Below are 53831 nucleotides of genomic sequence, written 5' to 3'. Positions count from 1 at the left end.
CTGGATTGCGCGGTTCGCCCTGGGTGCCGCACTGGCGCATTGGCAGTACCGGAATGACACAGGCGCGGCAGATTATGACCCAGCTGGAGCACGAGAGCCGCAAAGAAGACGCGCTGGCAAACCAGATGTCTGAACTGCTGTTTGCCCAACTGGTGGTGTGCCTGAAGCGCTATCGTTACGCGACGGATAATCTGGCGGCAACGCAAAGCGAAGCGTTGCTGGATAAACTGCTCACCGCGCTGGCGGGCAGCCTGAACCGGCCTTTCGTATTGGATTCCTTCTGTGCGCAGCAGGGATGTAGCGAGCGAGCGCTACGCCAGCAGTTCCGCAGCCAGACCGGCATGACCGTAAACCATTACCTGCGCCAGCTGCGCATTTGCCATGCGCAGTACCTGTTGCAACACACTGAGCTGCTGATTGGTGAAGTGGCGATGCGCTGTGGGTTTGAGGACAGCAACTACTTTTCCGTGGTGTTCAACCGCGAGATTGGCATGACGCCGGGGCAGTGGCGTCAGCGCAGTCGTATCCCAGTCAATTAACCTGAATGCCGCGTGTTATCAGGGGCATAACAAATTGTTATAACCTTATAAAAACTACGGCATTGATAATCATTTTCAATATCATTTAATTAACTATAATGAACCAACTGATTACGCGGCGTTTACAGGTTTGCCGCCCGACAATAATGGAGATGATTATGAGCTATACCCTGCCGTCACTGCCTTATGCGTACGATGCCCTGGAACCGCACTTCGACAAACAGACGATGGAAATCCATCACAGCAAACACCACCAGGCTTACGTGAACAACGCTAACGCAGCGCTGGAGAGCCTGCCGGAGTTCGCTTCTCTGTCTGCTGAAGAACTGATCGCGAAACTGGATCAGCTGCCGGCGGATAAGAAAACCGTTCTGCGTAACAACGCCGGCGGCCACGCTAACCACAGCTTCTTCTGGAAAGGCCTGAAAAAAGGCACCACCCTGCAGGGTGATCTGAAAGCGGCTATCGAGCGTGACTTCGGTTCCGTTGACAACTTCAAAGCTGAATTCGAAAAAGCAGCAGCAACCCGTTTCGGCTCCGGCTGGGCGTGGCTGGTGCTGAAAGGCGACAAACTGGCTGTGGTTTCTACCGCTAACCAGGATTCCCCGCTGATGGGTGAAGCCATTTCCGGCGCTTCCGGCTTCCCGATCGTGGGCCTGGACGTTTGGGAACACGCTTACTACCTGAAATTCCAGAACCGCCGCCCGGACTACATCAAAGAGTTCTGGAACGTGGTGAACTGGGACGAAGCAGCAGCGCGTTTCGCCGCTAAAAAATAATTTGCATTGCACGTCTGTAGAAGCGAGTCTGATGACTCGCTTTTTTTGTATCCGCGTAAGGAGCAGCAGATGCATTATCCGGTTGACGTGTTTATTGGCAAAATTCGTGACTATGACGGCAGCCGCCCGAGTGCTATCGCCAAGGTGCAAATCGACGGCGAGCTGGAACTGACCGAGCTGGGACTGCTTGGCGATGAGCAGGCCGAAAAGAAAATCCACGGCGGCCCCGACCGCGCGCTGTGCCACTATCCCCGCGAACACTATGCCGAGCTGATTCGTGAATTCCCCGAACAGGCCGAGCTGTTCTGCGCCCCCGCTTTTGGTGAAAATCTTTCGACGGAAGGCATGACCGAACACAACGTGTTTATCGGCGATATTTATCGCTGGGGTGAGACGTTGATTCAGGTCACCCAGCCGCGTTCTCCGTGTTTTAAGCTCAATTTCCACTTTGCTATCAGCGATATGGCTTCTCAGATGCAGCGCAGCGGCAAGGTGGGCTGGTTGTATCGGGTGATTGCGCCGGGTAAGGTTTCCACTGACGCTCCGCTGGAGCTGGTGTCGCGCCTGAGCGATGTTTCGGTGTATGACGCTGCCGCCATTGCCTGGCATATGCCGTTCGATGACGACCAGTATCACCGCCTGCTGAGCGCAGCCGGGCTGTCCATCAGCTGGAGCAGAACCATGCAGAAGCGTCGTCTGAGCGGCAAGATTGAAGATAACAGCCGAAGATTGTGCGGCAAGTAGGCCTGATAAGCGCAGCGCCATCAGGCGGTCAAACGCCCATGGCCCAAAAAAATCGGCCTGCATTCGCAGGCCGATGGTTTCTAGGTTCGCTTGTACAGCGGTAACCACAGCGTCAGGCGCAAGCCGCCGAGCGGGCTGTCATCAGCCTTCACCCAGCCGCGGTGCTGCTGCATGGCGCTTTCAACAATCGCCAGCCCCAGTCCCGTACCGCCAGACTCACGGTCGCGCGCTTCATCGGTACGGTAAAACGGGCGGAAAATCTGCTCGCGATCTTCCGGGCTTACGCCTGGGCCATCGTCGTCCACGTGAACGGTAACGCCGTCTTTATCCACCGAGAAGCTCACGGCGATTTTCGTGTGCGAGTAGCGCAGCGCGTTACGGACGATGTTCTCCAGCGCGCTTTCCAGCGCGTTCGGGTTGCCGTACAGCGGCCACGGCCCCGGCGGATAGTCAACGTTGAACGTTTTACCCATCTGCTCGGCTTCGAACGCGGCGTTATCCAGCACCTCGCCCCACAGCTGATTCGCCTTCAGCGTCTCGCTCACCAGTGCGCTTTTCTGCTGATTTCGCGACATCACTAACATGTCGTTGATCATGCTATCCAGACGTTGCGCTTCTGTCTCAATACGCTCCAGCTCTTTGCTTTCACCGCTGCGGCGACGTAGCAGCGCCGTGCCCAGTTGCAGACGCGTTAACGGCGTGCGCAGCTCGTGGGAGATATCGGAAAGCAGACGCTGCTGGGAGGTCATCATCCGTTCCAGCGCCATCACCATCTGGTTAAAGCTGGCCCCTGCCGCCAGAAACTCCTGCGGCCCGGATTCCAGTTCGGGATGCTGGCGCAGGTTGCCCTGAGCGACTTCATCCGCGGCATTTTTCAGCTTACGTGCCGGTTTTGCCAGGCTCCACGCCAGCCACAACAGCAGCGGCGCGCTGACCAACATGGTGACGATCAACAGCAACAGCGGCCGGTCGAACAGCAGGTTGATAAAGTCAGACTGTGAACTGCTGGCCGGACGGATTAAGTACAACTGATAGTTATCTTCACCGTCACGAATCGAAAATGGCCCGACTAACTCCACGCGCCCGTATTTCTTCTTCTGCGGATGGTCGGCGTTGTCCGACTGTCCGATAAAGTTACGGATAATCTGCATTTCGTTGCGTTCTGCGCCAATCACGCGGCCTTCGCTGGTGACCAGCAGCAGACGCTGGCCCGGCGGAGCCCATTTATCAATCGCGCGGAACAGCCGACGCCACCACATCAAATCGTTGGGGGGATCGTTGGCCAGCTCTTCTTCAACGTGCTGTTCGATCATGATGCCCTGACGCTGCTCGCTATCCAGCAGTTCAGTCATCTGACGCGAGTCGAGCTTGGGTAACATCAAAACCAGCATCAACACCAGCGCCAGGGTTAACCAGAAGATGGCGAAGATGCGGGCGGTTAAACTTCCTATCATGAAGCGGAGACCATCAGGTAGCCGCGACCACGCAGGGTTTTAAACCACGGATGACCGTCTTTACGTTCCGGCAGCTTCCGACGCAGGTTGGAAATGTGCATGTCGATTGCGCGATCGAACGGCGTTAAGCGTTTGCCCAGCACTTCCTGACTTAAATGTTCGCGCGACACCACCTGACCCAAATGCTGTGCCAGCAGATAGAGCAGGGTGAATTCGGTGCCGGTGAGCTCCAGGGTTTGGCCATCGAAGCTGGCTTCCTGGCGGCCAGGGTTCAGGCTCAGGGCGTCGACTTCTACGGTAGGCGAACTGGCATCGCTACTTTGCTGCTGTTCGCTCCAGTGCGAACGGCGCAAAATAGCGCGGATACGCGCGACCAGCTCACGGTCGTTAAAGGGTTTAGGTAAATAGTCATCTGCGCCCAGTTCAAGGCCCAGAACGCGATCCAGCTCGCTTCCGCGGGCGGTCAGCATAATGACGGGAGTCTGGTGTGTTTGTCGTAATTCTTTCAGCGTGTCGATTCCGTTCTTTTTCGGCATCATCACGTCGAGTAAAAGTAGGTCGATGCTGTCATCAAGAAGCGCAAGCGCCTGTTCGCCATCATGGGCAACCAGAACGTTAAAGCCTTCCATATCAAGCAGTTCCTTAAGTAAGGAAGTCAGCTCTCGGTCATCATCAACTAGTAAAATTTTATTCATATTTTCATCCCTCCGAGGCAGAAATTACGTCATCAGAGCCAGCTAATCCATGACTTTACGTTGTTTTACACCCCCTGACGCATGTTTTCAGCCTGAATCGTAAACTGTCTCTCGTTGAATCGCGACACAAAAGTTTTTGGGAGCATGTGATGCGCAATGTTATCGCTGCCGTCATGGCCTCAACGCTGGCATTCAGTGCACTAAGCCAGGCCGATGAAGTCGTCACCAGCGTTAACTGGCACCCAGCGGAAGATAATTCGCTGCGAAACGGCCAGGGTCATATGTTCGACGGTATTAGTTTAACCGAACATCAACGCCAGCAAATGCGCGATTTGATGCAACGGGCGCGACACGATCGCCCACCCGTTAATGTTAGCGAAGTGGAGGCAATGCATCGCCTTGTCACCGCAGAAAAATTTGATGAAGCCGCTGTGCGCGCCCAGGCCGAAAAAATGGCCGAGGAGCAGGTGAACCGCCAGGTTGAAATGGCGAAGGTTCGCAATCAGATGTATCGCCTGCTAACGCCAGAGCAGCAAGCGGCTTTAAATGAGAATCACCAGCAGCGAATGGAGCAGCTGCGTGACGTTGCACGGATGCAACAAGGTTCGAATGTGAATCTGTTTAGTAGCAATACCCGTAGCAACCAGTAACAAACCCTGTTTTTCCTTGCCATAGACACCATCCCTGTCTTCCCCCACATGATGTGGGGGTTTTTTTTATCAGTGACTTACATAAAACCACTTATCAAAACAGCGACTTATAAAAAGCTGGAACGACTCTGAACGGTTTCAGATTCCCCAGAGTGTGGACGCAATGTGGACACTCTGGGTCATTCCTAGTTTATAAAGTCGTGCCGCCGCCCAATGGGTTTAATGCGACAGCATTCTGCAGGTAATCCGGCGAAAGGTGCGCATACACCATTGTTTGCTGGATGCTCGCATGCCCCAATATTTGCTGTAAGGCGATTATGTTTCCTCCGTTCATCATAAAATGACTGGCGAAGGTGTGGCGCAAGATGTGTGTTGCTTGGTTCGGCGGTATATCCGGCTTGACCTGCTTCAGTATCTTGCAAAACTTTTCATAATCGACTTTGAACAGCTTCCCGCTCGCCTTCTCCTTTATCATCTTTTCCAGTTCTGCCGAAATCGGGACGGTGCGTTTTTTCCCGTTTTTGGTTTTCAGGAACGTGACCCGGCAGTTAACTACCTGCGAAGGTTTCAGGGTTGCCAGTTCTGACCAGCGTCCTCCGGTACTAATCCCCAGTAAAGCGATAAGCAAATCATCACCGGTTACAGCGGCCAGCAAGCTGGCGATTTCCGGTTTTTCCAGAAACGTCATTTCCGGGTTTGCTTCGGCCAGTGGCGGCAGCCCGTGCACCGGGTGAGAGCCGACAAATTCTTCCAGCTGGATCAGCTTCGTAAACATGCCGGAAAAGCGATACATGTCCCGGTTAATGGTTGAAGCGCTGATCCCATCCTTAAGCCGCACGGAACGGTAATCCATTAATAGCCGCTTATTCATCCGGCTTACTGGCATATCACCCAGCCCGTTGATTGTCTTAAGCAGGTGATTAAATTCCTTTTGGCCGTGCTCGTGGTTCTGGCCGTGATACTTCCACCAGATATCCAGCAATTCCTTTAGCGTGCGCCGGTCAGCTCGCTGCCCAGCCCATTCTTTTGTATTCGCGTTCGCCAGCGTATAACGCTCAAAGGCGATCGCTTCTGCCTTTCTTTCAAACTTCCGGCGAATGCGACGTCCTTCGCGCCCGCGCGGTCTGATATCCACTTCATAACGCCCATCATCGAGTCTTTTGATAGTCATAAGACCCTCCGAATAGAGCTTTCAAACGTTCCCGGATTGACTGAGCTTGTCCGGGTTTTCGTACTTACTTCTTTGTGACACCGGAAGTTATATTTCCTTACAAGTAAACAACTTTTGTAATAAATATAGGCCCGGTTAATAGTTAGCCAGTTTTTCGGCCTGAGAGTGACAAGGTTGTTTCGTCTTGCCCAGAGTGTGCGACGACCGGGGAGATCTGCCCGGCTTCTGGTGCTGTCTTATCAGTCATTAGCCAAAGAGTGTATTTCTGAAATTGGGGGTTGGTCGTTATCTTCAGTAGAGCTGTGCCGCTGGGTTCAAAGTTGCCAGTTTCATATTTCTTTAAAGTGCTTAGTGACAAGTCAATGATTTGGCAGAATTTCGCCTGACTCAATCCCTCCGCTTCCCTCAATGCTTTTACCTTTTCGCTCAATTTCATTTGACATGGAACCTATATGTGTCCTAAATTTCCCATCAATGGAACCTATATGTGTCCCATTACGGGCGAGAGTCCAACCCTTCAGGAGCGTTCCTGAACGGTCTGCAAGGGGCTGGATCCTCTGAGACTAGCACGAAGTGACCGCGCCGCCGAGATTTCGACGGGACATTCATCAGAAAAGAGTAGGGGTAAGCGATGGAAACAAATGATTACGTGATCCAGTACCCACTGGATGCGGTACACCCTGATAAGTTTGCCGAATTAGTGGGTAAGCCAGCGTCGGCGATTGAGTCAATGATTAAGGCTAACAAGCTGCCGGTTGTTGAATTCCGCGACCCGACAAAACCTAATGCGCGCGCTGGCGATAAATTGGTGCTTTTGTCCGAATTTAACCGTGGTGTTCGTGAAGCATTTCGTAACCGTCCCGTTGAGCAACGCGACGCTTGGCTTTTATGGATGGGGCTTTAATCATGGTTGAGCCTCGTTGTATTGCTCAATTGCTGCGTAACCAGCAGGGCGCAAACCATATCGATTTCACTATCACGCATGGCTGGGGGCGTAAGGGCATCATCATTCGCACTCGCAAAATCAGCCGTGTTTCTGCCTTTCTCCGTTTTTTAGGGGTGACGAAATGCCAGTAATGACCATCGGTATTGTCGAGAAACAACCCGCCGCCCTTCGCGGTTTGATTGGTAAGTATCTGGCCGCGCCTCGTTGGTCTGATACCTGCGATTTCTATAACCAGATGATGGAACGTGAACGCCTTACCATCTGCTTTCATGCTCAGTTAAAGCAACGCCACGCGAATATGCGCCTCGAAGAAATGAACGACGCCGATCGCGAGCGCCTGATTAACGCGATTGACGAGCTGCGCAATACGTTTTCAAAATCTCGTCAGATGGGGTCTAGCCCTTCAACTTTCGTTGGTCGCATGACTGTCAGCCAGCGCCGCACCCTTTTCATGCATGCCGGGTTAACTGAAAAAGAATTTAATCAGCCCATATGGCGCACCGATGAGGCGTCATGTTATTGGCGTGAGAAGTTACTACGCGCATTACGTGAATTAATGGCGCTATTTGAAAACGCACCAACGATATTAACATCGGTAAAACCTGAACAGTATTTACATTAATTAGTTCGGAAGTGAATTTAACGCGCTTAACTGCGCGGGGCTTTCTTTTATCTGGAGAATGAAAATGAAAGAGTTGATAGAGCTTGTTTATAAGAGCAATACTTTTGAATTGTGTGAATGCTGGCGCTTTATTAAAAAGCAAAAGCAAACATTTGTTTTCAATGTTGATGTAAATAAAATTATTTCAGCAGTTTTAGAAGAGTATTTCGCCCCCTGCGAAGTGGGTTATATGTTTTACCTTGCCTCTAAACCTTCTTTTGTTCCTGCCAGCACCACGGCGATTTCTTTGTCATCGCGTGATATCAACAAAATCGTGAAGTACGTATGGCGCGAACAACAACGCCGACACCGTGCCGAGCGCCGAGAATCTGGTTTTGATTACGATTTACCATTCTGAATATTCGTATGAAAAAGGGGGGCTCTAATGTCTGCTCATGATTATTTTATTGTTAATAAGTGGCTAGTGATCGGCGTATTACCGAGCGGCGATTATCAACTCTCGGAATTGCGTCATGATAAACAAGCGGAAGGTTTCGCAAAGTCTGTAATCGCAATTTATCAGAATGAATTAAATCTCGTATCTGACTCGGTGAATCTGCTAGTGAAACGCGCTGTTTTTTGTCGGGACATATCCACAAGCAAAGAACTGGCAACGCTGACCGCCGGGTTTGTTCAGGATTGTATTGATGTTATCGCGATGCTTAAAAATAAAGAGGGTAAAAATGTCAATTCGCATTGAAATCGGCGACCGCTATGTCGTCACCAGTGACCAGTTTCAGTTTATTTTACGCGAGAAGAAAGTCGCAAAAACCGGAAATAATGCTGATAAGGAATATCTCGATACTGTCGGTTATTATCCGAAATTAAGTCAGCTTGTTTCCGGCTTACTTCATCATTCAATTCTGACCGGTGACGCGACCGCATTTGAATCGCTGGCCGTGCAGGTTGAGCGTGTAGCCGAACTGTGTCAGGCGGCTTTCTGCAGCGATGGCCGTTGAGATCCGGGGGCGCGTCGCCCCTTCGCCACCACCACCATTTTTAAAATCTGCCGGTGAGCCCTTCACCGGCGCTTTCCCATGGAATAAATCAAAAGCGGCCATCGGTCGCGATAGACCTCTTACACGTGCCGAATTCCGTCAGGTGCAAGCGGTTTTATTCAAAATTGACCGTCTGCCGTACTTCCTGAGCTCGCATTTTACCTCGCGTTATAACTACATACGCCGGACTAAAAGCCCGTTACATGGTCTGTATTACCTGACAAAGACGTTTGAGAAAAGGCTATGGCCGCGCCTCGAGCGTGTAAATCAGGTGTACGGAATGGACACCAGTAAATCAATACGCCTCTTATCCGAGCGTGACGAGTTTGAAACCCTGCCGGGCATGAATGATAAGGCGCTGAAGAAATTCGCCGCCCGGTTATCTGCACAGCTTTTTATGGCTTACGAAGAACTGAGCGACGAATACACCGAGGCATACGGACGCAAAGAGGCGCTGTTTACCGATGAGGCTCAGTCGTATCTTTACGGCCAGCTCGCCAGCGCGGTACGCGCGTTTAACATCACGCCGATGTACTGGAAGAAATACCGCAAAGGTCAGATGACCATCCGTATGGCCTATTCAGCCATCGCGCGCATGATGAATAACGAGTGGTGGGTCAGTCAGCTTAAAGCCCAGCGCATGCGCTGGCGCGAGTCCCTGCTGATTGCTGCCGGTGAGGTTAATAAAGACCGTTCTCCGTACGCCAGCAAAACAGCCATTCGGGACGTTCACGCGCGTCGCCTGGCTAATCTGGAATACCTCAAATCATGTGAGCTCGAGAATAAAGCGACCGGCGAGCGTATCGACCTGATTAGCAAGGTGATGGCGAGTATTTCAAACCCTGAAATTCGCCGTATGGAGCTGATGAACACCATCGCCGGGATTGAGCGTTACGCCGCATCAGTCGGCCACGTCGGCATGTTTATCACGATCACCACACCGTCAAAATATCACCCGACCCGTCAGGTCGGGAAAGGTGAGAATAAAACCGTTCAGCTTAATCACGGCTGGAATGATAAGGCATACACGCCGAAAGATGGTCAGCGCTATTTATGCAGCATCTGGAGCAAGATGCGTACAGCGTTTAAAGATAATGATTTGCAGGTCTACGGGATGCGCGTTGTTGAGCCACATCATGACGGCACCCCACACTGGCATATGATGCTGTTTTGCAAGCGCGCCCAGCGCAAGCAGATCACCGACATAATGCGCCGTTATGCGATGAAAGAAGATGGACACGAGCGCGGCGCGGCGCGTAATCGCTTCGAAGCAAAACACCTCAATAAAGGCGGCGCGGCTGGCTATATCGCGAAATACATCGCTAAGAATATCGATGGCTATGCGCTCGACGGCCAGCTCGATAATGACACCGGTAAACCCCTTAAAGATACCGCTTCGGCGGTCACCGCATGGGCGTCAACATGGCGCATCCCTCAGTTTAAACCGATTGGCATCCCGACGATGGGCGCATATCGCGAGCTCCGCAAGCTGCCGCGCGGCGTCAGCATCGCCAGCGACTTTGACGAGCGTGTCGAAGCGGCTCGCCATGCTGCTGATGAGGGTGAATTTGATTTATACATCGCCGCACAGGGTGGCGCGAATGTTAAGCGTGACGACCAGACCGTCAGGGTCGCGCGCACTACGACCGATGAGGTCAACGAGTATGAAGAAGATATCGAGAGAGTCGTCGGTATTTACGCCCCTCATCTTGGCGCGGGTCACATTCGAATCACCCGGTCATCAGAATGGCGCATCGTTCCAAAGGCTGTTGCCGTTGAGCCTTTGACTTTAAAAAGCGGCATCGCCGCGCCTCGGAGTCCTGTCAATAACTGTGGGTTTGTTACCAACGGAGCCGCCACGGACATGACGCCTACACCGTCTGAGCAAGCCGCAGCGGTGCTAAATCTTATCGATGACGGGGTTATCGGTTGGGACGACCCGGAGGCCGTGAAGGTGCTCAGGGAAGCGCTAAAGGCGGGGGCTAAACCTCAAAACAGGCAGCAAAGAAACCGGTCACCGTTAAAACCGGATGAGCTAGCACCTTCAGCTCGCCTGACCAAATCACAGCGAGACCAGATATCGCGCATCCGGTTTGACCTCGCACAGCATGGCATCAGGCCGGAACGGTGGGAGCTGGATGTGCTGGCGCGAGGTGCGACGGTGACATATGGCGAGAAAAAATTCAGTTATGCGGTCGCTGATGAGTGGCCGGGCTATTCAACAGAAACGGAGTGGAACAAATGACAACTAAGTTAATGCAGGTCGGCGGTTATCAGATTGGTATCGACCCGGATTATTCATCAGAGGAAAAAACAGTCGGTATTATTTGCAGCGTTGATAAAAAATCAGGAGTGGTGACGGTCGTATCGAAACTGGATGAGCACGGCGTCAGGGTTATTGAGGCTTTGGCCGAAGAGCTTCGGTTGTGTAAAAAGTCGCTAAGCAAACGCCAGCCAACGGTGGTCATCCCTAGCATATGGAAGCACTATTCCGGGGCGAAAGTGGCGGGGATCTATGAAAATGCAATGGATAAAGCGGGTGTGAAATGGCTCAGTGTTGATGATATTCGTCGCGAGGGCTGCTAAATGCACAAAATACCCCGCGAAATACCGCAGCATAAAAACAAAAGCATAAAACTGATGGGAATTGTGCATCGACTACAACAAATAATGGTCAATGAGAACCTGACACCCGCCGAGCTGGTCGGGTGTGCCGAAATCGTCAGGGATAGTTACGGGCGGCTGCATGATATCAGCAATCATAAAATTGAGGCGTTCACACCGGCGAGAGGTCCGATAATCCCGCCACCACGTCGACCATAGCAAACGCCGCCGGTGCTGAAACTTGTTTTCAGCGCTGGCGGGGTTTAACAACGAGCGCCGCGAGGCGTTAGCTGGTTACCAGATTGACCCCGAGAGTCAGCAGATTTGTCACTGCACCGGCAATCACTCCCGGCGCACCATCTTTCACCGCACTGATAATTTTATCACCCATCGTCTCGTTACCGCCGAGTGCCTCGGGCTTTTTGTTGAGTACCGCAAGCGCTTTCTCGGTCAGTCTTACTTCGCTGAAATACGTCTGGTGATCGGTTTTGTATTGGATGTATCCATTTTCCCCAAGAAAAGTGAATGTGCCATCAATCACACTTCGCAATTCATTAAATGCTTTCATCTTGGGTGAGTTAATTTGTTCGAACCAGTCATCAGGCAGTGCGGCGTTAAATTTCTCATAGCTTATTACCTGAGGAACGGGAAAGTTTTCCCATAGCACTGCAAAGATTTCAGCCGTCTGCTGGTTAAATAAATCGAGGTTTTTAGACATGCATAATTCCCATTCATTGATAGACCCAGTTCTCAATTGGGCAAAGAGGCTAACTGTAATGGCCTCAAATAACGACCTCAGCTCTCGCGAGGTGGAAAGCTACACCGCAAAAATGGTAGAGCAAGCCAGTAAGGATGAGCTCGCGGTCGCTATAAAACACCTGTTAAACCACATCAGAATGCACAAATAAAAGGATCTATATCAATATGTTATCTCTCGTTTATGAAAATCCGTGGACAACGATTTTTTTGTTGATTGTCGCCTCCGCTTGTCTGAATAGCGTTATTGGTGCTTTGCGTGGGCATTAATCGCAATCGAATCCCCCTGAAACCGGCGCTCTGATGCCGGTTTTTTTATGCGTTTTTCCCGTGTTTTTTGCCATTTTTAGCCCTGCATGCATGACTGCATCGAATTGCATGCGTTTTCCTCCCCTGTCGCGTCTGAGCGCCGCCAGTGCTGGCGCGCCTCCGGCGTGTTCGTGCACCTGCATTAAAACCGACCCATAAAGCGGGCAGGCGTGGCGGGGATAGCATTGCGCGCTGAGCGTGGTATTTATTTTTATTTATCAGCGCCTGAGCGCGTCACTGTGGCGTTTAAATGGTCGTGGGTGAGTCGTAAGGTGTTGAGGTGTGACGACGGCGTGTCGTGGCGCTGAGGGCGTTGTGTGCGGTGGGGGTAAAGCCGCCACGACGGGCGGCTATGGGTGGGGTTATTCGTCGTCGCCGAGTGTGTATTTTTCGAAGCGGATAATCTCTTCACCCGCCCACTCGTTCAGCTCCATGAAGCGCGCCTGAAGCGGGGTCAGCTCGTTACGCACAAAGACCTTTGCCACCTTCTCAACGTCGCCCACTGAGCCGACGTTCTCCGGCTTGCCGCCCATCAACTGGAACGGTATGCGGTGCGCGTCGAGCAGGTCAGCGGCGCTGACTTTCTTGATATTAAAAAAGTCATCCTTTGTCGCGACTTCGCTCAGCGGCACAATTTTAATCCCATCCGGTTTACCGTGCGGTGCGTAGAAAAACAGGTTTTTAAAATTGCCGAGCCCTTTCGAGTCGCGCATCGCCTTTCGCAGCGCCTCGACGTCGGTGCTGCTCTGTGCGGCATCGGTCACATACATGATGTACCCGGCGTGGGCGCCGTTCTGATAATACTTGCGGCGAAAAAGCGTCGCCGACTCATTCAGCCAGGCTGAATTAAGCGCGCTCAGGTATTCCGGCATCCCGTACAGCTCCTGATTAATATCAGGCTCGAGCAGGTGGAAGACGGAACCGGCCCTGAACTTGTGCGGCTGCGTGTAGCTCTGAATGTACCAGTACACATCATCCTCAATGCCACGGCGGGTGTATTTCGCCGGTGAGGTTTCCAGCTTTAACGGCTTGCCGGTCATGCCGGTACGCTCTTCGAGAAAGGCGTTACCAAAGACCAGATAATCGAGCGCGTACCGGCTGAAATCCTGACGCGATAACAGCGGGTGCGGGATGTAGGTCGACACCAGAATGTTACGCTTGACGTAAATCGGCGAGCTGTGGTGAACGGCGGCGCGCATGCTCTTCGCCAGCCCGGAGAAGCTCACCGGCGGCTCGTACCACTGGCCGTTGTCGATACACTCCACATAATCGAGGATATCCCGGCGATCGAGTACCGGCGTCGGCTCGCCGAAAGTGAACGCTTCCATGCTCAGTGCCGGTGCGGCGGTGTGGTTTTCGGTGCGCGGCTGCTGCTGGCGCTTGTTGCGTTTTTTGCTCATTAATTCCACTCCATAATGCTGGATGACTGTTCGCCGGTCGCGGCGGTCAGCGGCTCATTGATTAATACGTGCATGGTTGCCCACGCGAGATCGGCGTGACTGGCTTCCTCGGTGCGGCTGGCCTCGTAGGTCGAGCTGCGGCCACTGCTGGTCATGGTTTTACGAATCGACATAAACGACTGCGTGATGTCGGTCGCACTGACGTCGTACTCGAGGCACCCGCGGCGAATGGTGTCTTTAGCTTTCAGCACCATCGCGGTTTTCATTTCCGGCGTGTAGCGAATTTCCCGCGCTGCCGGGTAGAACGAGCGCACCAACTGGAAGACGCCCTGACCGAGCCCGGTCGCATCGATGCCGATGTATTCGACGGTGTATTTCTGCGTGAGCTCGCGAATGGATTCGGCCTGTTGGGCAAAATCCATGCCTTTCCACTGGTGACGTTCGAGGATGCGGAATTTACCCCCGGCGACAACCGGCGGCGCGATGACGACGCACCCGGCGCTGTCGCCCCGTAATGACGGGTCGTAGCCAATCCACACCGGGCGGTGACCGAATGGCCGGTCGGCAAATGGCGCGTAATCGCTCCATTTTTCGAGGCTGTCGACCATGCAGCGCTGAAGCTCTTCGAACGGGAAGACCGACGCTTTATCGTCGACGAACTCGCACATAAACAGGTTGCGGAACTCGTCGACGCTGTTCTCACGCTTCAGCGTATCGATGTTAAACAGGGTGCACCCTTTGGCGAGTGCGTCCTCGATGGTGACAATCTGCCGCCACTGGCCGTCAGGGCAAGCGACACCCTTCGCGAGTGCGGCGTGACTGATATCGATATCGACCCGCTCGCTCTTGTCCGAGCGCCCACGGTTGAACTGTTCGCCCGACCAGAACGGATAGGCACCGTGTGCCAGCGACGACGGGGTCGAAAAGTAGGTCGTGCGTAAATGCTCCTGTGACGACATACCACCGGCGACGCGCTTCAGCTTCTGGAAGTTGGGGATCCAGAAAATTTCATCGACATACAGGTCGCCGTTGTGGCTTTGCGCGGTGTTGGCGTTGGTGCCGAGAAACATCAGCTCCGCGCCATTGTTGCCGAGTACAATCGGGTCACCGGTGAGCTCGACGCCAACCTGTCGGGCAAAAGCGATAATGTATTTACGGAATACATAGGCTTGCGTCTTGCTGGCTGACAAAAATATCTGGTTGTGGCCGGTCTTCAGCGCCTGTAGTAACGCCTCACGCGCAAAGTAGAACGTCGCGCCAATCTGGCGTGATTTGAGGATGTGCCGGATTCGGTGCGCCAGTCCAGCGCGCCACCACTCGAGCTGATAGTCGAAAGACTGCTCGAGAAAAATCTCTTCGAGTTTCTCGATAGCCTCTTCGCTGAAAAAATTCTTTTTCGGCTTCTTCTTTTCCCCCTTGTTGCGGTTGGCCACCTTCGGGTTTAAATCGGCCTCGTTGCCGGTCTGGCCGTAGCGGTTAACCCTTGCGAGGCGCTCCATCTGGCGCGCCAGAAAATCCGCGACTTTGAAGTCGTGCGGCGTCAGGTCGGGCTTTGCGTAGAGCTGAATCAGTCGTGCCTCGAGCGTGAACTCGACCCGGTTTAGTGGGGCGGTTTCTTCCCATTTATCGCGCTGCTTCCAGCTCTGCACCGTGGGGCGCTTAACCTGCAATTGCTCCGCGATTTGCGGCACGGAGAACCCTTGCCAGAACAAAAGCGCGGCCTGTCGTCTCGGGTCGCTGAGTAATGTTGTGTCGGTTGTAGTGGTCATAAAACCTCGCCGTGATGAGTACACGGCAAGGCTAAAGATTCAGGGGGGATGAATCGCTAAACCCCTGTTGTGTCAGGGGTTGCACTTCCGCAACAGGTGGCTGGCGAGGGGCTGAGTCGGGAAACTACATCCGACCCGATAACCCAACTCAGGACACCTGACACATGGCTAAAAAAGTTTCGAAATGGTTTCGCATCGGCGTCGAGGGTGACACCTGCGACGGTCGCGTTATCAGTGCGACCGATATTCAGGAAATGGCTGATTCGTATGACCCGCGCGTCTACGGTTGCCGTATTAACCTCGAGCACCTGCGCGGCCTGTTGCCTGACAGCGTATTTAAACGTTATGGCGATGTGGCTGAGCTGAAAGCTGAAGTGATTGACGATGATTCAGCGCTCAACGGCAAGCTGGCATTGTTCGCCAAAATCACACCGACTGATGACCTCGTCGCGATGAATAAGGCGGGACAGAAAGTCTATACCTCAATGGAAATTCAACCGAACTTTGCCAACAGCGGCAAATGCTATCTGGTTGGTCTGGCCGTCACTGACGACCCGGCAAGCCTCGGTACTGAATATCTCGAGTTTTGCCGCACCGCGAAACACAACCCCCTCAACCGCTTTAAAGCCAGCCCTGAGAATTTCTTCTCTGTGGCAACGCTCGCCGAGCTGGAATTTGAAGACCAGCGCGAGCCCATCATCACCCGTCTGAGCGACACGGTGAAAAGCATCTTCAGCCGTAAACAGGCCAGCGACGACGCGCGATTCGGTGATGTGCACGAAGCCGTGACCGCCATCGCCGAGCAGGTGCAGACCGGCGGCGAAAGCGCCGAGGTACGTTTCAGCCAGCTTGAAACCGAGCTCGCCGACGTCAAAAAGGCGCTGACCGAACAGGCCGCAGCCACCTCGCAGCAATTCAGCACCATCAAAATCACGCTGGACAACACCGAAGACAAATCGCAGCCGCGCCGCAAATTAAGCGCCGGTGGCGACGGTGATGCGGCTGGCTCCACGCTGACCGACTGCTAACCCCTGATAAACCCGAAGGAATAAGAAACCCATGCGTAAAGAGACCCGTTTTAAATTCAATCAGTACCTGAGCCGTATCGCCGAGCTGAACGGCATCGAGACCAGCGACCTCGACAAGAAATTCACCGTTGAGCCGTCGGTCACTCAGACCCTGTTTGACAAAATCCAGCAGTCGTCCAGCTTCCTGAAGCTCATCAACATGGTGACCGTCTCCGAGCTGACCGAAGAGAAAGTCGGCATCGATGTGACCGGCTCCATTGCCAGTACCGCCGACACTGACGGCGGCGTCGAGCGTAAAACCGCTGATTTCTCGAAAATGGATGCGTACCGTTATTTCTGCCACCCGGTGAACTTCGACTATCACCTGAAGTACAACAAACTCGACCTGTGGGCGCGTTTTCAGGATTTCCAGATCCGCATTCGCAACGCCATCATCAAGCGTCAGGCACTGGATTACATCACCATCGGCTTTAACGGCGTGAGCCGCGCGGCGACCTCCGACCGTACCAAAAATCCGTTACTTCAGGACGTGGCCGTCGGCTGGTTGCAGAAATACCGCGAAGACGCGCCGGAGCGTGTGATGTCCAGCATCACCGACGATGACGGTACCGTGATTTCGAACACCATCAAGGTGGGCAAAGGCGGTCATTACGCCAACCTCGACGCGCTGGTGATGGATGCGTTTGAATCGCTGGTCGCGGAGATCCACCGCGAAAACCCGGAAATGGTTGTCATCTGTGGTCGCCGCATCCTGACCGACAAATACTTCCCGATGATTAATAAATTCCAGGCGAACAGCGAACAGCTCGCCGGTGAGCTGATTATCAGCCAGAAGACCATCGGTCAGCTTCAGGCGGTGCGCGCGCCGTTCTTCCCGGCGAACAGCATTTTCATCACCACGCTGGATAACATTTCGATTTATCTGTACGAGGACGGCCACCGCCGCCACATCGTCGAGAACCCGAAACTCGACCAGGTGGAAAACTACGAACAGGTCAAAGTCGATTTCGTCATCGAGGACTACGAGGCCGGGTGTCTGATTGAAAATATCGAGATCCTCGAGCCGGAAGAAACCGACACCCCGGAAGCGGCCAGCGCGGAAATCTTCGCGGCGGCAATGGTCAAGGCGATGCAGTCCCTGACCGGTACCGCACCGGCTGACGCTGACACCCCTGACGGCACGGAGGCTTAACCGATGGCAACCCCCGCACAGCGTCACGCGATGCGGGTCTCGGCTATCAGGGCATCGCAGCGGGAAAACGCCCCGCTGCGTCATGCCTCAGCTTACGAGCAAATGCTCGTTAAGCTGGCCGCAGACCGCCGGACGCTTTCAGAAATCCGCTCGAAAGAACGCAAAGCGGATAAAAAACGCGAATTACTCCCGCTGTACCTTCCGTGGGTCGCTGGCGTACTGGAAAGCGGCACCGGCGCACAGGATGACATTCTGATGACGGTGATGCTCTGGCGTCTTGATGCGGGGGATATCACCGGCGCGATTGAGATTGCGCGCTATGCGCTGCGCTTCAGTCTCTCGATGCCGGAAAACCATTCCCGCCCCGCGCCTTACATGCTGGCCGAAGAGGTCGCGCTCGCGGCAACTCGCGCCCGTATCGCCGGTGAGCCCGTCGACGCTGCTCAGTTGCTCGAGGTCATCGGCCTGACTGAAGCCGCCGACATGCCCGACGAAGTCCGCGCCCGACTGCATAAGGTTACCGGGCTGGCGCTGCGTGATGCCGGTCAGCTTCCTGAGGCGCTAGGACATCTGAAACGCGCCTTACAGCTCGACACTAACGCCGGTGTTCGCAAGGACATTGAGACGCTCACCCGCGAGGTATTCCCGAAGCCGGTCACCACCAAAAAAGCGGAAAAGAAAACCGCCGCGAAAAAGGCACCCGCTAAAAAACCAGATTCACCGGTGAAACGAGGGCGAGGACGCCCGAAGAAAGTCACCGGTTAACCGAACGCGCCCCGCGCCGGGCGGCTCGCTGGTCAATGTCGGTAATTTACCGCAACTGCGACCGGCGACCACCGCCCACCTATTTACTGAGGTACTCATGACCATGATTGTGATGAACAACCCGACGCAACCGCGCGACCAGATGGTCATCCCACCTGAGCCGGTCGAGGAACCGGTGATTAAAAATACCGGCTTTTTCCCTGATGTTGATCCGAAGCGCATGCGAGATGAAATGCGCCTCGAGCAGACCGTGACGCCGGTGCGTCTGCGCCGGGCAATTAAAACCGCGATGGCCGAGACCAACGCCGAGCTGACCGACTGGCGCGACCTTCAGCTCGCCGCCGGATATGCGCGGCTCGAGGATGTGCCGACGGATGAAATCGACGGCGAAAGCGTCCGGGTCTTCCACTACTTCAACGCCGTTTGTTCGATGACAACCGCGACACTGTACGAGAAATATCGCGGCGTCGATGCCAGCGCCAAAGGTGACAAAAAGGCCGACAGCATCGAGGAAACCATCGACGAAATGTGGCGAGACATGCGCTGGTCGGTTGCCCGTATCCAGGACAAAGCGCGCTGCATCGTGGGGCAAATCTGATGAACGTCATCGCGCATCAGGGCGACACGCTCGACACGTTATGTCAGCGCCATTACGGGCGTACTGAGGGCGTGGTCGAGGCGGTGCTTTTGGCTAATCCGGGTCTCGCCGAGCTGGGCGTCGTCCTGCCGCACGGCACGGCGGTCAGTCTGCCTGAAGTCGACGCCGCGCCGGTATCGGAGACCGTGAACCTATGGGACTGACGATGGAAAAAATCACGACCTTTCTGACCTACTGGCTGTCAGTGGCGCTGGCGTATTTCGGTACGCAGACGCCCGAAAAGCTGGCGATTGTTATCGGCGGTGGCTGTGCCATCTTCACCGCGCTGGTGAATTTCTGGTATCGCCGCAAGACGTATAACTATCTCGTTTCAATGGGTATCGATAAGGGGGTGATTCGTGGCCTCAATCGTTAAACGTTGCAGTGTGGCCGTCGTGCTGGCGCTGGCGGCACTGGTGCCTGATTTTCGTTTGCTTCACACCTCGCCGGAGGGGCTCGCGCTGATTGCCGACCTCGAGGGTTGCCGGTTGCGCCCTTACCAGTGCAGCGCGGGTGTGTGGACGTCAGGCATCGGCCACACTGCCGGGGTGGTACCGAAACGGGATATCACCGAGAAAGAAGCCGCCGTGAATCTGGTCGCCGACGTGTTGAACGTCGAGAAACGTCTCGCGGTCTGTGTGCCGGTAGAAATGCCACAGGCGGTCTATGACACGCTGGTCAGCTTCGCCTTTAACGTCGGCACCGGCGCGGCCTGTCGCTCAACGCTGGTTTATCACCTGAAGCACCGGCAATGGTGGCAAGCCTGTGACCAGCTTACTCGCTGGGTGTTTGTGAATGGCGTCCGTAATACCGGGCTCGAAAATCGCCGCTTGCGCGAGCGCGCAAACTGCCTGAAGGGGGCGCAATGAAAACGCTGATTGTGTTGTTAATGCTGGCCGTGGCCGGGCTGCTGTGGTTGCGTCACGAAAACACCAACCTGAGCCGCTCTTTTGAACGGGCGAATAAAGTCGCGGGTGAGCAAAAAACGGTTATCAGCATGCTGAAAAGCCAGCTCAAAACCGCCCACCGCATCAGTGGTGAAAACGAAACCGCTCAGGTCTTACTGCGTGGTGAGCTCATCGATGCCGGGGCTCGGGCGCAACGCCGGGAACAGACTATAACGAGGTTACTCAATGAGAATGAACAGCTTCGCCGCTGGTACAGCGCTGATTTGCCTGATGCTGTGCGCCGGTTGCACCAGCGCGCCGCCTGTGCCGACGCCGGTGATTGTTTACAACGCTTGCCCGAGGGTCAGCCTTTGCCCGATGCCGGGAAGTGACCCGACCACCAATGGCGATCTGAGTGCGGATATACGCCAGCTCGAAAGCGCCCTCGAGCGCTGCGCGCTTCAGGTCAGAACGATAAAAAATTGCCAGGACAAAATCGATGTACAAGCCAAAGAGTCTGCGAAAAGCCTTAACTGACGCCGTGCCTGATTTGGCGCGTAACCCCGAAATGATGCGCATCTTTATCGATAACGGGAAACTCGCCTCCACGCTGGCGGCGTCGCTGTCTTTCGAGAATCAGTACACGCTCAATGTGGTGGTGACCGACTTCACCGGCGATATCGAGCTGCTGCTCGTACCGATTCAGGCATGGCTGCGCATCCATCAGGCCGACATCATGACGACCGATGAGGGGCGTAAAAAAGGCTTCACCTATTTCGCCGATATCAACGACAACGACAGCGCCGATATCAGTATCAGCCTGATGCTGACCGAGCGCACCATCGTCAGGGAAGACGGGAATAAGCTACATATTGAGACCGTGCCGGAACCTCAGCCACCTGAGCCGCTCGTATGAATGACTTTAAACCGTTCGACGATAAGCTCGCCGGGCTGATAGCGGCGCTGTCACCGACCGCCCGGCGCAAGATGGCCGCAGATATCGCGAAGACCCTGAGAACCCGACAACAGCGCCGGATTAAAACGCAGAAAGCGCCCGACGGCACCCCATACGCCGCACGAAAACGCCAGCCGGTGAAAGCGAAGAAAGGCCGGGTTAAGCGGGAAATGTTCGCGAAGCTCCGCACCAGTCGCTTTATGAAAGCCACGGCGGGAAATGACTCTGCTGTCGTGGAATTTACCGGCAAGGTGCAAAGGATGGTGCATGTGCATCAGTACGGCCTGAAGGATAAGCCAGGGCGAAACAGCGCGCCGGTGCAGTACGCCGCCCGACCGCTCATCGGGTTTAACGCTGAAGACCGGCAAACCGTGGAAGAAATTATTCTCGCTAAATTGTCCGTTTAACGTTGTGCTATCGACAGTAAAACCCGCATCAATTGCCGCTCAGAGCACCGGGCGGCATCCTTCCTTGTATGAATACTCGCGCAACTCTTCAGGACGCTTTACGCCTCCTACGCAATTTGATCCGCACCGGCGTCATTGTCGAAGTCGACCTCGATGACGGGCGCTGTCGCGTCCAGACTGGCGGCATCGTTACCGACTGGCTTCAGTGGCTGACGACGCGCGCCGGTCGCTCTCGCACGTGGTGGGCTCCCTCTGTGGGCGAGCAGGTTTTACTGCTGGCCGTGGGTGGCGAGCTCGACACCGCCTTTGTGCTGCCGGGTATTTTCTCTGATGACCATCCCGCGCCGTCGGCGTCGGCTGATGCATTTCACATCACCTTTCCTGACGGGGCGGTTATCGAGTACGAGCCGGAGACCGGCGCGCTGACCGTAAGCGGCATAAAAACCGCAGACGTGACGGCCTCGGATTCTATCGCCGTGACGGTGCCGGTGGTGACGGTGAAAGCCGAGACCCGCATCACCCTCGACACACCGGAAGTGGTCTGCACCAACAAACTGACGACCGGGTCACTCGAGGTCACGAAAGGCGGGACGATGAAAGGTGATATCACCCATACCGGCGGTTCGCTTTCTTCAAACGGAAAAGTGCTTCATCTGCATAAACACCCCGGCGACAGCGGCGGTGAAACAGGGGCACCACTATGACAACACGTTACATCGGCATGAGCCGCGAGACCGGGCGCGCTATTACTGACGTTGAGCATATCAGTCAGAGCTGTGGCGACATTCTGCGTACGCCGGTCGGCTCGCGAGTGATGCGCCGCGATTATGGGTCGCTGCTGTTCTCCCTGATTGACCAGCCGCAGACCGACGCGCTGAAGCTGCAAATTATGTGTGCCTGTTATATGGCGCTGCTGAAGTGGGAACCGCGCATCAGCATCAGCGCGCTGACGGTTGAGCGCCAGTTTGATGGCCGGATGGTTGTTGACCTGACCGGCGAAGTAAAAGCCACCGGCAAACCACTTTCTTTAACCATCCCTGTGAGTTGAATCTATGGCAACTATTGACCTGAGCCAGCTCCCCGCGCCCGACTTCGTGGAAACGCTGGATTTTGAAACCATTCTCGCGGAACGCAAAGCGACGCTGGTCTCGCTTTATCCTGAAGAGCAACAGGAAGCTGTTGCGCGCACTCTCGCCCTCGAGTCTGAGCCGCTGGTGAAATATCTGGAGGAAAACGCCTATCGCGAAGTCATCTGGCGTCAGCGTGTGAACGATGCCGGGAAAGCCTGCACGCTGGCCTATGCGAATAATAACGACCTCGACGTGATGGCCGGGAACAACAATACCGAGCGTCAGACCGTGACACCTGCCGATGACAGCACTATCCCGCCGACACCGGCGGTCATGGAATCAGACGCTGATTTGCGGCTACGCGCGCAACAGGCGTATGAGGGGCTCAGCGTGGCCGGGCCTGTCGGTGCGTATGAATATCATGGCCGCAGCGCTGACGGGCGTGTCGCTGATATCTCGGTAGTCAGCCCGTCACCGGCCTGTGTGACCATCACCGTACTTTCACGCGAGGATGACGGCACCGCATCCGATGATCTGCTGGCCGTCGTGGAAAAAGCGCTGAACGCTGAAGAGGTGCGCCCCGTTGGCGACCGGGTAACGGTGCAGAGTGCTGAAATCGTGCCGTACCAGATTGACGCAACTCTTTATTTTTATCCGGGGCCAGAAGCCGAGCCCATCCGTCAGGCCGCTGAAGAAAAACTCAAGGCGTATATCACCGCACAACAGCGACTAGGGCGCGACATTCGCCAGTCGGCGATTTATGCCGCCCTGCACGTCGAGGGTGTGCAGCGTGTCGAGCTGGCCGCGCCGCTGGCTGACATTGTGCTCAGTAAATACCAGGCATCCTGTTGCACCGAATACAGCATCGCTGACGGGGGTGCCGATGAGTGATAACCGGCTGTTGCCCGTTGGCTCGTCGGTGCTGGAGGTTGCCGCCGCTCGCGCGGCCGCAGATATCGAGCGTGTGCCGGTACCGCTTCGCACGTTGTGGAACTGGCGCACCTGCCCGGTGCGGCTGCTGCCGTATCTGGCGTGGGCGTTTTCGGTTGACCGGTGGGATGAGAGCTGGCCGGAAGCGACAAAACGCAGCGTCATCGCCTCGGCGTTTTACGTTCACGCCCACAAAGGCACCATCGCCGCATTACGGCGCGTGGTGGAGCCGTTGGGCTATCTGATTGAGGTTAAAGAGTGGTGGGAGCTCGACGAAGAGCCGGGTACTTTCCGGCTGGTTGTGGGCGTACTCGAGACCGGCATCACCGATGAAATGTATCTCGAGCTCGAGCGCCTGATTGAAGGGGCAAAACCGGCAAGCCGACACCTGACCGGGCTCGCCATCAGCCTGAGCACCACCGGGCGCGCTTATGTGGGCGCAAGCTGCTACGACGGCGACCTGTTAACCATTTATCCCTACGCCGCCGAGGAAATTGTCGTCGGTGGTGATTTTTATCCGGCTTCGGCCATTCATCTGATTGATAACCTGCGAGTAAGCGCATGACGACGAAATATTTTGCCATCCTGACCAATCAGGGCGCGGCGCGACTGGCAAACGCGACCGCGCTCGGTACAAAACTGAATATCACACAAATGGCCGTCGGTGACGGGGGCGGCACCTTGCCGACACCTGACCCGGCTCAGACAAAACTCGTTAACCAGACCCGCATCGCGCCAATTAATTCGCTGGGCGTGGATGCTAACGACGCCGGTCAGATTATTGCCGAGCAAATCATCCCGGAGAATGAGGGCGGTTTCTTCATTCGCGAAATCGGTCTTTATGATGACGATGGCGTTTTGATTGCTGTCGCCAACTGCCCGGAAACCTATAAGCCGTTACTGGCCGAGGGTAGCGGTCGAACGCAGACCATTCGCATGATTCTGGTTGTCTCGAGCACGTCGGCGATCACCTTAAAAATTGACCCGTCAGTCGTGCTGGCGACCCGCAAATACGTCGATGATGCGGTCATCGAGGTGAAGAGTTACGCCGATAAGCTCATCAAAGACCATGAAGCAAAGGCTAACCCTCATAAACAATACCCGCTTATCGAGAACGCCCTCAAAGAAATGGCCGACGCCGGGCTGATTGACAAAGTTCTCGAAAACCTTGGTTTAAGCGAAGGTGCCCCAATGATAGGAACTCCTATCCCTTGGCCTTCCGAAATCATGCCATCAGAAATTTTCCCTCATATGGCAAACATGGTTTTTCTGAAACACAACGGCGCGCCTTTTGATCCCGATATTTATCCACTGCTGGGGAAAGTGTATCCCGACGGAGTAATTATAGATTTACGTGGTGAGTTTATTCGCGGCTGGGATGATGGGCGCGGTGTAGATGGCGGTCGGAATTTACTGGCTTATCAGGAATCATTAGTAGCAGGGCATACGCACTCGTTAGGTAGAATGTGGGCGTCATCGGATGAAACGAATAACGCCGTTAAACATTTAGGTATATCTAAAAACATTCACAACACAACGAAAGAAAGTATGGGTAACGGGATTCTGGAGGATGTTGACATCTCATTAGGGATTGTCATTGGTTATGGGCAAGGCGGCAATTTTACGTCTACCTCATCAATAAAAAGCAACTCACCATCAACCGATAATAGACCTCGTAACATCGCATTTAATTACATAGTGAGGGCTGCATAATGGCAAACGCAAAATTAAACAGTAAATTTATTGCCACGGTAGCGGGTGATATTACCGTGTTTAACTACGATGGAGGGACACGCGAATATATTTCCTCATCTGTTGAATATCTGCCAGTTGGTGTTGGCATTCCAGCTAATTCATGCACTGACAAGCCAGGACAAAGCAAAGAAGGTTTTTCCATTTGTCGTACACCTGATTTCACCGCGTGGGAATATGTGGCTGATCATCGCGGTGAAACGGTATATAGCACTGAAACAGGAGAGGATGTTTCCATTACTGCGCTGGGTGACTATCCAAAAAATACGACTACGCTAGCACCCGCCACGCCTTACGATAAGTGGAACGGTAGCGAGTGGGTGACAGACTCTGATGCTCAACAGGTGGCAGCCGTAGCCGCTGCGGAGACACAAAAAGCGCAACTACGTGCAGTAGCTACAGACGAAATTGTATGGCGTCAGGATGCAGTAAGTGCAGGAATCGCGACGGAAGGAGAAGCCGCTGCGCTGACTGAATGGATAAAATATCGGGTCTTGCTGATGCGAGTTGATACAACAAAACCCGTATGGCCTACTCCACCGGCGGCTCAGGCCAGTTGATTTCTGGCGCACTGGAGGTGTTTACCGCCTCCAGTTCCTTAATATATGTTCTCCACTCAATTAGTTTCGCCTTGCCCTCATCACTAATTGAGCCAAGCAGGAGATCTGTCTGCCATCCTTTCGTTACTTCTGATGCTTCAGCCAGAAGATGAGATTTTTTCTGTTCTGCCTCTGCAATTTCCTTAGCTTTGATTTCTGCCGCCGTCGGCGGTGGAATATCTTCCCACGCCGGGAGGCCATCAGGCCCGGCAATACGGCGTTTGCCATTATTGATGGTCCTGAAAAATTCATTAAAAACATCATCGCTAACAGCAATGGCATCATTGAATTCATCCGTGTTTAACAAACGGCTACCGCTGGCAATGAAAATATTCTGTTTAGCGCTGTAATAATAATTTTTCATGTTAAACCCTCCCGATAGCTATCCATGTTCCTGCTGTTGAGCTAGCAATAAAGTTTTTATCGCTAGAACGCCATGCCGCTGAACGAACAGCAAACTGCGACTGGTTCACTTTGTTTGCCCCATATACAGTAAGGAATGAGTAAATTCCCCCTGATGCTGTCCATCCTCCTGATTGCCCCTCGCATACCAGCACCTGATAATCAGAAAGCGCCAGCCCCATAGTGATCAACTGGTAGCCATTGCTGTCTGTAGTGAAGTTGTCACCTTGAATGACGATCCCGCCGGGGAGGTTTACGACAAAAGCTGCATTACCAGATGTTGAATAGGTAAAAAACGACATATCAGGTATCTGTCCGGTTCCTGTTCCCACCTCTCGTTTTGCTGCCTCTTTCAAACCAACGTTTGAGAAAATGCAGTTTTCCCGCCGGGCTGGCATCATTCTGGCTTTTGCATAAGGGAAAACAGATGCAGGTTGGCTATGTGCGCGTATCAACAAATGAGCAAAACACCGCGCTACAGCGTGACGCGCTGGAACGGTCGGGATGTGAGCAAATTTTCGAGGATAAAATCAGCGGGAAATCGACCAACAGGCCGGGGCTCAATCGCGCCCTGAAGCGACTTCAGGCCGGTGATACGCTGGTTGTCTGGAAGCTCGACCGGCTCGGTCGTAGCATGCGGCATCTTGTCTCGATGACCGAAGAGCTTCGACAGCGCGGCGTCAATTTCCGCAGCCTGACCGACAGTATCGATACATCGACCCCGATGGGGCGCTTTTTCTTCCACATCATGGGCGCGCTTGCGGAAATGGAACGCGAGCTGATTGTCGAGCGCACCCGCGCCGGGCTCGATGCAGCTCGCGCACAGGGAAGAGTCGGAGGTCGTCGGCCAAAGCTGACCCCTGACGAGTGGGCTCAGGCCGGGCGGCTTATTGCCGCCGGTGAATCCCGTCAGCGTGTCGCGCTGATTTTTGATGTGGGCCTATCGACGCTGTATAAAAAATTTCCGGCGACTCATTCCGTTGTGTCATCCACCGCCGAACCCTGACAAATAGCCGCATACAGGCGTAAACCAGACAATATCACTCACCCCAACTAACGGAGTTAAACGGATGAGTGATTATCATCACGGCGTCGAAGTCGTCGAAATTAACGACGGTACACGCACAATCTCGACGGTATCAACGGCGGTTGTCGGCATAGTCTGCACGGCCAGTGATGCTGACGCCGATATGTTCCCGCTCAATGAGCCGGTGCTGATTACCAGCCCACAAAACGCCATCGCAAAAGCCGGTACCAAAGGCACCCTGGCAAAATCACTACAACTTATCGCTAACCAGTCAAAACCGGTCATCGTGGCTGTGCGTGTCGCAGAAGGCACTGGCGACGATGAGGCAACCGCTCAGGCGCAAACCATTTCTAACATCATCGGTACCACGGATGAGAACGGCAAATACACCGGGCTGAAAGCGCTGTTAACGGCGAAAGCGGTCACCGGCGTGAAACCTCGTATTCTCGGTGTGCCGGGGCTCGAGACTCAGGAGGTTACAACCGCGCTTGTCTCTGTGGCTCAGAAGCTGCGCGCTTTTGCATATGCCAACGTATGGGGCTGTAAAACGGTTTCCGAGGCGATCGCCTACCGCGAAAACCTCAGTGGCCGTGAGTTGATGCCAATCTGGCCTGACTTCCTCGGATGGGATACCACGAAGAACGCGACCGACATTAGCTTTGCGAGCGCCGTTGCGCTGGGGCTTCGGGCCAAAATTGACAATGACACCGGCTGGCATAAAACCCTGTCAAACGTCGCGGTCAATGAGGTAACCGGCATCAGCGCATCAGTCTTCTGGGATTTGCAGGAAAAAGGCACCGATGCTGACCTGCTGAACGAAGCCGGTATCACGACGCTGATTCGTGAAGATGGTTTCCGCTTCTGGGGTAACCGTACTTGCTCCGATGATCCGCTCTTCCAGTTTGAGAACTACACCCGCACCGCGCAGGTCATCGCCGATACGATGGCTGAGGGTCATATGTGGGCGGTGGATAAGCCGATCACCGCGACCCTGATTCGCGACATTATCGACGGTATCAACGCGAAATTCCGCGAGCTGAAAAACGGCGGTTACATCATCGATGCTAAATGCTGGTTTGACCCCGAGGCTAACAGCAAAGAAACACTGAAAGCCGGTCAACTACTTATCGATTACGACTACACGCCTGTTCCACCGCTCGAACGTCTGACGTTACGCCAGCGCATCACCGACAAATATCTGGCGAATCTGGTCTCGTCAGTGAACAGCAAATAAGGAGCCTGACCCATGGCATTACCGCGCAAGCTCAAACTCATGAATCTGTTTATCGACGGGGTGAGTTATCTCGGCGTCGTGCAGTCCGTCACGCTGCCGAAATTAACCCGCAAGCTCGAGAATTATCGCGGCGGCGGGATGAATGGCTCGGCACCAGTCGACCTCGGCCTCGATGACGATGCACTGTCGGCTGAGTTTTCCCTCGGTGGCTTCCCTGATGACGCCATCTGGTCGCTATACGCTGCCACCGGCACAGCCTCTGTACCGCTGCGTTTTGCCGGGTCTTACCAGCGCGACGACACCGGCGAGACCGTGCCGGTTGAGGTTGTTCTCCGTGGCCGTCAGAAAGAAATCGACCTCGGCGAAGCCAAACAGGGAGAAGACACCGAGTCGAAAATCTCGCTCGCATGTACCTATTTCAAGCTGACGATGAACGGCTCGGAACTGGTCGAAATCGACACGGTGAACCTCATCGAAAAAGTGAACGGTACCGACATGCTCGAAGCTCATCGACAAAATATCGGTCTGTAATTTCTGCCCCGGTCAGCACGGCTGGCCGGGAATCCTGAAACCTGAATTTAAAGAGAAATATCATGGAAAAAACTAACGAAAACATCGTCAAACTGATTAAAACAATTACCCGCGGCGAGCAGGTGATCACCGACGTCACCCTGTTAAAACCGACCGCCGGAACCCTGCGCGGTGTCAGCCTGGCATCTGTCGCAAACTCCGACGTCGATGCGCTGATTAAAGTGCTGCCGCGCATGACTATGCCGTCACTGACCGAACAGGAAGTCGCCGCGCTGGAGCTGCCCGACATGCTGTCATTTGCCGCTAAGGTGGTCGGTTTTTTGTCACCGAATTCGGCGGCTTAACCTTCCCGAAAAAACTCTCGGTCGATGACCTGATGGCTGACATAGCGGTAATTTTCCACTGGTCGCCATCAGACCTGTATCCCATGAGCCTGACCGAGCTCATCAACTGGCGTGAAAAAGCGCTACAGCGAAGCGGAAACACGAATGAGTAATAACCTCAAACTCGAAGTGCTGCTGAAAGCTGTCGACCAGGCGACCCGACCCTTTAAAGCGATCCAGACGGCGAGCAAATCGCTGTCTGGTGATATCCGCACGACTCAGCAATCCCTGCGTGATTTGAATGGTCAGGCATCGAAAATCGACGGTTTTCGGAAAGCCAGCGCACAACTGGCGGTAACCGGCCAGTCACTGGAAAAGGCAAAGCAGGAAGCCGCCGCGCTGGCCGTCCAGTTTAAAAACACCGAAAATCCGACCCGCGCACAAGCTCGGGCGCTCGAGCTCGCGAAGAAAAGCGCGGCTGACCTTCAGCTCAAATATAACGGTCTCCGGTTGTCCGTACAGCGTCAGCGTCAGGAGCTCAGTCAGGCCGGGATTAATACCCGCAAACTGTCGAGCGATGAGCAACGCCTGAAAACCACCATCAGTGAAACAACCGTACAGCTTAACCGCCAGCGTGAAGCACTGGCGCGCGTCAGTACACAACAGGCGAAACTGAGTGCAGTTAAATCGCGCTATGAGTCCGGGCAAAAACTCGCCGCCGGTGCGCGCAATGCAGGGATGGCCGGTGCGGGTGTTGCAATGGCCGGGCTGTATGCTGAATCGCGTTTTATCGCGCCGGGCATCGGTTTTGATAAACAGATGTCAGGTACTCAGGCGATTCTCGGTCTTGAAAAAGGGGATGCAAAGCTCGCGGCGATTCGCCAGCAAGCGCGCGATATCGGCGCAACGACCGCCTTTTCACCCGGTGATGTTGCCCGTACACAAACCACGCTGGCGCGCTCAGGTTACAAGGCCGATGACGTGCTGGCCGCGACGGGCTCAACGGTCAATCTGAGTCTTGCCGCCGGTGTCGATATTGCTGAAGCTGCCGACATTATCACGAATATGCAATCGGCCTTTAATCTGCCGACGACCGAGATTCAGCGTGTCGCGGATGTAATGACCAAAGGCTTTACGTCATCCAATACCGGGTTGGTTGAGCTGGGCGAAGCGATGAAGTATGTCGCGCCGATCGCCGAGGCCGCAGGGGCGAGCATTGAGAGCACGACCTCGATGCTCGGTGTGCTGGCCGATAACGGTATCAAAGGCTCGATGGCCGGTACGGGGGCGAGTGCCATTTTTAACCGTCTTCAGGCACCGATGGGTAAAGCCGTCGACGCGATTGCTGAATTAGGTGTTAACACCCGCGACAGCAAAGGCAACATGTTACCGGTCGAGGGCATCCTCAAAGACATTCACACCTCTTTTGCTAAAAACAAACTCGGGACGGCTGAACAGGGCGAATACCTCAAGGTTATTTTTGGTGAAGAGGCGATGAAAGGCGCTATCAAGCTGGTTGCCGCCGCCGGTGATGGCTCGCTCGATAACAAACGCCGCGAGATTCAGAACTCCGCAGGGACGACTGAGCTCATCGCAAAAATCCAGACCGACAACCTCGACGGGGATTTAAAAAACCTTCAGTCAGCGTGGGAAGACCTGCAAATCGAGGTATTCGAGAAACAGGATTCAGCACTTCGCAAGCTGACAAATACCGCAACCGACTGGATTAGTACCGTTGCAGCATGGACAAAAGCGAATCCTGAACTGACGAAAACGCTGTTCACCGTCGTGACTGCCGCGCTGTCGATTATTGGCGTGCTGGGCGGTATCGGTCTGATTGCGTGGCCGGTCATCGCCGGGATTAATGCCATTATCGCCGCCGCGAGTCTGCTGGGTACCGTCTTTACCGTGGCCGGTAGCGCTATTGTGACGGCACTCGGTGCAATCACGTTGCCGGTTGTGGCCGTTGCGGCGGCGGTGGTCGCTGGCGCGCTGCTCATTCGCAAATACTGGGAGCCTGTCAGCGCCTTTTTCGGCGGTGTCATCGAGGGGCTGATGAGTGCCTTTGCGCCGGTCGGGGAAATGTTCGCGCCACTGGCGCCCATCTTTGACGGTCTCGGCGAAAAACTTCGCGGTGTCTGGCAGTGGTTTAAAGACCTGATAGCGCCGGTGAAAGCGACTCAGGACACGCTCAACAGTTGCCGTAATGTTGGGGTTATGTTCGGTCAGGCGCTGGCCGATGCGCTGCTGATGCCGCTTAACGCCTTTAACAAGCTGCGAGGCGGGATTGATTGGGTGCTCGAAAAACTCGGCATTATCAACAAAGAATCCAGCTCGCTTGACCAGACCGCAGCGAAAGCCAGTGCGGCGACGCAGAACGGCTACAGCCCGGCCATCAGCTCATACAACAGCTATCAGCCGGTCACGGCACCCGCCGGTAAAACCTACATCGACCAGAGTCGGCCAACCTATCAAATCAACGTGCCGGGCAATGGTATGCCGGGCGGTCGGTTGGGTAACGATTTGCAGGATGCATTAGAAAAATATGAGCGTGATAAACGCGCTAAAGCGCGCGCAAGCATGATGCACGATTAAGGAGACTGATTATGATGCTGGCACTCGGTATGTTTGTTTTTATGCGTCAGACGCTGCCCTATCAGAGCATGCAGCGCAGCGCGGATTATCGCTGGGCGTCTAACTCTCGCGTAGGGAAGCGTGACGCTTTTCAGTACCTCGGCGAGGGAGAAGACAACATCACCCTGAGCGGTGATTTATATCCTGCCCTGACCGGCGGTAAGGTCTCGATGCTGGCGCTGTATACGATGGCCGAGCAGGGGCGAGCGTGGCCGCTTATTTCGGGGGATGGCCGGATTTATGGGATGTTTAAAATCGGCAATGTCTCGGAGACCGGCACGGTATTTTTTGAGGATGGGTCGCCACGAAAAATCAGCTTTACCCTGTCACTGACCCGTGTCGATGAGTCGCTCGCGGCGGTGTATGGCGATATCGGCAAACAGGCCGAGAGTCTGGTCGGGAAAGCTGGCGATCTGCTGTCGATGGTGGGGGCATAATCATGCTGGATATTATCACCGGCGCGGGTGCCACACTGACGCCCGACTTTATGCTGACACTGGAAAGCAAAGATATCACCGGCAATATCAGCGATCGGCTGATTAACCTCTCGATGACGGACAACCGGGGATTTGAGGCCGACCAGCTCGATATTGAGCTCGACGATAGTGACGGACTGGTCGTGTTGCCGATTCGCGGCGCGGTGCTGTCGCTGTATCTCGGGTGGAAAGGTTTCTCGCTGGTCGGTAAGGGACGGTTTACCGTCGATGAGGTGGAGCACCGGGGCGCACCTGATACGGTGACCATCCGCGCCCGGAGTGCGGATTTTCGCGGCACGCTCAATTCCCGCCGTGAAGAGTCCTGGCACGATACCACGCTCGGCGCTATCGTTCACACGATAGCAGAACGGAATAAACTCACGGCCAGCGTCGCCGAATCACTCGCGGGGATCCAGATTCCGCATATTGACCAGTCGCAGGAATCCGACGCCGTTTTCCTGACGCGTCTCGCGGAACGTAACGGCGGCGCGGTGTCGGTGAAAGCCGGTAAATTGCTGATCCTCAAAGCGGGGAGTGGCACCACGGCCAGCGGAAAGCCCATCCCTCAAATCACGATCCAGCGCAGTGACGGCGACCGGCATCAGTTTGCCATTGCTGACCGGGGGGCTTACACCGGCGTGACCGCTAAATGGTTGCATACCAAAGACCCGAAACCGGCGAAGCAAAAGCAAGCGGTGAAGCTGAAGAGAAAACCCAAAGAGCAGCACCTCAGGGCGTTACAGCACCCGAAATCAAAACCGGTGAGCAGTAAAACCACGGCCAAAAAGCAGAAAGAGCAGGAAGCCCGCGAGGGTGAATACATGGCCGGTGAGGCTGACAACGTTTTCGCGCTGACGACCATTTACGCCACGAAGGCGCAAGCGATGCGCGCGGCTCAGGCGAAGTGGGATAAATTGCAGCGGGGCGTTGCTGAGTTCTCGATTATGCTGGCGACTGGCCGAGAAGATATTTACCCCGAAATGCCGGTCAGGGTATCGGGCTTTAAGCGCGTCATAGATGACCAGCCGTGGATAATCAGTAAGGTGACCCATAACCTCGGCGGGAATGGCTTCACGACGGCTGTAGAGCTCGAGGTGATGCTTTCTGATGTAGAGTATGAAACGGATGGTGATGCGTCAGAAAGTAATGATAACTGATTGTTTTATAAGAGTTAATTGGTTAAAATTAGGTCATTGAATCCAGCCGGTGAGGTGAAAAATGTTTCATTGTCCGTTATGCCATACAGCCGCCCATGCGCGCACAAGTCGTTACTTTACTGATACCACCAAAGAGCGTTATCACCAGTGCACAAATATTAATTGTAGCTGCACGTTTGTGACGACTGAAACGGTCGAGCGATACATAGTCAAGCCGGGTGAAGTGGTGCCGGCGTTACCTCATCCGATGCAAAACGGCCAGCAATCAATACCGTGGATGTAGGAAAAGAAAGCCCCGCAAATGCGGGGCTTTTTGTTTCGATGTGGACGATATGTGGACATAAAATGAGACAAATCTTTTTTTTCATTAGGTTATCCTATAACGCACAGCAGTATAAATAATCATGGTCGTTTAACATTCTGTAAGGCTTGCTTTTTTTTCTTGTGCCTATATATTGATATTAGGGCGGTTTAGTGGTATAAGCTGCCCGCCGTGGAAGATTTCTATAATTATAGAAATATATATTTATATAATATCCTTACAATTCATGTGGTTAACTTAAAGTCAAGTTTTAAGACATTTTCTTTGATTTAACCCGGTTACTACAGGGTAAATTTGTAGTAAATTTTGCGTCATGGAACGGATTTTCTTTGACCCAAATCAAATTTATGCCGACAAGGGAGACTTGAACGATGGATTTTAACGCAGTTAAAGCTGTGCTTAATTCCCATTGGGATGGCCGCTTGCCAGTGCGACCAGACCTGATAGCACATAGAATGGGAATTCAAGTGACTCCGCTCGTCCCTGATGGAACTAACTCCAATCAGTGTGGATTTGCCGAGATCACGCGCGATGGTCGATATGTGATTTCTTACAACAATTATGACCCTCATAGCAGAATCCGTTTTACTCTTGCTCATGAGCTTGGTCATCATGTTCTAGGCCATACCCGAGATGGTCGAAAATTGAGAGAATACACAAACCCGGCCCAAAACGATGGTAACTATCATGAGGAAAGGGACGCGAATCGTTTTGCCGCAGAGCTGCTTATGCCCGAAGAGGCGGTAGCAAACATGGTTAATAGAGAGAAAATTTATTCAGTGCCTGCACTTGCAAGTCATTTTGACGTTTCGGAAGAAGCGATGTACTGGCGTATGAAAAACCTAGGTTATCTATAAGTCCTTATAGAAACTGATTCATTTTCACTCTAGACTAAAGCCACCTTTTTGATTTGGTGGCTTTTTTTATGTCTGAACATAATACCAATACCTCTGAAAACACAGCAAACGTATCTGATGCGGATCCTGAACAACGGGATACGGGTTCCCCTGAGAGTAGTACACCTGAAAGTGAGAGGAATGAAGACCAGGGCGCCCCTCAATTTGGTGAACCTTTAGGTCCCCGTGACCCTTCTTTTCCTCTAGCCAATTTACCTGAGAGCACGGAAACCGTGCGACTAAGAGCTGAGAATCATGAAGACCGCAGAAAAATGCGGCGTTGGTTGTTTGCTTTCATCGTTGGTGCAAGCGCTCTTTTTTTACTACTTGGTGCGTTAATGTCTGTATGCATCACGATTAACATGCTTAACACTAAGCATGAAGTTAAGGATGCAATGCTTAAAGTAGTAAACGAATCCTCACCTGAAAAGGTAAGTGAGTTTGTGTTTAAAGCCCGACCGGCTCCCCCTGAAAGCCTTTACCATGCTAGAGAAACGGCTAAAGAACTTAACTCCCAAGCTGCTGAGCAGAGAAGAAGTTTGATTGAGAAGTTTCTTGAAACTACTAACTGGCTTTCACTAAGCCCGATGATAACTCTAATAGCGTTTATTCTGGGGGTTGGCCTTACTCTCGCAATAGCTTTAATGAAAGCACTGTTTAGGGAAGAGGAGGTTGAAGAGCGCAGTAATACTCTGAGCCAAATAGCCACACCTATTAGTAAGTTATTTGAGTATCTTATTGAATTTCTTCAAAATAAATTCAGGCCGGGGAAATAAGCCCGCTATGCGGGCTTTTAGAACGATGTGGACGAAATGTGGACATTATATGAAACAAATCCTTTTGTTTCATGCGGTTATGGTGAAAAATAAATCACCATCCCTGTCTTCCCCCTCATGATGAGGGGGTTTTTTTTGCCCTAAATTCGACACGGTGCGCTGCATAAACATTCCGCTATACTACGCAGATCTGAAGTCAGGAGTGTTTATGAATCAATCTTATGGCCAGTTGGTCAGCCGCGCGGCAATTGCGGCAACGGTAATGGCCTCGCTGTTGCTGATCATTAAAATTTTTGCATGGTGGTTTACCGGTTCGGTCAGTATTCTGGCGGCGCTGGTGGACTCACTGGTGGATATTGCTGCCTCGCTGACCAACCTATTGGTAGTGCGTTACTCGCTGCAACCGGCTGATGAAGAGCACACATTTGGTCATGGGAAAGCGGAATCGCTGGCGGCGCTGGCGCAAAGTATGTTTATCTCCGGTTCCGCACTGTTCCTGTTTTTGACCGGTATTGAGCATCTGGTTCGCCCTACGCCGATGAGCCAGCCGGGCATTGGCGTGGCGGTAACGGTCATTGCCTTAATCAGCACTCTGGTTCTGGTGACGTTTCAGCGCTGGGTGGTGCGAAAAACCCAAAGCCAGGCCGTTCGGGCGGATATGCTTCATTATCAGTCTGATGTTATGATGAACAGCGCAATTCTTGTTGCACTCGGTCTCTCCTGGTACGGTTGGCATCGTGCCGATGCGCTGTTTGCATTAGGAATTGGCATCTATATTCTATATAGCGCGTTACGTATGGGGTACGAAGCGGTTCAGTCGCTACTGGATCGCGCGCTGCCCGATGAAGAACGCCAGGAAATTATCGACATCGTGACCGCCTGGCCGGGCGTAAGCGGTGCTCACGATCTCCGTACGCGGCAGTCAGGGCCGACCCGCTTTATTCAGATCCATCTGGAAATGGAAGATAACCTGCCGCTGGTTCAGGCGCATCACGTTGCCGACCAGGTGGAGCAGGCGATTTTGCATCGCTTTCCCGGTTCCGACGTGATTATTCACCAGGATCCATGCTCTGTTGTCCCGCAAGGCAATAGCGGCATTTGAACTTTCGCAGTGGTTGTACAAAGTGTGAGCTAAATCGGCATTATTTGTATAAATAACCGCCGCTTAGCCTGACCTGAATCAATTCAGCAAGAAGCGCTTGATATACTATCTCTACATAGAGTCGTTCTCTCCCCCAACAGTGGGAGCGCTTCGGGCAGAAGAATTAATTTTTAGCATTCCTAAGTTCAGAGGTAGTCATGATTAAGAAAATCGGTGTGTTGACAAGTGGCGGTGATGCGCCAGGCATGAACGCCGCGATTCGCGGCGTGGTGCGCGCGGCGTTGACGGAAGGCCTGGAAGTGATGGGCATTTACGACGGTTATCTGGGCCTGTATGAAGACCGCATGGTCCCGCTTGACCGTTACAGCGTGTCCGACATGATCAACCGTGGCGGTACCTTCCTGGGCTCCGCGCGCTTCCCGGAATTCCGCGACGAAAACGTTCGCAACGTGGCTATCGAAAACCTGAAAAAACGCGGCATTGATGCGCTGGTGGTTATCGGCGGCGACGGTTCCTACATGGGTGCTATGCGTCTGACCGAAATGGGCTTCCCGTGCATCGGTCTGCCGGGCACCATCGACAACGATATCAAAGGCACTGACTACACCATCGGCTTCTTCACCGCGCTGAGCACCGTGGTAGAAGCGATTGACCGTCTGCGTGACACCTCTTCTTCTCACCAGCGTATCTCCGTTGTTGAAGTGATGGGCCGCTACTGCGGTGACCTGACGCTGGCGGCAGCTATTGCAGGCGGCTGTGAGTTTATCGTGGTGCCGGAAATCGAATTCAAACGTGACGACCTGGTGGCGGAAATCAAAGCGGGCATCGCAAAAGGTAAGAAACACGCGATCGTCGCGATTACCGAACACATGTGTGATGTTGACGAACTGGCGCACTTTATCGAAGCAGAAACGGGACGTGAAACCCGTGCGACCGTTCTGGGTCACATCCAGCGTGGCGGCTCCCCGGTGCCTTATGACCGTATCCTGGCATCCCGTATGGGCGCGTATGCCATTGAACTGCTGCAGCAGGGCTTCGGTGGCCGTTGCGTCGGTATTCAGAACGAAAAACTGGTTCACCATGACATCATCGACGCGATCGAAAACATGAAGCGTCCGTTCAAAGGTGACTGGCTGGAATGCGCTAAGCAGCTGTACTGATTCACGTTTGCCCGGAAACGGGCAGATTTGAGCGAAAAAAAAGCCTTCTCAATGAGAAGGCTTTTTTACAGGTTCAGGGCGCTTATTCAATATCCAGCGCATCTTCCGACAGAATGATGCCGGTGTTATCGGCATACAGATGGTCGCCGGAGAAGAAGGTGACACCACCGAAATTAACGCGTACGTCGCTTTCGCCGATGCCTTCGCCCGCCGCGCCGACCGGAATCGCCGCGATAGCCTGGATGCCGATATCCAGCTCTTCTAAATCATCGACCTGACGCACCGCGCCGTACACCACAATCCCTTCCCACTCGTTCTGAGTGGCCAGACGGGCGAGGTCGGCGTCGATCAGCGCGCGGCGGACAGAACCACCGCCGTCGACCAGCAGAATGCGACCACGACCGTTCTGTTCGAGCAGATCGTACAGCAACCCGTTATCCTCGAAACATTTCACGGTGATGATTTGCCCACCGAACGACAGCCGCCCGCCAAAGTTAGAGAACAGGGGTTCTACTACGTTGACATCTTCCTGGTAGATGTCGCAAAGCTCGGAAGTATCGTATTTCATAGGATTAACGCTCAGTTGCTGCGAGTGATTTTAGTATATCGCGCTCTACGCATTGTTGGCAAAATCATCAATTGTTAATTGATATTTGTCAGTTAAGCGAACGTCTTGCTGAGCACAATTCCAATGACGAACAGTAGGTTAGTCAACAGCGCCCCTTTGACCGTCCGTTCCAGCATGGGCGGCATTGCCTGCGGCGAGCGTTCACGCATCACGTAGCGAGCCTGTTTCACCAGTAGCGGAGCGCTGAGGATAAACAGCCAGCCCCACGGGCTATGCAGGGAAATCAGGTTGAACAGCGCCAGGCACACCAATGTGCCCATCAGCAGGCAAACGTGATAGCGACGGGCGTTGACGGGCCCTAAACGCACTGCCAGCGTGTTTTTGCCGTTGTCGCGGTCGCTGTCGATATCGCGCAGGTTGTTGATATTCAGCACCGCGGTGGCCAGCAGGCCGCAGGCGGTGGCTGGCAGAATAATCGCGCTGCTCAAACTGTGCGTCTGTAAGTACCAGCTACCGATAACGCTCAACCAGCCGAAGAAGATGAGCACGGAAATATCGCCGAGGCCAATATAGCCATACGGGCGCGTGCCGACGGTATAGGTGATGGCGGCGATAATCGCCAACAGCCCCAGCACCAGGAAACCGATAAAATCACCGGTCGTCTGGGATGCTGTGAACAGCAGGGCCAGACCGGAGACGCAAATCAGCCCGACGGTGATAATCAGCGCGCGCTTCATCTGCTGCTGAGTAATCACCCCTTTTTGCATCCCGCGCAGCGGCCCGATGCGGTCCGGCTTGTCGCTGCCTTTCACCGCGTCGCCGTAGTCGTTAGCGAGATTAGAGAGAATTTGCAGCAGGCTGGCGGTAATCAGCGACAGCACGGCGACGCCCGCGTCAAAGTGGCCCTGCCACCAGGCGAGGGTGGTGCCGACGATAATCGCCGCGCAGGCCAGAGGTAGCGTTTTGGGGCGCAGACTTTCCAGCCAGGCCTGAGTGCGGCTTACAGGTGTATTTGTCATTAGTAATCAGCCAATAAAAATGGGGCCTTTCAGCCCCATCAATTAAAGATGAACATGCAGTGAACGCGATTATAGGATAAAACGGCTCAGATCTTCATCTGCGACTAATGCATCCAGATGTTTACTCACGTATTCCGCATCAATTGTTATGCTCTGGCCATTGAGATCGCTGGCGTCGTAGGAGATATCTTCCATCAGGCGCTCAAGAACGGTATGCAGACGACGCGCACCGATGTTTTCGGTGGTTTCGTTAACCTGCCATGCCGCTTCGGCAATACGCTTGATACCCGACTCGGTGAACTCAATGTTCACGCCTTCGGTGGCCATCAGCGCTTTGTACTGCACGGTGACAGAGGCGTTTGGCTCGGTCAGAATGCGCTCGAAGTCCTGAGTGGTCAGGGCTTTCAGCTCAACGCGGATTGGCAGACGACCCTGCAGCTCCGGAATCAGGTCTGACGGGCTAGCCACCTGGAACGCGCCGGAAGCGATAAACAGAATGTGGTCGGTTTTCACCATCCCGTGCTTGGTGGAGACGGTGCAGCCTTCAACCAGCGGCAGCAGGTCGCGCTGAACGCCTTCACGGGAAACGTCCGGGCCGGAGGAGTTGCCGCCGCGCTTACAGATTTTGTCGATCTCGTCGATAAACACGATGCCGTGCTGCTCAACCGCGTCGATCGCGTCCTGTTTCAGCTCTTCCGGGTTGACCAGTTTCGCCGCTTCTTCTTCAATCAACAGCTTCATCGCGTCTTTGATTTTCAGCTTTCGCGGTTTCTGCTTCTGGCCGCCCAGGTTCTGGAACATGGACTGCAGCTGGCTGGTCATCTCTTCCATGCCTGGAGGCGCCATGATTTCTACGCCCATCGGTGCCGCGGCGAGATCGATTTCAATCTCTTTATCGTCCAGCTGGCCTTCGCGCAGCTTCTTGCGGAACGCCTGGCGCGCCGCGGACGGTTCAGACTGCTGTTCAGCCTGGCCCCAGTTGTTTTTGGCCGGCGGGATCAGCACGTCGAGAATACGTTCTTCCGCCATCTCTTCCGCGCGGTAGCGGTTTTTCTCAATCGACTGTACGCGCACCATCTTGATCGCCGAATCGGTCAGATCGCGGATGATGGAGTCAACCTCTTTGCCCACATAGCCCACTTCGGTGAACTTGGTGGCTTCAACTTTGATGAACGGCGCGTTGGCGAGCTTGGCCAGACGACGGGCGATTTCGGTTTTACCGACGCCGGTTGGGCCGATCATCAGAATGTTTTTCGGCGTGACTTCGTGACGCAGCTCTTCGTCGAGCTGCATACGACGCCAGCGGTTACGTAAGGCAATCGCGACGGAACGCTTCGCTGCGTCCTGGCCGATAATGTGTTTGTCCAGTTCGCTGACAATTTCGCGTGGGGTCATTTCAGACATGGGAGATCCTTACGCCTTAGACGGTAATTCTTCAATGGTGTGGTTGTGGTTGGTATAGATGCAGATATCACCTGCAATATCCAACGCTTTCACCGCGATATCACGCGCGTTCATGTCGGTATTTTCCAACAGCGCACGGGCCGCGGCCTGGGCGTATGGGCCGCCAGAGCCGATGGCAATCAGGTCGTTTTCTGGCTGAATGACGTCGCCGTTACCGGTGATGATCAGCGAGGCGGTTTCATCAGCCACGGCCAGCAGCGCTTCGAGTTTGCGCAGCATGCGGTCGGTACGCCAGTCTTTCGCCAGTTCCACGGCGGCTTTCACCAGGTGGCCCTGGTGCATTTCCAGTTTACGTTCAAACAGTTCGAACAGCGTGAAGGCATCCGCAGTACCGCCCGCAAAACCGGCGATCACTTTGTCGTTGTACAGACGGCGAACTTTTTTCACGTTGCCTTTCATGACGGTATTGCCCAGCGTGGCCTGACCATCCCCGGCAATGACGACGTTGCCGTTACGGCGAACACTTACTATTGTTGTCACGAGCAGACCCCTTTACCAATACGGATAGAGTAGCCCCGTACCGCGTACGGGGCAGAATGTAAGTATAGATGGGGGAGTTTTTGGGGGTTTCAACCCCCTGAAGCGAGCCTGATGCAGTTTCCGTGACCCGCCATCTTCAGACGGGCGATGGTGCTGTCGGCGTTATCCTTACCCTTCACCGGGCCGATGACCACGCGGTTCCAGCCGTTGTTGGTGGTGATCTTCGAGTCGAAGCCTTCAAACGCCAGCTGAGCGCGGACCGTTTCCGCCTGTTCGGCACCTTTGAAGGAACCACACTGGACCATCCAGCGGCGTTCATCTTTTTTCTCGCTCGCCTTCGGCGGCGTCGTTTCATGCGTTACCGGTGCAGCGGCCTGGGTTTTTGGCTGTGAAGCCGTGTGGGCCGGTGTTTGCAGCAGATCCTGATACGGCGAGTTCGACGCAACGGCTTTCGGCTGCTGCTGAGTCTGCGTTTGACGTGGCTGCTGTGCCGGCTGCGTGGTACGGGTTTGCGGCGCCTGCACCGGCTGCGTTTGCGTCCACTGCTGCTGCTGTGATTGCTGCTGCGCTTGCTGGGCAAGACGCTGGCGTTGCAGCGTTTGCTGGCGCTGTGCTGGCGTCTGCTCGTTCCACGGCACTTCGGTCAGCTGCGTGGGCTGCTGGCGCATATCCGCCTGCATTTGTGCCAGCAGCTGGCGTTGTTCGTCGGTCAGCTGATTCGGATTGATGACTTCCCCGCCCGCGGACGGTTCCGTTGGCGCACGCACGCCCGGCTGGCGGCTTTCCAGCTCTTTGATGTAGCGCCAGCGTTCTTCCGGCTTCGGCGGCAGACCGTTACCGGTTATCTGGCGGCTTTGCAGGGATTCGGCGTCTTCTTTTTTATGATGCGTGATGAAGTACAAACCGCCGATAAAAGCGACCACTACCGCAGCAGCAATTGCCACCATGGCAGGAGAGACTGCCGGAAAGTTACTCTGCTTTTTCCGTGTATTCCGTGAAGCGCTGTTCTTGCGCCGCGAAGGTGCCTGCTGGCCGCGGCGTACATAGTCTCGTTGTGCCACTATCGTTTCGCTGTCTTTTTCCGTTAGTTAGCCCGACATGTTACTTAAGCGACGGGGCTTTGACCAGACAAGCAAGTCTTAAAGCGCCCGGCTTTACATCAAATTTTGCTTGTACTGCCGCGAACGATCAGTTCGCAGTCGAGTAGACGGGAACCACTATCAACAAACTGCCCGCTTAGCTGGTTTAGCAGCAGCAGCATGGCTTCACGGCCAATATCAAAACGCGGTTGAGAGACAGTGGTTAACGGTGGGTCGCAGAATTCGGCCAGCGAAATGTTATCGAAGCCGATAATGGACAGATCCTCCGGCACTTTCAGACCCTGGCGTTTGGCCCAGGAGAGCGCGCCCAGCGCCATAATATCGCTGTGACAGAATACGGCGGTTGGCGGTTTCGGCAGCGCCAGTAGCTGTTCCAGCGCGCTGGCACCCGCTTCGTAGGTGAAGTTGCCGCGGGCAATGTAGTGAGGGTCAACGGTAATTCCGCTGCGGCGCAGCGCCTGAACGTATCCCTGCAGGCGATAGTGGCACAGCGGCATCTCTTCCGGCCCGGCGATACAGCCGATACGCTGATGGCCCAGCTCGTGAAGATAGTTAACGGCGTCGAAGGCGGCAGTGAGGTTGTCGATGTGGACCGTTGGCAGGCCCAGCTCCGGCGCGAATTCGTTCGCCATCACCATTGGTGGCAGGTTGCGCTGTTCTTCAATGCTGGCGTCGAACGGCAGACGGGAGCCGAGCAGTAGCATGCCGTCAATCTGTTTGGTGATGATTAAATCGATGAAGGTTTTTTCCTGCTGATTCTGATGCGCGCAGTCGCCAATCAGCACCAGATAGCCTTGCGCCGCCGCTGTCACCTCGATCCCGCGGATCACTTCGCTAAAGAAGGGATCACAGATATCCGGGACAATCACCAGGATGGTGCGCGACTCATTGCGCTTCATATTACGGCCCTGCATTTGCGGAAGATACCCGACCTCCAGCGCCGCCTGCTCCACGCGATTACGCGTTGCCTGCGAAACCTTCTCAGGGTTCATCAATGCACGGGATACGGTTGCCGTAGAGACGTTAGCCTGGAGGGCAACGTCTTTCATGGTTGCGGCAACAACCGGTTTTTTAGCCTTCACCTGATTCTCTCCTCACTGACTGGCGCAGGCACGTCCTTTGTGGCCTGACATCTGACACACTTTTATCAGATAGTTAGGGGGATCTGTTACAGAATTTTCATCAAAAGTGTGATGATTGTTTGATTTCACGATCCCGCTCGCAACTCTGAATTAACCTTCTATCGGGTCAACGTCGAGAACCCACTTCACTTTGCGGGATTCCGGGAGGGTGTTGATGAGCGCCAGCGTGCCGGTGACGATGTGTTGCAGACGCACGCGTGAGGGGTGTTGCAGGAGGATCTGCCAGCGATAGCGGCCGCCACGTTTGGGCGCCAGCGCAGGAACCGGGCCGAGCACCCACAGCTTATCGTCCGCCAGCGGGCTGGCCTGTATCAGGTTACGTAACTGCTGCAGGAACACCGGCGCCTGCTGATTGTTATGATCTTCCGCGCGAATCAGGACATGGCTGGTGTATGGCGGCAGCTGCATCGTCTGGCGTTCGGCCAGCGCCTGTTCGGCGAAGGCGTTGTAGCCTTTATAGAGCAGCGTTTGCAGTAGCGGGTGGTCAGGGTGGTGAGTTTGCAGCACCACTTCGCCCTGTTTGCCCGCGCGTCCGGCGCGGCCAGAGACCTGGGTATACAGCTGGGCGAAGCGTTCCGCCGACCGGAAATCGGCGGAGAACAGCGCGCCATCGACGTCCAGTAGCGCAACCAGCGTGACGTCAGGGAAATGGTGCCCCTTTGCCAGCATCTGAGTGCCAATCAAAATACGCGCGCCGCCGCGGTGCACTTCAGCAAGATGTTGCTCAAGCGCCCCTTTACGGCTGGTGGTGTCGCGGTCGATACGCGACAACGGGACGCCGGGGAACATCGGCGCCAGTACCTGTTCCAGTTGCTCGGTTCCCAGCCCGACCGGAACCAGGTGCGTTGAGCCGCAGGATGGGCACTGGCGCGGGATAGGACGCTGGCTGTCGCAATGGTGGCAACGCAAATGGTGCTGTGACTGGTGTAGCGTGTAGTAGCTGTCGCAGCGCGGGCATTCGGCAATCCAGCCGCAATCATGGCACAGTAACGTTGGCGCAAAACCACGGCGGTTGAGGAACAAAATCACCTGATTATCGGCCTGCAAATGTTGGCGCATGCGGTTGATCAGGGCGGGGGAGAGTCCGGCCTGCAACTGCTGGCCTTTGAGGTCGAGAACGTGCTGAGTCGCTGGGCGCGCGTTGCCCGCGCGGCGAGTTAAGCGCAGTAGACGGTATTTATGCTGGCGGACGTTAAGCAAGGTCTCCAGCGCCGGCGTTGCCGAGCCGAGGATAATGGGAATTTGCTCGCTGTGGGCGCGCCATACGGCGAGGTCGCGGGCATGATAGCGCCAGCCTTCCTGCTGCTTGTACGAGCTATCGTGCTCCTCATCAATGACGATCACGCCGAGATTTTTGAATGGCGTAAAGAGAGAAGAACGGGTGCCGATGACAATCGCCGCCTCGCCGCTTTTCGCCTTCAGCCAGGCGGCCAGCCGCTCGCTGTCGTTGAGCGCCGAGTGCAGGACTTCCACCGGGGCGTTAAACCGCTCGCGAAAGCGGGCGATGGTCTGCGGCGTCAGGCCGATTTCCGGCACCATGACCAGCGCCTGCTTGCCTTTGGCCAGCACGTTTTCCAGTACGCTGAGATACACCTCTGTTTTACCCGAGCCGGTGACGCCTTCCAGCAGCCACGCGGAAAATTCGTCGGAGGCGCTGTGAATAGCGCCAACCGCGGTGGCCTGCTCGGTATTCAAACGTAGGCGTTCGCCGGGGACGGAATAAGCGGAGCGCCAGTCGATAATTTCCGGTGCCAGGCTGCCCAGCTCACACAGCCCTTTGGTGCGCAGCGCCTGCATCGCGCTTTCATTAAATTCCAGCTCTGCCACCTGGTGACGCCAGATTTTTCCCTGACGCAGGGCCGCCAGCGCCTGTTGCTGTTTTGGGGAGCGCTTCAGGCTATTAATATCCACCGCCTGTCCCTGCTCGGTGGCAAACCAGAACCACTGCGGCGCGGCACTGGCCGGTTTTCCCTGGCGTAGCATAATAGGCAGGGCGTGGAACAGAACGTCGCCAATCGGATGATGGTAGTACTCCGCGGCCCACAGCAGCAGACGCCACACCGAGGTTGAGAAAACCGATTCGTCGTCCAGCACGTCGATCACCGCTTTGAGCTCATCGCGCGGCAGTTCGCTGCTTTCGTTGACCGACACCACAATCCCCACGCGCTCTTGTTTACCAAACGGCACGCGCACGCGGCAGCCCGCTTTGGCGCTGAGGTTGTCAGGCAGCAGGTAGTCGAACGTGCGGGGCAGTGGAACAGGCAGGGCAACGTGAGCAACGGGCATGTTTTCTTCCTGACTTGAAATCTGGCGAGACAGTATACACATTGTAGGGGTGCGGATCAGTTTGCATCTGCTGGTCAAATTCTGTATGATTCGCCGCCTTTGGTGCATTTTGGCATCAGGAAACATACTATCAACATCGCGTGGTGTCTGGCGTTAGGGCTGGAAGAGCGACGCGGCCTTAACCGAGGTTTTCCCATGAAAAAAGATATTCACCCGAAATACGAAGAAATTACTGCAACCTGTTCTTGCGGTAACGTCATGCAGATCCGCTCTACCGTCGGTCACGACCTGAACCTGGACGTGTGCGGTAAATGCCACCCGTTCTATACTGGCAAGCAGCGTGATGTTGCTACCGGTGGCCGTGTTGACCGCTTCAACAAGCGTTTCAGCATCCCAGGCAGCAAGTAAGTTGCCAGGCAGAAAAAAGCGCCTCAGGGCGCTTTTTTTGTGTCCAAAAATCCCCTCCATCCTCTACGAAATTATGTGTCAGGCGATTTTAATTTTCATTCTGAATATATATTTTAAAATAGTAATAAAAATGAATATTGATTCTTGTATGCATTCTTATGCTTACTTTACTCAATGTATATAAAATCCAGTCTATATATTTTAATTGTTTTTTTATTTATCCTGGTAATGGTTTTTATTGGTGATCTGCATCTCATTTACCTTTAGTTTTTTGCCATTTATTAATCTTTGATGGCAGTAATGAAAAGGTGTTTCTATACATTGCAAAATAGAATTTCAGGGTGACAAAAATACTACTAAACATCCTTTTCTTTGTTTAAAAACAGAGCTAATTGGACATCTTGCTGATATTTTAAGAGTGATTGCAATGAAGAAATACGCATTTTTACTGCTCCCTTTGTTATCCTGTGCGGCGCATGCAGGGTACGTGGACTATCGTCATGAGTACTATGATGATGGCCGGAATTACGACCGTGTCTATATGTCGAATCGTTTTGCAACCGGATTTGGCGTCGCGGTAGAAGCGGTGTCACGTTCGGATGACAAAGAGTCCAATCATGCGCTGAACAATATGGAATCTAACAGCGCAGAGTATACGGCTAGCTACCAGTTTGAATGGCAAGGATTTATTTGGCAACCGGGCATTGCCGTTGAGACGGGCGACGATATGGCAATCTATAAGCCTTATATTCGCGTACAGTACAACATCAATGATAACTGGTGGACGGCTTTTCGCTACCGTACCGAGTACGCCCGTCGTAACGGCGATGGGCGCGATGACCGCACCGTCTACCGTCCAGAAGCTTGGCTCGGCTATAACATCGATAACTGGATGTTTGAGCTGAACGGCATTTATAAGGTGGCGGATAGCGAAGATCTCTACAATAACGGCAAAGAGGATTATGAATATAACTTCCGCGTCGCTTATAACATTAACTCCTGGATTCCATTTATTGAAGTTGGCAATGTCTCATCCGGATATAATACCTCCACGACTGACGATCGCCAGACTCGCTACCGTATTGGTTTAGGTTATAACTTCTAATCATTAATATTCTCCAGTTTCGTTTATTGCGGTAAGTATCAGAATATACGTATAGCTTGTGTGAATAATGTGTCTAAGGAATTGACATCATGTCTAATGATGGAACCCGGGTTGGAAGCAATCAAAATATTGCCGTCAGACCTTTCGGATTCAGAGATAAAATCGGTTATTTATGTGGCGACCTGGGAACCTGTTTCATCCTCGGGTTAGTCAATAGTTTCTTAATGATTTATTACACCAACGTCATCGGCGTTTCCGGCGTGATTGTCGGGTCACTCTATTTTGTGACCAAGCTTTTTGATGCGTTTGTGGATGTTGGCGTTGGGCGTTTATGTGATACCTCAAAACTGACCGCTCATGGGCGTTTTAACCCTTGGGTACGTCGCATGAAGTATCCGTTCTGCATTATTGCCGTGGTTCTGTTCCTGCCGTTTGTGCATGATTTTTCCTATACGGCAAAAATTATCTATATCTGCTGCTCCTATTTTGTTTACGGTTCTTTGTTATCGACCGTGAGTATTCCTTATGGCGCCATGTCTGCGGCGATTAGTTCTAACCCGGAAGACCGGGTATCGCTGTCAACTTACCGCAGCGTTGGTTCGGCGATTGGCGGCGGGGCCACCGGTTTTTTCATTCCGATCCTGATGTACACCACGCTGGTGGACGGCAGTCAGGTGATTTCCGGGCAACACTTTTTCTGGATTGCCATCGGTTGTGCAGTGCTGGGTTTTATCTTTTTAAGCCTGACCTGTCACTTAACGACGGAACGCGTACGGGTGGAAAGAAAAGAGAGCATGCCCGTTTCTGTACTGCTGAAGGGCTTGGCACGTAATAAGGCGCTGATTGTTTTAGTCGTTGTGGATCTGCTTATTGTGATTAATCAGGGCCTTTCCGGCACCAACATGACTTACCTGTTTAATGACTATTTCCACAATAAAGAGGCGATGTCCATCGCGCTGCTGTTTACCTTTGGTTCGCTGGTTTTGTTAGCGCCATCGGCATCGTGGCTCACCAGACGGTTCGGTAAAAAAGAGGCCAGTGTCGGTGCGCTGCTTTTTGCGGTCGTCATGTATGTGCTGATGTACTTCATCCACATTACGGACGCGAAAATTTATCTGATTTTCCTGTTCCTGGCGACGTTGGGCGCGGGCTTGTTCAACCTGATGATTTGGGCGTTTATGACCGACGTATGCGACTATCACCAGTATGTAACCGGCGATCGCGAAGATGGCACTGTGTATGGTGTGAACTTCTTTGCCCGTAAGATTGGCCAGGCATGCGCCGGGGCGATTGGCGGGTTTATGCTGGCGATTATTGGCTATCAGTCTTCATCGACGGGCGGCGCCGTGCAAACCAGCATCGTGCAGGAAAATATCTACACAATGGCGAACCTTCTGCCAGCTTTATGCTTGTTCCTGGCGGCAGTCATTTTGATTTATTTCTATCCGCTTAACCGTAAAGAAACGCTGAAAATGGAAGAGACATTGAACAAATTCAATGGGATAAGTAAGTAATCTGCGTATGTGAAACGAAAGGCGAGGGAGCAATCTCTCGCCTTTCGTTTATCTGAAGTCAGTCAAACAAGATTTTTTGTGATGAGTGTCACAAAAATATTGCGCGGCCAGCCGGATAAGCTTATTATTTGCCCATCAAAAGACCACAAAATTACTATGGGTAAAGGTGTGACTATGCTGACTGCAATCAAAAACGTTTTTGTTTCCTACCTGATCTCAATGTCTGAGCTGCATCCTGAAGTGACTCGCTTCTAATTCGCTGAAAAAATTTCAAAAAAACCGCCTGACGGCGGTTTTTTTATATCGATTCTCCGGGTAACCACGGGCTGGCGACGCGGACTGTCTCGCGATGTTTGTCGCCATTGATGATATGCAGCGCGCTGAGTCGGCCAATCTCGTAGTGCGGTAACTGCACCGTCGACAGCGACGGCAGGAACAGATCGCCAATGCCCACCATATTGTCGTAACCCAATACCGCGACGTCCTGCGGGATCTTCAACCCTTGCGCCAGCAGCGTCTGGTAAACCATAAACGCGATGCGATCGTTACCGCAAATTACCGAATCAAACTGGGGTTTACCCTGCTTGATATGCGCCAGTACTCTGGACGGCATATCGCGGTAGTGCGCATCGCCGTACTCCATGTAGTAATGCGTCAGCGTATCAGGGTTAATACCCGCTTCGCGGCAGGCGCGCTCCAGCCCCTGTCGGCGGCGTACGGTAGCCAGATGATTTTCCGGCAGATGCAGGCACAGCGGGCGGGTATACCCTGCCGCCAGCAGCCCCTTCACCGCTTCATATTGCCCTTGTTCATCGTCCGGAATAAAGCTGGCGACCGGATCGTTCAGGCTTTCACAGTTTGCCAGCACGCACGGCAGAGTGAGCAGCTTGGCGGGAACGGGCACCTGACGCAGGCCCATGGTGGTGTAAATAATGCCGCCGGGACGGTGTGAGAGTAACAGGTCGACAATCGCCTCCGGGCTATCGTCAGAAAACATATTCACCACGAAACTGTTCCAGCCGTGCGCGCGCGCGGTCTCTTCAATCGACAGCGTGATCTCGACCGAGAAGGGCGTGGTGACCGTATCCAATGCCAGTACGCCGATAGTTTTCGGCGTATCGTGCGCGCCACGAATACGTTTAGCGGAGAGATCGGGGACATAGTTCGTTTGGGCAATAGCGGATTGTACGCGAGCCAGCGTTTCCGGCTTGAGCCGCTCCGGGCTGTTCAGGGCGCGGGAAACCGTCATCAGGGAGACGTTCGCCAGCTTCGCTACATCTTTTAAAGATGCCATATTTCAGACTCCACGATTGCAACAGAACCACTAACTTACTGATGTAAAAGGATAGCGCGTTATTCTAGCGTACTCTACTTCCCCGTTATGGCAGGAAATAGTTGATCATGATCTTATTTTTATAATGTTAACGTTAACTTTTGTGATTAACATCGGATATCGCAGCAAAATGACATGAGAATCGCTTTTTGTTAACGTTACCATTGTGGCGTTAACCCACGATGAGATTGCTATGATGAAAGAACATCACTCCAGCAGTTACTTGTTACTTAGCGCCTTGCTGTTTTTCTTTTTTGTCACCTGGTCCTCTTCAGGTTCGCTGCTCTCTATCTGGCTGCACCAGGAGGTGGGGCTACAGCCTGGCGATACGGGTATTATTTTCTCCGTTCTGTCGGTTTCCGCGCTGTTTGCGCAGATCTGCTACGGTTTTATTCAGGACAAGTTAGGCCTTCGCAAACACCTACTCTGGTATATCACCGTACTGCTCATTCTCTCCGGCCCGGCATATTTGCTCTTTGGCTACCTTCTGAAAATCAACATCTTGATTGGCAGCCTTTTTGGCGGCCTCTACATTGGGCTGACCTTTAACGGCGGGATCGGCGTACTGGAGTCTTACACTGAGCGCGTGGCGCGCCAGACGCATTTCGAGTTTGGCAAAGCGCGGATGTGGGGATCGCTGGGATGGGCCGTCGCCACCTTCTTTGCCGGATTGCTATTTAACGTCAACCCGCAGCTTAACTTTGCCGTGGCAAGCTGCTCGGGGCTGGTTTTTTTCTTACTGCTGGCTCGTCTATCAGTACCGGGTGATACACAGACGCTTTCAACAGAGGGCGAAAAGAGCAACGTTAAGCTGGAGGATGCGCTGCGTCTCCTGTCTTTACCTCGCTTCTGGGCACTGGTGTTTTTTGTTGTCGGCACCTGTATCTACAGCGTCTACGATCAGCAGTTCCCGGTCTACTTCTCCTCACAGTTCCCGACGCTGCAGGAAGGGAATGCGATGTATGGCTATCTGAACTCGTTCCAGGTCTTCCTTGAAGCGGCAGGGATGTTCTGCGCGCCGTGGCTGGTTAATCGCATTGGCGCGAAAAACGGGCTGATTTTTGCAGGGATGATCATGGCCTTGCGCATGGTGTCTTCCGGGCTGGTTGAGGGGCCGTTGCTGATCTCCATCACCAAGTTGCTGCACGGCGTTGAGCTGCCGGTACTGCTGGTCTCCATCTTCAAATACAACAGCGCCAACTTTGATAAGCGCCTCTCCTCAACGCTGTACCTGGTCGGGTTTGCTTGCACCAGCTCGGTTATCGCCACCGTACTGTCACCGCTTGCGGGCTATAGCTATGAAAAATATGGCTTTGCCGAATCCTACCTGTTTATGGGAGCGCTGGTGTTCTGCACCACCTTCATTTCCATCTTCCTATTACGCGCCAGCAAGCCGGCTTCCGATCCGCTGCTGACACAATCTTCTACTGTCTGAACAAGAGTGAAGAATATGACATTTTCAATTGCCCATGCTGAACAGGAACTCCAGAAACGCAGCGCCACGCTGAATCCGCGCTGGTATCCGCGCTATCACCTTGCCGCGCGCGCCGGGTGGATGAATGACCCTAACGGACTGGTGTGGTTCGACGGCTGGTACCACGCGTTTTATCAGCATCATCCCTACTCAACCCAGTGGGGGCCAATGCACTGGGGGCATGCGCGGAGTAAAGACCTGGTGCACTGGGAGCATCTGCCGGTGGCGCTGGCGCCGGAAGGCCCTGAGGATAAAGACGGCTGTTTCTCCGGCTCTGCGGTGGTCGACGGCGACACGCTGGCGCTGATCTACACCGGGCATAAGTTTCATGGCGATCCGGGCAGTGACGATAATCTCTACCAGGTGCAGTGCCTGGCGACCAGCCGCGACGGGATTCATTTTGAACGTCAGGGACAGATTATTGATACTCCCGCCGGGTTGCATCACTTCCGCGATCCGAAAGTCTGGCGTGAAGGCGATACCTGGTACCTGATTGTCGGTTCGCGCGTTGGCGATACCGGGCAGGTGCGCCTGTACAGCTCCGCCGATCTTCGTCAGTGGCAAGAAGAGGGCGTGTTGGCCGAAGCGCAGGAAGGCATGGGCTATATGTGGGAGTGCCCGGACTTCTTCACGCTCAACGGGAAGCGGATACTGATGTTTTCACCGCAGGGGCTGGCGGCGGAAGGTTATCGCAACCGCAATCTGTTCCAGAGCGGCTATCTGATTGGCGACTGGCAGCCGGGGCAGCCGTTTTCGACCGATGGCGAATTCATTGAGCTGGACCACGGGCACGATTTTTATGCCCCACAAAGCTTCCTGACGCCGGACGGCCGCCGCATAGTGATCGGCTGGTTGGATATGTGGGAGTCGCCGATGCCGGAACAGCAGGATGGCTGGGCGGGGATGCTCTCTCTGCCACGTGAAATTCGTCTCGGCGCAGATAACTGCCTGCAGATGGTTCCCGCCGAAGAGGTCGCGACGCTGCGCGGCAGCTATTACCCGCTGCTGGCGCAGCAGTTGCACAATCAACGTTCACACATCGTGGATGATGCTGAGGCGATTGAGCTGGAACTGGTGTGGTCGATGAAAAACGCGACGGCGGAAAGCTACGGCCTCGCGTTAGGTGATGGCTTGCGGATCGCAGTTGATACTCAGGCGCAGCGGCTGACGCTGGAGCGCCGCTATCCGCAATTCGCGTTGGAAGGTACGCGCAGTGTCGCGTTACCGGCGGGCGATCGTCTGTCGCTGCGGATATTTATCGATCGTTCCTCCGTGGAAGTTTTCGTGAATGACGGTGAGGCCTGCTTAAGTAGCCGCATTTATCCGCTGGAAGGGCAACGTGAACTGGCGCTGTTCGCCAGCAACGGGCGAGCCACGCTGCACAGCGGCGGCTATTGGCCCCTGGATAAATAACCGGAGGAAGAAGCATGATGAATATCTGGGCGCTAGGCGATGCGGTGGCCGATCTGCTTCCCATTGGCGACAGGCGCTATGAGGCCTGCCCCGGCGGCGCGCCGGTAAACGTCGCGGCGGGGGCCGCGCGATTAGGTTGCCGCAGCGGTTTTATTGGGCGGGTGGGTGACGATCCTTTCGGCCATCTTTTGCAGCAGACGCTGCGGGAGTATGGCGTCAACACGCAGGCAATGGAGCTGGATGACCAGCACCGCACCAGCACGGTGGTGGTCTCGCTCGGTAAAGGCGGCGAGCGGGATTTCACTTTCCTGGTGAATCCCTCCGCCGATCAGTTCTTGTCGGCGCAGGCGCTCCCTGAGTTTGGCGCGGATATCCTGCACTTTTGCTCGCTGGCGCTGGTGGCGCCGGCCTGCCGCGATACGCTGGCGCAGGCGATTGTGGGTATTAAACAGCAGCATGGCCTGCTGAGTTTTGACGTCAATCTGCGCGAGCAAATGTGGCCCGACCCCGAAAGCATGCTGGAAACCGTGCGCCACTTTGCCCGTCAGGCCGATATCCTGAAGCTGTCGGAAGAGGAGTGGTACTGGTTAACCCAGTCCCAGAGCTTTGCCGAAGCCATTGCTGGGCTGGAGGCCTATCCGGCGACGCTCAAAGTGGTGACTTACGGCGCGCAGGGGGCGATGGTTTTGTACCAGGGGAACGTTGTGCACTTCAGCGGTTATGTCGTTGAGAGTGTGGATACGACGGGGGCGGGCGATGCGTTTATGGCGGGCCTGCTCGCCAGCCTT

General features: G+C 54.1%; 69 protein-coding genes (2 of these 69 running past the window's edge). 51 read left to right on the top strand and 18 right to left on the bottom strand.

The genetic code is table 11. The features are described 5' to 3' along the window. The 3 genes from rhaR to yiiM form a co-directional block, all read left to right on the top strand. Window positions 1-539, top strand: the 3' portion of a protein-coding gene (rhaR, locus tag K7B04_RS04795; RefSeq protein ID WP_163447330.1) for an HTH-type transcriptional activator RhaR. It extends 313 nt beyond the left edge of the window; 539 of the gene's 852 nt are visible here — the last part of the coding sequence; its start codon lies off the left edge, out of view; its stop codon occupies window positions 537-539. A gap of 158 nt (window positions 540-697) precedes the next feature. Further along, window positions 698-1318, top strand: a complete 621-nt coding sequence (sodA, locus tag K7B04_RS04790; protein WP_163447329.1) for a superoxide dismutase [Mn] — start codon at window positions 698-700, stop codon at window positions 1316-1318. A 6-nt stretch (window positions 1319-1324) separates the two neighbouring features. Further along, window positions 1325-2062: a 6-hydroxyaminopurine reductase gene (gene yiiM, locus K7B04_RS04785; RefSeq protein ID WP_223803591.1), complete on the top strand. Its 738-nt coding sequence runs from the start codon at window positions 1325-1327 to the stop codon at window positions 2060-2062. An 80-nt stretch (window positions 2063-2142) separates the two neighbouring features. Here yiiM and cpxA read toward each other — a convergent pair whose 3' ends face one another. Beyond that, window positions 2143-3516 (bottom strand): envelope stress sensor histidine kinase CpxA, encoded by a 1374-nt coding sequence (cpxA, locus tag K7B04_RS04780; RefSeq protein WP_163447327.1) that lies wholly within the window; start codon window positions 3514-3516, stop codon window positions 2143-2145. Continuing rightward, the gene (gene cpxR / locus K7B04_RS04775; RefSeq protein ID WP_064540403.1) at window positions 3513-4211 is read right to left on the bottom strand and encodes an envelope stress response regulator transcription factor CpxR; all 699 of its coding nucleotides are present in this window, start codon (window positions 4209-4211) and stop codon (window positions 3513-3515) included. The genes cpxA and cpxR overlap by 4 nt, the downstream gene beginning before the upstream one ends. A 149-nt stretch (window positions 4212-4360) precedes the next feature. Between cpxR and cpxP the strand changes: the two genes are divergently transcribed. Beyond that, entirely contained in the window at window positions 4361-4861 is a 501-nt protein-coding gene (gene cpxP / locus K7B04_RS04770; protein WP_163447326.1) for a cell-envelope stress modulator CpxP, read from the top strand. A gap of 190 nt (window positions 4862-5051) precedes the next feature. Here cpxP and K7B04_RS04765 read toward each other — a convergent pair whose 3' ends face one another. Together K7B04_RS04765 and K7B04_RS04760 are read right to left on the bottom strand one after the other, a co-directional pair. After that, the gene (locus K7B04_RS04765) at window positions 5052-6032 is read right to left on the bottom strand and encodes a tyrosine-type recombinase/integrase (RefSeq protein WP_223803590.1); all 981 of its coding nucleotides are present in this window, start codon (window positions 6030-6032) and stop codon (window positions 5052-5054) included. 142 nt (window positions 6033-6174) lie between these two features. Further along, on the bottom strand, window positions 6175-6468 hold the full coding sequence (locus K7B04_RS04760; protein ID WP_223803589.1) for a helix-turn-helix transcriptional regulator: 294 nt from the start codon (window positions 6466-6468) through the stop codon (window positions 6175-6177). 195 nt (window positions 6469-6663) lie between these two features. Here K7B04_RS04760 and K7B04_RS04755 point away from each other — a divergent pair, with 195 nt between their 5' ends. The 9 genes from K7B04_RS04755 to K7B04_RS04715 all read left to right on the top strand — a co-directional run bounded on the left by K7B04_RS04755 (window position 6664) and on the right by K7B04_RS04715 (window position 11460). After that, window positions 6664-6936 carry a Cox family DNA-binding protein gene (locus tag K7B04_RS04755; protein WP_223803588.1) on the top strand — a complete coding sequence of 91 codons (273 nt, stop codon included), beginning with the start codon at window positions 6664-6666 and terminating at the stop codon, window positions 6934-6936. A gap of 2 nt (window positions 6937-6938) precedes the next feature. Continuing rightward, window positions 6939-7109 (top strand): hypothetical protein, encoded by a 171-nt coding sequence (locus tag K7B04_RS04750; RefSeq protein ID WP_223803587.1) that lies wholly within the window; start codon window positions 6939-6941, stop codon window positions 7107-7109. Next, the gene (locus tag K7B04_RS04745) at window positions 7100-7600 is read left to right on the top strand and encodes a replication protein B (RefSeq protein WP_223803586.1); all 501 of its coding nucleotides are present in this window, start codon (window positions 7100-7102) and stop codon (window positions 7598-7600) included. The genes K7B04_RS04750 and K7B04_RS04745 overlap by 10 nt, the downstream gene beginning before the upstream one ends. Before the next feature lie 64 nt (window positions 7601-7664). Then, window positions 7665-7997, top strand: a complete 333-nt coding sequence (locus tag K7B04_RS04740; protein WP_223803585.1) for a hypothetical protein — start codon at window positions 7665-7667, stop codon at window positions 7995-7997. Between the two features lie 27 nt (window positions 7998-8024). Next, entirely contained in the window at window positions 8025-8339 is a 315-nt protein-coding gene (locus K7B04_RS04735; RefSeq protein WP_223803584.1) for a DUF5405 family protein, read from the top strand. Next, window positions 8323-8598 carry a DUF5405 family protein gene (locus K7B04_RS04730; RefSeq protein ID WP_223803583.1) on the top strand — a complete coding sequence of 92 codons (276 nt, stop codon included), beginning with the start codon at window positions 8323-8325 and terminating at the stop codon, window positions 8596-8598. Before K7B04_RS04735 ends, K7B04_RS04730 begins: the two co-directional genes overlap by 17 nt. After that, the gene (locus tag K7B04_RS04725; protein ID WP_223803582.1) at window positions 8588-10882 is read left to right on the top strand and encodes a replication endonuclease; all 2295 of its coding nucleotides are present in this window, start codon (window positions 8588-8590) and stop codon (window positions 10880-10882) included. Before K7B04_RS04730 ends, K7B04_RS04725 begins: the two co-directional genes overlap by 11 nt. Beyond that, the gene (locus tag K7B04_RS04720; protein WP_223803581.1) at window positions 10879-11223 is read left to right on the top strand and encodes a hypothetical protein; all 345 of its coding nucleotides are present in this window, start codon (window positions 10879-10881) and stop codon (window positions 11221-11223) included. The genes K7B04_RS04725 and K7B04_RS04720 overlap by 4 nt, the downstream gene beginning before the upstream one ends. Continuing rightward, a complete protein-coding gene (locus K7B04_RS04715) occupies window positions 11224-11460 on the top strand; it encodes a hypothetical protein (protein WP_223803580.1) in 237 nt (78 codons plus the stop codon). Window positions 11461-11527: 67 nt separating this feature from the next. Here the strand turns inward: K7B04_RS04715 and K7B04_RS04710 are convergent, their stop codons facing one another. Next, complete coding sequence (locus tag K7B04_RS04710) at window positions 11528-11959, bottom strand: hypothetical protein (RefSeq protein ID WP_223803579.1); 432 nt, start codon at window positions 11957-11959, stop codon at window positions 11528-11530. Between K7B04_RS04710 and K7B04_RS24550 the strand changes: the two genes are divergently transcribed. Next, window positions 11958-12149: a hypothetical protein gene (locus K7B04_RS24550; protein WP_346015168.1), complete on the top strand. Its 192-nt coding sequence runs from the start codon at window positions 11958-11960 to the stop codon at window positions 12147-12149. The two genes, K7B04_RS04710 and K7B04_RS24550, sit on opposite strands and share 2 nt — an antisense overlap. A 519-nt stretch (window positions 12150-12668) precedes the next feature. On the opposite strand, the gene K7B04_RS04705 is transcribed toward K7B04_RS24550, so the two are convergent. Together K7B04_RS04705 and K7B04_RS04700 are read right to left on the bottom strand one after the other, a co-directional pair. After that, window positions 12669-13706 carry a phage portal protein gene (locus K7B04_RS04705; protein ID WP_223803578.1) on the bottom strand — a complete coding sequence of 346 codons (1038 nt, stop codon included), beginning with the start codon at window positions 13704-13706 and terminating at the stop codon, window positions 12669-12671. Continuing rightward, complete coding sequence (locus K7B04_RS04700) at window positions 13706-15475, bottom strand: terminase ATPase subunit family protein (RefSeq protein ID WP_223803577.1); 1770 nt, start codon at window positions 15473-15475, stop codon at window positions 13706-13708. Before K7B04_RS04700 ends, K7B04_RS04705 begins: the two co-directional genes overlap by 1 nt. 164 nt (window positions 15476-15639) lie before the next feature. Here K7B04_RS04700 and K7B04_RS04695 point away from each other — a divergent pair, with 164 nt between their 5' ends. The 17 genes from K7B04_RS04695 (at window position 15640) to K7B04_RS04615 (ending at window position 25658) form a co-directional block, all read left to right on the top strand. Beyond that, window positions 15640-16503, top strand: coding sequence for a GPO family capsid scaffolding protein (locus K7B04_RS04695; RefSeq protein WP_223803576.1), 864 nt, complete (start codon window positions 15640-15642; stop codon window positions 16501-16503). 31 nt (window positions 16504-16534) lie between these two features. Beyond that, the gene (locus K7B04_RS04690; protein ID WP_223803575.1) at window positions 16535-17695 is read left to right on the top strand and encodes a phage major capsid protein, P2 family; all 1161 of its coding nucleotides are present in this window, start codon (window positions 16535-16537) and stop codon (window positions 17693-17695) included. Between the two features lie 3 nt (window positions 17696-17698). Next, a complete protein-coding gene (locus K7B04_RS04685; protein ID WP_223803574.1) occupies window positions 17699-18460 on the top strand; it encodes a terminase endonuclease subunit in 762 nt (253 codons plus the stop codon). 97 nt (window positions 18461-18557) lie between these two features. Beyond that, the gene (locus tag K7B04_RS04680; RefSeq protein WP_110140859.1) at window positions 18558-19058 is read left to right on the top strand and encodes a head completion/stabilization protein; all 501 of its coding nucleotides are present in this window, start codon (window positions 18558-18560) and stop codon (window positions 19056-19058) included. Beyond that, the gene (locus K7B04_RS04675; protein ID WP_001100637.1) at window positions 19058-19261 is read left to right on the top strand and encodes a tail protein X; all 204 of its coding nucleotides are present in this window, start codon (window positions 19058-19060) and stop codon (window positions 19259-19261) included. The genes K7B04_RS04680 and K7B04_RS04675 overlap by 1 nt, the downstream gene beginning before the upstream one ends. After that, entirely contained in the window at window positions 19252-19473 is a 222-nt protein-coding gene (locus K7B04_RS04670) for an HP1 family phage holin (protein ID WP_223803180.1), read from the top strand. Before K7B04_RS04675 ends, K7B04_RS04670 begins: the two co-directional genes overlap by 10 nt. Next, a complete protein-coding gene (locus K7B04_RS04665) occupies window positions 19457-19966 on the top strand; it encodes a lysozyme (protein ID WP_223803573.1) in 510 nt (169 codons plus the stop codon). The genes K7B04_RS04670 and K7B04_RS04665 overlap by 17 nt, the downstream gene beginning before the upstream one ends. Then, a complete protein-coding gene (lysB, locus tag K7B04_RS04660) occupies window positions 19963-20376 on the top strand; it encodes an Rz-like lysis system protein LysB (protein ID WP_223803572.1) in 414 nt (137 codons plus the stop codon). The genes K7B04_RS04665 and lysB overlap by 4 nt, the downstream gene beginning before the upstream one ends. After that, the gene (lysC, locus tag K7B04_RS04655) at window positions 20276-20521 is read left to right on the top strand and encodes an Rz1-like lysis system protein LysC (protein WP_249221869.1); all 246 of its coding nucleotides are present in this window, start codon (window positions 20276-20278) and stop codon (window positions 20519-20521) included. The genes lysB and lysC overlap by 101 nt, the downstream gene beginning before the upstream one ends. After that, window positions 20484-20900, top strand: a complete 417-nt coding sequence (locus K7B04_RS04650) for a phage tail protein (protein WP_110140869.1) — start codon at window positions 20484-20486, stop codon at window positions 20898-20900. The genes lysC and K7B04_RS04650 overlap by 38 nt, the downstream gene beginning before the upstream one ends. After that, window positions 20897-21346, top strand: coding sequence for a phage virion morphogenesis protein (locus tag K7B04_RS04645; RefSeq protein WP_223803571.1), 450 nt, complete (start codon window positions 20897-20899; stop codon window positions 21344-21346). The genes K7B04_RS04650 and K7B04_RS04645 overlap by 4 nt, the downstream gene beginning before the upstream one ends. Before the next feature lie 68 nt (window positions 21347-21414). Next, window positions 21415-22050 (top strand): phage baseplate assembly protein V, encoded by a 636-nt coding sequence (locus tag K7B04_RS04640; RefSeq protein ID WP_223803570.1) that lies wholly within the window; start codon window positions 21415-21417, stop codon window positions 22048-22050. Beyond that, window positions 22047-22394: a GPW/gp25 family protein gene (locus K7B04_RS04635; protein ID WP_223803569.1), complete on the top strand. Its 348-nt coding sequence runs from the start codon at window positions 22047-22049 to the stop codon at window positions 22392-22394. The genes K7B04_RS04640 and K7B04_RS04635 overlap by 4 nt, the downstream gene beginning before the upstream one ends. 4 nt (window positions 22395-22398) lie before the next feature. Further along, window positions 22399-23307 carry a baseplate assembly protein gene (locus K7B04_RS04630; protein WP_223803187.1) on the top strand — a complete coding sequence of 303 codons (909 nt, stop codon included), beginning with the start codon at window positions 22399-22401 and terminating at the stop codon, window positions 23305-23307. After that, the gene (locus tag K7B04_RS04625) at window positions 23300-23911 is read left to right on the top strand and encodes a phage tail protein I (protein ID WP_223803568.1); all 612 of its coding nucleotides are present in this window, start codon (window positions 23300-23302) and stop codon (window positions 23909-23911) included. The genes K7B04_RS04630 and K7B04_RS04625 overlap by 8 nt, the downstream gene beginning before the upstream one ends. After that, a complete protein-coding gene (locus K7B04_RS04620; protein ID WP_223803567.1) occupies window positions 23908-25059 on the top strand; it encodes a phage tail protein in 1152 nt (383 codons plus the stop codon). The genes K7B04_RS04625 and K7B04_RS04620 overlap by 4 nt, the downstream gene beginning before the upstream one ends. Further along, complete coding sequence (locus K7B04_RS04615; RefSeq protein ID WP_223803566.1) at window positions 25059-25658, top strand: tail fiber assembly protein; 600 nt, start codon at window positions 25059-25061, stop codon at window positions 25656-25658. The genes K7B04_RS04620 and K7B04_RS04615 overlap by 1 nt, the downstream gene beginning before the upstream one ends. On the opposite strand, the gene K7B04_RS04610 is transcribed toward K7B04_RS04615, so the two are convergent. Beyond that, complete coding sequence (locus tag K7B04_RS04610; RefSeq protein WP_223803565.1) at window positions 25630-26061, bottom strand: tail fiber assembly protein; 432 nt, start codon at window positions 26059-26061, stop codon at window positions 25630-25632. The two genes, K7B04_RS04615 and K7B04_RS04610, sit on opposite strands and share 29 nt — an antisense overlap. Window position 26062: 1 nt before the next feature. After that, window positions 26063-26500 (bottom strand): hypothetical protein, encoded by a 438-nt coding sequence (locus K7B04_RS04605; protein WP_223803564.1) that lies wholly within the window; start codon window positions 26498-26500, stop codon window positions 26063-26065. A 26-nt stretch (window positions 26501-26526) separates the two neighbouring features. On the opposite strand from K7B04_RS04605, the gene K7B04_RS04600 reads away from it, so the two are divergent. The 9 genes from K7B04_RS04600 (at window position 26527) to K7B04_RS04560 (ending at window position 33764) form a co-directional block, all read left to right on the top strand. Next, window positions 26527-27105, top strand: coding sequence for a recombinase family protein (locus tag K7B04_RS04600; RefSeq protein WP_223803563.1), 579 nt, complete (start codon window positions 26527-26529; stop codon window positions 27103-27105). 64 nt (window positions 27106-27169) lie between these two features. Then, complete coding sequence (locus tag K7B04_RS04595; protein WP_223803562.1) at window positions 27170-28360, top strand: phage tail sheath protein; 1191 nt, start codon at window positions 27170-27172, stop codon at window positions 28358-28360. 12 nt (window positions 28361-28372) lie between these two features. Continuing rightward, window positions 28373-28891, top strand: a complete 519-nt coding sequence (locus K7B04_RS04590) for a phage major tail tube protein (protein ID WP_110140885.1) — start codon at window positions 28373-28375, stop codon at window positions 28889-28891. A gap of 62 nt (window positions 28892-28953) precedes the next feature. Continuing rightward, window positions 28954-29235: a phage tail assembly protein gene (locus tag K7B04_RS04585; protein ID WP_223803195.1), complete on the top strand. Its 282-nt coding sequence runs from the start codon at window positions 28954-28956 to the stop codon at window positions 29233-29235. Window positions 29236-29267: 32 nt separating this feature from the next. Beyond that, window positions 29268-29387, top strand: a complete 120-nt coding sequence (locus K7B04_RS04580; protein WP_110140889.1) for a GpE family phage tail protein — start codon at window positions 29268-29270, stop codon at window positions 29385-29387. Further along, a complete protein-coding gene (locus K7B04_RS04575; protein WP_223803561.1) occupies window positions 29380-31809 on the top strand; it encodes a phage tail tape measure protein in 2430 nt (809 codons plus the stop codon). Before K7B04_RS04580 ends, K7B04_RS04575 begins: the two co-directional genes overlap by 8 nt. 11 nt (window positions 31810-31820) lie before the next feature. Further along, window positions 31821-32285 carry a phage tail protein gene (locus tag K7B04_RS04570; RefSeq protein WP_110140892.1) on the top strand — a complete coding sequence of 155 codons (465 nt, stop codon included), beginning with the start codon at window positions 31821-31823 and terminating at the stop codon, window positions 32283-32285. Between the two features lie 2 nt (window positions 32286-32287). Beyond that, window positions 32288-33481, top strand: coding sequence for a phage late control D family protein (locus K7B04_RS04565; RefSeq protein WP_223803560.1), 1194 nt, complete (start codon window positions 32288-32290; stop codon window positions 33479-33481). Window positions 33482-33542: 61 nt separating this feature from the next. Then, entirely contained in the window at window positions 33543-33764 is a 222-nt protein-coding gene (locus tag K7B04_RS04560) for a DNA-binding transcriptional regulator (protein ID WP_052746971.1), read from the top strand. Here the strand turns inward: K7B04_RS04560 and K7B04_RS04555 are convergent. Continuing rightward, window positions 33691-33849: a hypothetical protein gene (locus K7B04_RS04555; RefSeq protein ID WP_223804224.1), complete on the bottom strand. Its 159-nt coding sequence runs from the start codon at window positions 33847-33849 to the stop codon at window positions 33691-33693. The two genes, K7B04_RS04560 and K7B04_RS04555, sit on opposite strands and share 74 nt — an antisense overlap. 325 nt (window positions 33850-34174) lie before the next feature. Between K7B04_RS04555 and K7B04_RS04550 the strand changes: the two genes are divergently transcribed. The 4 genes from K7B04_RS04550 (at window position 34175) to pfkA (ending at window position 37737) form a co-directional block, all read left to right on the top strand. After that, the gene (locus K7B04_RS04550) at window positions 34175-34660 is read left to right on the top strand and encodes an ImmA/IrrE family metallo-endopeptidase (RefSeq protein WP_223803559.1); all 486 of its coding nucleotides are present in this window, start codon (window positions 34175-34177) and stop codon (window positions 34658-34660) included. A 68-nt stretch (window positions 34661-34728) separates the two neighbouring features. Beyond that, the gene (locus K7B04_RS04545) at window positions 34729-35475 is read left to right on the top strand and encodes a hypothetical protein (RefSeq protein ID WP_223803558.1); all 747 of its coding nucleotides are present in this window, start codon (window positions 34729-34731) and stop codon (window positions 35473-35475) included. 208 nt (window positions 35476-35683) lie between these two features. Next, a complete protein-coding gene (gene fieF, locus K7B04_RS04540; protein ID WP_163447325.1) occupies window positions 35684-36577 on the top strand; it encodes a CDF family cation-efflux transporter FieF in 894 nt (297 codons plus the stop codon). A 197-nt stretch (window positions 36578-36774) separates the two neighbouring features. After that, the gene (gene pfkA, locus K7B04_RS04535) at window positions 36775-37737 is read left to right on the top strand and encodes a 6-phosphofructokinase (RefSeq protein ID WP_064540394.1); all 963 of its coding nucleotides are present in this window, start codon (window positions 36775-36777) and stop codon (window positions 37735-37737) included. Between the two features lie 82 nt (window positions 37738-37819). Here pfkA and rraA read toward each other — a convergent pair whose 3' ends face one another. The 7 genes from rraA to priA form a co-directional block, all read right to left on the bottom strand. Then, a complete protein-coding gene (rraA, locus tag K7B04_RS04530; protein ID WP_035892355.1) occupies window positions 37820-38305 on the bottom strand; it encodes a ribonuclease E activity regulator RraA in 486 nt (161 codons plus the stop codon). Window positions 38306-38397: 92 nt separating this feature from the next. Next, complete coding sequence (gene menA, locus K7B04_RS04525; protein WP_065357287.1) at window positions 38398-39324, bottom strand: 1,4-dihydroxy-2-naphthoate polyprenyltransferase; 927 nt, start codon at window positions 39322-39324, stop codon at window positions 38398-38400. Between the two features lie 69 nt (window positions 39325-39393). Then, window positions 39394-40728, bottom strand: coding sequence for an HslU--HslV peptidase ATPase subunit (gene hslU / locus K7B04_RS04520; RefSeq protein WP_065357286.1), 1335 nt, complete (start codon window positions 40726-40728; stop codon window positions 39394-39396). 9 nt (window positions 40729-40737) lie between these two features. Next, window positions 40738-41268: an ATP-dependent protease subunit HslV gene (gene hslV / locus K7B04_RS04515; RefSeq protein ID WP_064540381.1), complete on the bottom strand. Its 531-nt coding sequence runs from the start codon at window positions 41266-41268 to the stop codon at window positions 40738-40740. Between the two features lie 89 nt (window positions 41269-41357). Continuing rightward, window positions 41358-42329 (bottom strand): cell division protein FtsN, encoded by a 972-nt coding sequence (ftsN, locus tag K7B04_RS04510; protein ID WP_163447324.1) that lies wholly within the window; start codon window positions 42327-42329, stop codon window positions 41358-41360. A 98-nt stretch (window positions 42330-42427) separates the two neighbouring features. Then, window positions 42428-43450, bottom strand: a complete 1023-nt coding sequence (gene cytR, locus K7B04_RS04505) for a DNA-binding transcriptional regulator CytR (protein WP_163447323.1) — start codon at window positions 43448-43450, stop codon at window positions 42428-42430. 150 nt (window positions 43451-43600) lie between these two features. After that, a complete protein-coding gene (gene priA, locus K7B04_RS04500; RefSeq protein ID WP_163447322.1) occupies window positions 43601-45796 on the bottom strand; it encodes a primosomal protein N' in 2196 nt (731 codons plus the stop codon). 195 nt (window positions 45797-45991) lie between these two features. Between priA and rpmE the strand changes: the two genes are divergently transcribed. From rpmE to K7B04_RS04480, 4 genes are all read left to right on the top strand, one after another. Next, window positions 45992-46204, top strand: coding sequence for a 50S ribosomal protein L31 (gene rpmE, locus K7B04_RS04495; protein WP_035892364.1), 213 nt, complete (start codon window positions 45992-45994; stop codon window positions 46202-46204). A gap of 427 nt (window positions 46205-46631) precedes the next feature. Then, a complete protein-coding gene (locus tag K7B04_RS04490; RefSeq protein ID WP_064540370.1) occupies window positions 46632-47309 on the top strand; it encodes an oligogalacturonate-specific porin KdgM family protein in 678 nt (225 codons plus the stop codon). A gap of 89 nt (window positions 47310-47398) precedes the next feature. Next, window positions 47399-48823 carry a glycoside-pentoside-hexuronide (GPH):cation symporter gene (locus tag K7B04_RS04485; RefSeq protein ID WP_167577198.1) on the top strand — a complete coding sequence of 475 codons (1425 nt, stop codon included), beginning with the start codon at window positions 47399-47401 and terminating at the stop codon, window positions 48821-48823. Between the two features lie 81 nt (window positions 48824-48904). Beyond that, window positions 48905-49078: a hypothetical protein gene (locus tag K7B04_RS04480; RefSeq protein ID WP_223803557.1), complete on the top strand. Its 174-nt coding sequence runs from the start codon at window positions 48905-48907 to the stop codon at window positions 49076-49078. Window positions 49079-49121: 43 nt separating this feature from the next. Here the strand turns inward: K7B04_RS04480 and K7B04_RS04475 are convergent, their stop codons facing one another. Further along, a complete protein-coding gene (locus tag K7B04_RS04475; protein ID WP_163448639.1) occupies window positions 49122-50117 on the bottom strand; it encodes a LacI family DNA-binding transcriptional regulator in 996 nt (331 codons plus the stop codon). A 232-nt stretch (window positions 50118-50349) separates the two neighbouring features. On the opposite strand from K7B04_RS04475, the gene K7B04_RS04470 reads away from it, so the two are divergent. The 3 genes in view from K7B04_RS04470 to K7B04_RS04460 are tightly spaced (at most 17 nt apart) and all read left to right on the top strand, a layout consistent with a single transcriptional unit that may run on beyond the window. Continuing rightward, a complete protein-coding gene (locus tag K7B04_RS04470) occupies window positions 50350-51591 on the top strand; it encodes an MFS transporter (protein ID WP_223803556.1) in 1242 nt (413 codons plus the stop codon). A gap of 15 nt (window positions 51592-51606) precedes the next feature. Beyond that, window positions 51607-53043 (top strand): glycoside hydrolase family 32 protein, encoded by a 1437-nt coding sequence (locus K7B04_RS04465; protein WP_223803555.1) that lies wholly within the window; start codon window positions 51607-51609, stop codon window positions 53041-53043. 17 nt (window positions 53044-53060) lie between these two features. Continuing rightward, window positions 53061-53831, top strand: partial view of an aminoimidazole riboside kinase gene (locus K7B04_RS04460; RefSeq protein ID WP_223804122.1) — the 5' portion only. The gene runs 174 nt beyond the window's last position; the window shows 771 of its 945 coding nt (coding positions 1-771); its start codon is at window positions 53061-53063; its stop codon lies beyond the right edge, outside the window.

The sequence above is a fragment of the Kluyvera sp. CRP genome, from assembly GCF_019930565.1.
Lineage (GTDB): Bacteria > Pseudomonadota > Gammaproteobacteria > Enterobacterales > Enterobacteriaceae > Kluyvera > Kluyvera georgiana_A.
Note: the sequence above shows the minus strand (reverse complement) of the source record. Positions and strands in the feature narration are given on the sequence as shown.

What these genes read in the sequence shown, in the direction of transcription:
- sodA (WP_163447329.1), top strand. Translation starts at nt 698, where the DNA reads ATGAGCTATACCCTGCCGTCACTGCCTTATGCGTACGATGCCCTGGAA.
- cpxA (WP_163447327.1), bottom strand. Translation starts at nt 3,516, where the DNA reads ATGATAGGAAGTTTAACCGCCCGCATCTTCGCCATCTTCTGGTTAACC.
- cpxR (WP_064540403.1), bottom strand. Translation starts at nt 4,211, where the DNA reads ATGAATAAAATTTTACTAGTTGATGATGACCGAGAGCTGACTTCCTTA.
- cpxP (WP_163447326.1), top strand. Translation starts at nt 4,361, where the DNA reads ATGCGCAATGTTATCGCTGCCGTCATGGCCTCAACGCTGGCATTCAGT.
- K7B04_RS04765 (WP_223803590.1), bottom strand. Translation starts at nt 6,032, where the DNA reads ATGACTATCAAAAGACTCGATGATGGGCGTTATGAAGTGGATATCAGA.
- K7B04_RS04760 (WP_223803589.1), bottom strand. Translation starts at nt 6,468, where the DNA reads ATGAAATTGAGCGAAAAGGTAAAAGCATTGAGGGAAGCGGAGGGATTG.
- K7B04_RS04755 (WP_223803588.1), top strand. Translation starts at nt 6,664, where the DNA reads ATGGAAACAAATGATTACGTGATCCAGTACCCACTGGATGCGGTACAC.
- K7B04_RS04750 (WP_223803587.1), top strand. Translation starts at nt 6,939, where the DNA reads ATGGTTGAGCCTCGTTGTATTGCTCAATTGCTGCGTAACCAGCAGGGC.
- K7B04_RS04745 (WP_223803586.1), top strand. Translation starts at nt 7,100, where the DNA reads ATGCCAGTAATGACCATCGGTATTGTCGAGAAACAACCCGCCGCCCTT.
- K7B04_RS04740 (WP_223803585.1), top strand. Translation starts at nt 7,665, where the DNA reads ATGAAAGAGTTGATAGAGCTTGTTTATAAGAGCAATACTTTTGAATTG.
- K7B04_RS04735 (WP_223803584.1), top strand. Translation starts at nt 8,025, where the DNA reads ATGTCTGCTCATGATTATTTTATTGTTAATAAGTGGCTAGTGATCGGC.
- K7B04_RS04730 (WP_223803583.1), top strand. Translation starts at nt 8,323, where the DNA reads ATGTCAATTCGCATTGAAATCGGCGACCGCTATGTCGTCACCAGTGAC.
- K7B04_RS04725 (WP_223803582.1), top strand. Translation starts at nt 8,588, where the DNA reads ATGGCCGTTGAGATCCGGGGGCGCGTCGCCCCTTCGCCACCACCACCA.
- K7B04_RS04720 (WP_223803581.1), top strand. Translation starts at nt 10,879, where the DNA reads ATGACAACTAAGTTAATGCAGGTCGGCGGTTATCAGATTGGTATCGAC.
- K7B04_RS04715 (WP_223803580.1), top strand. Translation starts at nt 11,224, where the DNA reads ATGCACAAAATACCCCGCGAAATACCGCAGCATAAAAACAAAAGCATA.
- K7B04_RS24550 (WP_346015168.1), top strand. Translation starts at nt 11,958, where the DNA reads ATGCATAATTCCCATTCATTGATAGACCCAGTTCTCAATTGGGCAAAG.
- K7B04_RS04710 (WP_223803579.1), bottom strand. Translation starts at nt 11,959, where the DNA reads ATGTCTAAAAACCTCGATTTATTTAACCAGCAGACGGCTGAAATCTTT.
- K7B04_RS04705 (WP_223803578.1), bottom strand. Translation starts at nt 13,706, where the DNA reads ATGAGCAAAAAACGCAACAAGCGCCAGCAGCAGCCGCGCACCGAAAAC.
- K7B04_RS04700 (WP_223803577.1), bottom strand. Translation starts at nt 15,475, where the DNA reads ATGACCACTACAACCGACACAACATTACTCAGCGACCCGAGACGACAG.
- K7B04_RS04695 (WP_223803576.1), top strand. Translation starts at nt 15,640, where the DNA reads ATGGCTAAAAAAGTTTCGAAATGGTTTCGCATCGGCGTCGAGGGTGAC.
- K7B04_RS04690 (WP_223803575.1), top strand. Translation starts at nt 16,535, where the DNA reads ATGCGTAAAGAGACCCGTTTTAAATTCAATCAGTACCTGAGCCGTATC.
- K7B04_RS04685 (WP_223803574.1), top strand. Translation starts at nt 17,699, where the DNA reads ATGGCAACCCCCGCACAGCGTCACGCGATGCGGGTCTCGGCTATCAGG.
- K7B04_RS04680 (WP_110140859.1), top strand. Translation starts at nt 18,558, where the DNA reads ATGACCATGATTGTGATGAACAACCCGACGCAACCGCGCGACCAGATG.
- K7B04_RS04675 (WP_001100637.1), top strand. Translation starts at nt 19,058, where the DNA reads ATGAACGTCATCGCGCATCAGGGCGACACGCTCGACACGTTATGTCAG.
- K7B04_RS04670 (WP_223803180.1), top strand. Translation starts at nt 19,252, where the DNA reads ATGGGACTGACGATGGAAAAAATCACGACCTTTCTGACCTACTGGCTG.
- lysB (WP_223803572.1), top strand. Translation starts at nt 19,963, where the DNA reads ATGAAAACGCTGATTGTGTTGTTAATGCTGGCCGTGGCCGGGCTGCTG.
- lysC (WP_249221869.1), top strand. Translation starts at nt 20,276, where the DNA reads ATGCTGTGCGCCGGTTGCACCAGCGCGCCGCCTGTGCCGACGCCGGTG.
- K7B04_RS04650 (WP_110140869.1), top strand. Translation starts at nt 20,484, where the DNA reads ATGTACAAGCCAAAGAGTCTGCGAAAAGCCTTAACTGACGCCGTGCCT.
- K7B04_RS04645 (WP_223803571.1), top strand. Translation starts at nt 20,897, where the DNA reads ATGAATGACTTTAAACCGTTCGACGATAAGCTCGCCGGGCTGATAGCG.
- K7B04_RS04640 (WP_223803570.1), top strand. Translation starts at nt 21,415, where the DNA reads ATGAATACTCGCGCAACTCTTCAGGACGCTTTACGCCTCCTACGCAAT.
- K7B04_RS04635 (WP_223803569.1), top strand. Translation starts at nt 22,047, where the DNA reads ATGACAACACGTTACATCGGCATGAGCCGCGAGACCGGGCGCGCTATT.
- K7B04_RS04630 (WP_223803187.1), top strand. Translation starts at nt 22,399, where the DNA reads ATGGCAACTATTGACCTGAGCCAGCTCCCCGCGCCCGACTTCGTGGAA.
- K7B04_RS04625 (WP_223803568.1), top strand. Translation starts at nt 23,300, where the DNA reads ATGAGTGATAACCGGCTGTTGCCCGTTGGCTCGTCGGTGCTGGAGGTT.
- K7B04_RS04620 (WP_223803567.1), top strand. Translation starts at nt 23,908, where the DNA reads ATGACGACGAAATATTTTGCCATCCTGACCAATCAGGGCGCGGCGCGA.
- K7B04_RS04615 (WP_223803566.1), top strand. Translation starts at nt 25,059, where the DNA reads ATGGCAAACGCAAAATTAAACAGTAAATTTATTGCCACGGTAGCGGGT.
- K7B04_RS04610 (WP_223803565.1), bottom strand. Translation starts at nt 26,061, where the DNA reads ATGAAAAATTATTATTACAGCGCTAAACAGAATATTTTCATTGCCAGC.
- K7B04_RS04605 (WP_223803564.1), bottom strand. Translation starts at nt 26,500, where the DNA reads ATGATGCCAGCCCGGCGGGAAAACTGCATTTTCTCAAACGTTGGTTTG.
- K7B04_RS04600 (WP_223803563.1), top strand. Translation starts at nt 26,527, where the DNA reads ATGCAGGTTGGCTATGTGCGCGTATCAACAAATGAGCAAAACACCGCG.
- K7B04_RS04595 (WP_223803562.1), top strand. Translation starts at nt 27,170, where the DNA reads ATGAGTGATTATCATCACGGCGTCGAAGTCGTCGAAATTAACGACGGT.
- K7B04_RS04590 (WP_110140885.1), top strand. Translation starts at nt 28,373, where the DNA reads ATGGCATTACCGCGCAAGCTCAAACTCATGAATCTGTTTATCGACGGG.
- K7B04_RS04585 (WP_223803195.1), top strand. Translation starts at nt 28,954, where the DNA reads ATGGAAAAAACTAACGAAAACATCGTCAAACTGATTAAAACAATTACC.
- K7B04_RS04580 (WP_110140889.1), top strand. Translation starts at nt 29,268, where the DNA reads ATGGCTGACATAGCGGTAATTTTCCACTGGTCGCCATCAGACCTGTAT.
- K7B04_RS04575 (WP_223803561.1), top strand. Translation starts at nt 29,380, where the DNA reads ATGAGTAATAACCTCAAACTCGAAGTGCTGCTGAAAGCTGTCGACCAG.
- K7B04_RS04570 (WP_110140892.1), top strand. Translation starts at nt 31,821, where the DNA reads ATGATGCTGGCACTCGGTATGTTTGTTTTTATGCGTCAGACGCTGCCC.
- K7B04_RS04565 (WP_223803560.1), top strand. Translation starts at nt 32,288, where the DNA reads ATGCTGGATATTATCACCGGCGCGGGTGCCACACTGACGCCCGACTTT.
- K7B04_RS04560 (WP_052746971.1), top strand. Translation starts at nt 33,543, where the DNA reads ATGTTTCATTGTCCGTTATGCCATACAGCCGCCCATGCGCGCACAAGT.
- K7B04_RS04555 (WP_223804224.1), bottom strand. Translation starts at nt 33,849, where the DNA reads ATGAAAAAAAAGATTTGTCTCATTTTATGTCCACATATCGTCCACATC.
- K7B04_RS04550 (WP_223803559.1), top strand. Translation starts at nt 34,175, where the DNA reads ATGGATTTTAACGCAGTTAAAGCTGTGCTTAATTCCCATTGGGATGGC.
- K7B04_RS04545 (WP_223803558.1), top strand. Translation starts at nt 34,729, where the DNA reads ATGTCTGAACATAATACCAATACCTCTGAAAACACAGCAAACGTATCT.
- fieF (WP_163447325.1), top strand. Translation starts at nt 35,684, where the DNA reads ATGAATCAATCTTATGGCCAGTTGGTCAGCCGCGCGGCAATTGCGGCA.
- pfkA (WP_064540394.1), top strand. Translation starts at nt 36,775, where the DNA reads ATGATTAAGAAAATCGGTGTGTTGACAAGTGGCGGTGATGCGCCAGGC.
- rraA (WP_035892355.1), bottom strand. Translation starts at nt 38,305, where the DNA reads ATGAAATACGATACTTCCGAGCTTTGCGACATCTACCAGGAAGATGTC.
- menA (WP_065357287.1), bottom strand. Translation starts at nt 39,324, where the DNA reads ATGACAAATACACCTGTAAGCCGCACTCAGGCCTGGCTGGAAAGTCTG.
- hslU (WP_065357286.1), bottom strand. Translation starts at nt 40,728, where the DNA reads ATGTCTGAAATGACCCCACGCGAAATTGTCAGCGAACTGGACAAACAC.
- priA (WP_163447322.1), bottom strand. Translation starts at nt 45,796, where the DNA reads ATGCCCGTTGCTCACGTTGCCCTGCCTGTTCCACTGCCCCGCACGTTC.
- rpmE (WP_035892364.1), top strand. Translation starts at nt 45,992, where the DNA reads ATGAAAAAAGATATTCACCCGAAATACGAAGAAATTACTGCAACCTGT.
- K7B04_RS04490 (WP_064540370.1), top strand. Translation starts at nt 46,632, where the DNA reads ATGAAGAAATACGCATTTTTACTGCTCCCTTTGTTATCCTGTGCGGCG.
- K7B04_RS04485 (WP_167577198.1), top strand. Translation starts at nt 47,399, where the DNA reads ATGTCTAATGATGGAACCCGGGTTGGAAGCAATCAAAATATTGCCGTC.
- K7B04_RS04480 (WP_223803557.1), top strand. Translation starts at nt 48,905, where the DNA reads ATGAGTGTCACAAAAATATTGCGCGGCCAGCCGGATAAGCTTATTATT.
- K7B04_RS04475 (WP_163448639.1), bottom strand. Translation starts at nt 50,117, where the DNA reads ATGGCATCTTTAAAAGATGTAGCGAAGCTGGCGAACGTCTCCCTGATG.
- K7B04_RS04470 (WP_223803556.1), top strand. Translation starts at nt 50,350, where the DNA reads ATGATGAAAGAACATCACTCCAGCAGTTACTTGTTACTTAGCGCCTTG.
- K7B04_RS04465 (WP_223803555.1), top strand. Translation starts at nt 51,607, where the DNA reads ATGACATTTTCAATTGCCCATGCTGAACAGGAACTCCAGAAACGCAGC.